Consider the following 57,671-nt stretch of genomic DNA (forward strand, 5'->3'; position numbering starts at 1 on the left):
AGCCCCCGGTAAAATACCGAGAACTCGCCGTTCAAAAAGCAGCTTAACAATTTGTCCAATTTTAAGGGTTCACTTCACCTAAAGTATCTTTTATTTTACCATGGAATAAAAAAAGTTATCACCCACGATTAGTGTGAGTGATAACTGGATTAAAGCTATTTCGAACTGAAACTACTACTACTGTGAGTCGTCGTGCTTGTATTACTATCACTATCATCTGGATTGGTAATCTTGATTCGAGTTGAATCGGTCTTCGAATGGGTATCTTCAGGCGCATCGGTTGAATAAAGATCCGCCGTAGTTTTATCGCCATTCTTGGAGTAGAGACTCGTGGAAGCCTGTTTTAAGGCATTCTGAATCTTGATTTCCTTTTGTAACCCATTAGCGTAGTTATAATCGGAAGCATCGACCTTCTTGAAATCTTTTGGCGTGTAGAACCGCAATAGATTTTTCGAATTTAGTGAATCTGACAAACTGAGTTCTTGGCTAACTTTCTTTTGATCGGCATCGACAGCCTTTTGAACGGCGGCCGTTGGATCAAGTTTTTCACCGGTGGCATTGCTATAAATCTTGCCACTCAGGACGGTATACTTCGGTGTGACAAAGTCACGATTCCGGAAAGCCACCACTTGATCGTGATCTTTAGAGAACAAGTCGGTCCCAAACTGGATATAACGTTTGCTAGAAACCCCGAGTAAATGCAAGATTGTTGGCAAGACGTCAATTTCGCCACCGTATGTGGATTCAATCTTGCCACCCGTTGACCCTGGAATATTGATCATGAATGGGACGCGTTGCAACTGGGCGTTGTCGTAAGCGGTCCAATCCTTCGCCGATTTGCCAAGAATTGGGGCCAACGTAGTGTTCTCACTATTAGATAGGCCATAGTGATCCCCATATAAGACAATCATTGAATTCTTCAATAGGCCAGCTTTTTGCAAGTAATTGTAAAATTCTTGGATGGATTGATCCAAGTAATGGGCGGTTTGGAAATACCCGTTAATGGCGCTATCACTTGTATCGGTAGTCTTAAAGTCGGTATCTTCCTTATCCATTGAGAATGGGAAGTGGTTGGTGACCGTGATGTATTTCACGTAAAACGGTTGTTGCAAGCGTTCCAAGTATGAGACGGAATTCTTGAACAACAATTTATCTTTCAGGCCATAACCGGTTGACTTGTCACCAGTCGTATCGAAGTAACTGGCATCAAAGAAATATTGATACCCCATATTTTTGTAGGTGTTATTCCGATTCCAGAAACTGGCAACATTACCGTGGAAGACCGCCGAAGAATATTTAGCCCGCTGGTTTAAAATGGCGGGTGCCGCTTGGAACGTATTATCTGAACCAAGTTGTGAGAAGAGGGAACCAGTTGAGAGCCCATATGTGCTAGTTTCCAACATGTTTTCAGCATCACTGGTTTTACCTTGACCGACTTGGTGGAAGAAGTTCTTAAACGCATAAGTTGACTTGCTATGATAGAGCGAATTCAAAAATGGCGTGACTTCTTGACCATTGATTTTCTTATCAATCAAGAATTGTTGGAAGCTTTCCAAGTGAATCACAATCACGTTCTTACCCTTAGCAATACCATACATGCTAGCATTCGGGGCAGCGTAATGTGAGCTGGTAAAGTCTTCGACCGTATCTAATTCGGACTTTTTGGCGCTGGCACGTTGATGGTTCGTCTGTTCATCTTTAATGCCGTCATAAACGGTGAACGCATCCAAGCCCAGATATTTCACGATATAGTTACGGTCAAAAGTCCGTGTCAATAATTGCGGCCGGTTGGATTCAGCCAACGAGAGATTTAAGCCAAAGCCAGCAATCGCAACGGAGGTGTAAGCAAAAGCCACCCGTTTGCGAATGGGGCGGTCATCATGTTTAATGACGTGGAAGACATATAATCCGAGTAACACGAGGATGTCAATCCAGTAGAGCCAGTCGTACCAATTGGTGAGCGCAAACGATGAGCCGGTTAACCCTTGATTAACTTTTGAGACCCCGGTTATCGTGCTGACAGTCATAAAATCGGTAAATTCGCGGTAATAAATGACATTGGCGTACATCAACACGGTATTGAGTGCGTCGATGAGTAATAAAATATAGTAATAAAAGCCGGTTTTGCGAATATATAAGGCTAAACTGAATAAAAACACCGTAGTTGCTAAAGGATTAACAAGCAACAACAACACTTGGAGAATGTCAGAAACTCCCAGGGAGAATTCGGCAAAGTAAGCAAAAAGGGTTTTGGCCCAAAATAAAAAGATCAAAAGCCAAAAGAACCCAATCCGCGTGTTGAGGTGCTGGCGGAGTTTGGTAAGCATGTTTATAAGACCTCATTTGTGACAAATTTGGATATGACTCGAAAAACAGTCATCATGTCATTTTAACATAACCAACAGAATGGGATTCGTTAACATTTTTAAGAATGCGTTAATTTGACTGGTGAGTGCGACACCGCTAGTTTCGGTGATCGGCAACCAATTAGTTAGCGTAAAATTTTTCTTGGTAGGAAGATTGGTTAATATCGAAGATCCGGTTATCGCTAATTGAGTTAGCACATATAAAATGGTGTGAAAAGCTAAAGGAACAAACAACTTTATTATAGCTTTCACTTCCGGTTGGGACTGATAACATGCGGTTGTATCAATAACTGATAGGTGTTCCAGTGTTACGAAGGTAGTCGAACCTTGAGTGATCTATTGGGGATGATTACTTTTAAACGCTGATTAGTTTGGTTGGCATCAAGTTAATTTTTTACCAGCTGCTGCTATTCAAAAAAATCCACTTTTCTAGCCGTGAGGGGGCCTCGTTTGGGGCTCAGCCGTGGTGTTTGACTTAGTGCGGTGGTTTGTCCGCGGTTAGTCAAACACTAGCTTTTGAGACCGCTCTTTGGCTCAAAACTGGTTCATGGCGTTCCAGCCCCAAACGAGGCCCCTGGTAGGCGGGAATCAATCCACCCGACAATGAATTTAGAGAAAACTGAGAAAAATTTGACAGTTGTAACCAATCACCATAGTTTGACGTTGATTGTTGGAACGCGTATTCTCAAAGTTATCAACTAAGGTGGTGGCTTAAATTGGAAATTAAAACGAGTAATCAAAAGACGTCGCAAGTTTATGCGGATGCGATTATGATTCGCCGGGCCGTCTTTATTGCGGAACAGCAAATTGATCCGGCGTTAGAATTAGATACAGTCACGGATGCCACTTGGCATTACGTCTTGTACACGGATCAAGGTCAAGCCGTGGCAACAGCACGGATGACACCAGAAGCGCAACAAAGTTTACATATTCAACGGGTGGCAACCTTAAAGGCCGCCCGCGGACAGGGTTATGCCCAAGCAATTATTCAACGGCAATTGCAGGATGGCCGTCAACAAGGGTTTCAACGGGCCGTCTTGGGCGCCCAAGTCACGGCGCAGGGCTTTTATGCCCAATTAGGATTTCAACCAGAAGGTGCGCGGTTCATGGAAGCTGGACTGTTACATCAGGAAATGAGTTTAAAGCTGCAGCCCGCTGAAGATTGAAGCTGTGAAAAAGGTGAGCCGTTGACACGTTTGATTTACAGCGAATTTTAAAGGGGGACATTCGGTCACAGCTTTGGCAGATTATGCGCGTAAAGAGGCGTATACTAAAGCCAGAGAGAAAGCGGGGAAAAAGGGGTTTTCACAATGACATTACCATTGGCAGTAACTGTGACAGATATTGCGGGGAACATCGCGGACAAGCCAACTTTGATGGCGTTTGAAATCGATGGGCAATTGTATCCTGAACCTGAAAAGACTAACAGTTTGTTGGCAAAAGTCTTTAATTACACGGCTTTTGAACATGGTTTAGTGAAGATTGATGACATTAATTTGACGTTTAGTGATGAAACCGGTCGGGCGTTTAAGACGCTGACCGCGGCTGAACTAACACAGATTGAGTTGGGCATGTATCATTCAATGGTACAAACCTATGGGCCGGTCATCCCACTTAAAGCTCAGTATACCGGTGCGTTGACGTTGACAACGGCTGCAGCGACTTATCGCCTGTTAGTTTACGACACACGCGCAATGCCAGCCATTATCGCTTGGTTGCACGCACAAAAGTTAACCTTTACGGATCCATTGAACTTAGCCGCTGAGACGGCAGACTTTGACTGGTCAAAGATTACCGAGAAACAGTTTGGTCGCTGGGCGAAAGACACGAAATACGAAGAATTTTATCAAACAATTGGCCCTAAAAGAATGGTTTAAAGTGGTCGTCAAAAGTCTGGACAGCTGTTCAGGCTTTTTTTGCTGAACCCGATTTCCCCTAATCAGTCATAAATACGGTAAAGTAAAGGTATTAATTTATTTCTGAGAGGAAGTCGACAGATGGCTTATTCGATTAGCGAGGCTGCGGCCAAAAGCGGGGTAACAATTTCCAAACTCCGGTTCTATGAAAAGGAAGGGTTATTGCCGCCAATTGCGCGCGATACGGCTGGTCGACGTCAGTATCAAGATTGTGATTTAGCCTTAGTCCAACAAATTGTGAATTTGAAACGGGCAGATGTCTCATTAGACGAAATTGCCCGATTTTTGCAATTGTATCGAACTGGCGACACGACGTTAAACGCTCGGGCAGAATTTTTTGCACAACAAACTAACAAGGTCGATAGTCAGTTGGCAAAGTTACAGGCGACTAAGGTGTACGTCCAATATAAGCAATGGTATTACGACCAGGCACAAGCAGTCGGCGGACTGGCGAACTTAACGGCGACGCAATGTGAGTTGGGAGATCAGTTTGCCGCCTATTTGGCCGATGGTCAGCAACAGACGACCTTGGCGACGTTCAAGCAATTGATTGCCAAATATCCGGCGGGCTTATGTGCGGTTGATTTGGCACGTGTCTTGGTTGGTGAAGCGGATTAATTGACCTCGACCCGGGTTTAGGTGCTATGTTTGCCCCATACCAATAACTAATTGTCGAAAGGATGACTGACTGATGACAGAATTTACAGAACCATTGACATTTAAATCGGGGGTAACCGTTAAGAATCGGCTGATGATGTCGCCAATGACGACGCGTCAAAGCTTTTTTGACGGCGAAGTGACTGAGGATGAGATTGCATACTACAAGCGCCGGGCACATGGCGTTGGCGCAATTATCACGGGTGCGGCGAATGTCCAAGCCGGTGGTAAAGGCTGGCCTGGAGAATTAAGTGTCGCGGATGATGCGATGATTCCGCGCTTACAAGCCTTGGCGAGTGGCATTCAAGCCGCTGGCGCCAAAGCAATTTTACAAATTGTACATGCCGGGCGAATGACCGAGCGGGCCACCTTGGCGGGGCAACAACCGGTATCCGCTAGCGCGATTCCGGCTGCCCGGCCACAAGCGGAAACGCCACGGGCGATGACCGATACCGAAGTGCAAGCTACGATTCAGGCGTTTGGTGACGCCACTCGTCGGGCCATTCAAGCTGGTTTTGATGGGATTGAACTCCATGGCGCCAATACGTATTTGATTCAACAGTTTTTCTCACCACACTCCAATCGGCGAACGGATCAATGGGGTGGCGATGTTCAGCAGCGGATGCATTTTAGCCAAGCCTTGTTGGCGACGGTCTTTGGGACCGTTAAAACTTATGCCAAGCGTCCGTTTCTAGTCGGCTATCGGATTTCTCCAGAAGAATTTGAGACGCCAGGGATTCGATTCGATGAAACCTTGAAGCTGATTGATCAGCTAGCTGAGTCTGATTTGGACTACTTGCATGTTTCCTTAAAGCGTTACGATCAGGTGGCGCGGACTAAGAATTATCAGGAAAAATCAATCTTGGCTTATGTCGCTGAACAAGTTGCGGGTCGGTTGCCTGTGGTTGGAGTTGGTCAAGTTCGTAATCGGCAAGATGTTGTGGAGACGTTGCGCCAAACTGACTTAGTGGCAGTTGGTGAACAATTATTGTTTGATCCAGATTGGGCGACTAAATTAGTTACTGGGCATGATGATGAAATTTTAACCGCGCCATTTGCGACCTTATTTGCGAAGCAACGCGCGTCGTTCAATTTACCGTTGGCAACTTTCTTGGCGGAACGCTATCAATCGACGCCGACTGTTTAGTTAATAACTAAAAAGGTTGGAAGACCAAAATTACTAATAACTACTGCCATGTCAATGATTAGGGCATGGAAATTAGTTGACAGTGCCGCTTCCAGTCGCTACTGATAACATGCGGTCGTGGGACCGGATCAAGCCTGAGAAACGTCTTGTCCCTCGCCCGGAACCCTTGCATAAATCGCAAGTGTTCCGGACCGTCCGTGGTGTAACGCCGGCAAGAAACATGCCGCCCCAACGCCACCATCACGACCGATGCCATCAGCGGCGACTTCCAGCTAATTTAACTGTTCTTAGGCTAGGTTTAGCGGAAGCAGGCAGAATCGTTGTGCTGTGGCGGTAAGATTGGCCGGCGTTCTTTGCCGCCTAGTTTTACAGGGTGATTCAAAGACGTGGGCTGTCGGCTTTGAATCGAAGTTCCAGACCGCACTGTGGCTGGGACAGTCCCACCATAGCACAGCGATTCTGCCTGCCGGAGCGGGATCACCACTAATTTGGAAGTGTCTGTTGCCTATATGACAGTGTTTACGAGCCCTTTTGTCCTTTCAACCTTCAGTTAATAATACAAGCAAAGTTATTGAGCTCACTGACAAAATCGTCGGTGAGTTTTTTAGTTTGATAAGTTACCGAATAAAACTTTCTAGTGCGACCAAGCTGAGCAATTGCAGTATTGTACAAATGAGTTTTACTAGCCGTTTGGTTAGCGACTCACTAATTAAAATATAACTTCTGAGTGAGGAGTGAAGACGATGTTTAAAACTTAGTGACTGACAATTATGGCGAGAATGGGGGAGAAAAATATGCGCAAAAGGTTAATTTCAGTCTGTCTAGGATTGCTGACGTTACTACTGACCATCTTTACCCTTGGTCGGGCAGTCCAAGCGGCAACAATCAGCACGACTGGACTGACTGGAAACGATGCAACGGTCACTGACCGTTATGGCAATGTGATAACGGACCCAAGTGATTTGAGTAAATGGCAAAATTACGAAATTAATTACAATTGGACCATTCCAAATGGTCAAAAAATTCAAGCTGGTGATACGGCACCAGTCACATTACCTGGCAATACCGTCGCCAGCTCGGATTTAAGCTTTGATCTGAAAGATGAGACGGGTGCCGTAATCGGGACCTTTACCATCAAGGCAGGTGAAAGCACTGGGACCATCACGTTTACTGAACAACTGATTGGGACTAAAGACCGGAATGGGACCTTGCAACTGTATGCAAAAGGAACTTCGAGCAGCGATACGAATCACCAAGATTGGGCGCTTAATAAGGTTGGTTGGGTCAGCGGCAGTACCCCTCAAGGGACACCGACCCGTTTAACGTGGAATGTTGCCTTTAATCCAAGTGGTAAGGACTTGGGCACGGTAACCGTTCAAGATACGATTGGTCCTAACCAGACCTACATGCCCGGGACGGTAACTGCCGATACTGGTTCTTATAATGATGCCGGCGAATTTGTTTCTACTGGTGTTGAACTGCATCCACAAGTGACGGTCAATGGTCAGCAATTGACCTTTGTTTTTGAAAATGTGACCACTGCGGTTAACATGACTTACAATGTTCGTTTGAATAATGTCAGTGCTAACGGTGGCTCCTGGGAAAATGACGCGTCGATGGACGGCACCGTCGTCAGTGGACATGTCACCTGGGGCGGCAGTGGGACCGGTAATGGCGGCCCTGGTGAACCTGGTCCTGGGACAGAGGAAGATTTAGGTGCCTTTACATTGGTTAAATCGGATGCTAAAACTGGTTCGGCTTTAGCTGGTGCCGTTTATGATTTGCGAGATAAAAGTGGTTTAGCGATTCAGTCAGGTTTAACGACTGACCAGAACGGTAAACTCTTCGTGAGCGATTTAGCTGCTGGCGATTATTCACTCGTTGAAACGCAAGCGCCAACCGGTTATGAGCGTAATCCACAGCCCATTCCGTTGACAATTGTTGCCGGTGATACGACACCGGTACAACTGACACAAACGGATGAGCCGGTCGTTGTCCCACCGAAAACGGGTGGGTTGACGTTAGTGAAGACCGCTGTTGGTACTGATGAACGCCTTGCTGGCGCGGTTTATGACTTGCAAGATGCTACTGGTAAAGTGGTTAAATCCGGGTTAACAACCGATAAAAACGGTGAATTAACCGTCACCGAGTTGCCAGTTGGTGATTATCAGTTAATTGAAACCCAAGCACCGAGTGGTTATGAAGTGAGTGCTGTCCCAATTAAGGTCACGATTACCGCCGATCAAACGACGCCGTTGACGGTCACCGCTACTGATGAATTGTTACCAGTAGTGACTAAAGGAGAAGTTCAGTTAACTAAAACTGATGATCAGACTGGCGCAGCCTTGGCAGGCGCAGAATATGACTTGCAGTATGCACAAGGTAAAGTCATCAAAACTGGGCTGACCACGAACGCTGAGGGTCAATTAACCGTAACTGATTTAGCCGCCGGTGATTATCGCTTTGTAGAAATGAAAGCGCCGACAGACTATGAGCTGAATGCGACTCCGTTGGTGTTTACGGTTAAACCTGGACAGACAACTGTATTAACGGTTGCGGCTAAGGATACGAAATTGCCGACAAAGCCGACGGAACCAGAGCCGCCGCTTGAACCGGAACCGCCAGTTGAACCAGAGCCACCAGTTGAACCTGAAGAACCAACGACTCCGGAACCACCAGTGACACCAGAGCCGCCAATTGAGCCGACCGTGCCAGAACCTGGGGAACCGACAAATCCAGTTTTGCCGGAACCAGCGCCTGATTCAACGGCACCGGAAACCGGTGGCAATTCTGTTGCTCAACCTAACCCAACCGCACCAACGACGGTTGGCCGGCCGAGCGGCACGATTGATGGCAACCCAATTGGTCGTCCTAGCAAGTCTGGTTTACCACAAACCAATGAAAAATCAGATAACGAAACGATGGCCTCAGTTGCCGGCGTTTCAATTATGATGATTGTTTTTGCAATTGGCAGTTGGGAATGGCGTAGAAAGCGTTACTAAGTGATTTTAATAGAAAGTATGGCACACACATGTGTTGTCACACATCTCGAAGTATGAAAACTAACGACCACTAATTCATTGAGATAAATTATCAATGAATTAGTGGTCGTTTTCTGATTGGTACAGCACGTGATTGAGGAAAAACGAGTTCACCTAACTTGCCAGTACGACCAAATAATACCATTTTTCGTTGTTTGGCATGGTCACACTGGCGGCGAATTTAATATCGATTGTATATAACAATAATTGTTAGTTAGACAGGACTTAGTGAAAAATGGTTAGGGAAAGGTACAATCCTAACAAGGTTATAAATAAAACAGGGATCGTAATTGTGATACCAATTTGAAAGTAAGTTTTCCATTTTATTTTGACGCCTTTTTGCGCTAACACATGTAGCCACACGAGGGTAGCTAAGGAACCGATGGGCGTTATTTTAGGACCTAAGTCTGACCCAATCACATTGGAGAAGACCAAAGTTTGGTGTAATAAATCACTTGTTTGAACACCCTTGATTGCTAAAGCATCGATCATCACAGTTGGCATATTATTCATTGCGGAGGATAAGAATGCTGCTAAGTAGCCCATCCCAAGCGTGGTAGCCAGGCGGCCATAATGAGTTAATTGCTGAATACCACTGGTCAAAATAGCCGTTAATCCAACGTTTTGCAAACCATAAACGACAACATACATCCCAATAGAAAAGAAGACAATGCTCCAAGGAGCACCTTTTAACACCAGTTTTGCGTTGACTGCTTTACTCTTGGCAGCAAGCAGGAGAAATACTAAAGCGATGCTTAATGCAATCAGTGAAACAGGTATTTTTAAATAGCTACTACCGAAATATCCGACTAGTAATAATCCCAGCACTCCCCATGACACTTTGAATAAGATAGGATCATTAATGGCTGTCTTAGGGGCGGCCAGATTTTGGGTGTCGTATTTACGTGGCAAAGCTTTTCTAAAATAAAAATATAAAATGCTTACACTAGCAACTAAAGAAAAAATATCGGGTAACCACATTCGTAAGGCATATTGCGAGAATGAGTAGCCAAAAAAATCGGCTGAAACGATATTTACTAAGTTGCTAACGACAAGTGGCAAGGAAGTCGCATCTGCAATAAAACCGCTTGCGATGATGAATGGAAAAATCTTTTTTTCATCGAAGTTTAGCGCTCTAACCATCGCTAAAACTATTGGCGTTAAAATTAAAGCGGCGCCGTCATTCGCAAATAAGGCGGCAACAATTGCACCTAAAACTGAAATGAGAACAAACATTAAGATGCCGTTACCATTAGCTATCCTGGCCATATGTAGCGCAGCCCATTTAAAGAAGCCGATTTGATCTAGAATTAAAGAAATAATGATAATTGCAACGAAAGATAGTGTGGCATTCCAAACGATTGAAGTCACAGTGCCAACATCTTTGAAAGTCACAACGCCAAAAATTAAGGCCAGAATAGCACCACAGATGGCTGACCAGCCAATTGATAAGCCATGGGGTTGCCAAATGACAAATACTAGCGTTAAAAGAAAAATACTAATTGCAAAGAAAACAGTCATAAAAAGTCGTTCCTTTCAAATATAAATACATTGATAACTATCTATATGTAATCCTACACGCAACATTTCAGACTGTCAACGTCTGAAAATCAACGATGTGTCGTGAAAAAAATAGCATTGACAAACATATAGATGAGAATCTATACTTTATACATAGATGAGCGTCTATACAGAAAGGATGCGATGACAATTGGATTATGAAAAATACGTCGGCATGTTAAAAGCGATGGCGGATGAGAAGCGGTTAAAAATTATTGACTTATTATCATGTGGAACCATGTGTGCATGTGACATTTTAAAGCACTTTGAGTTTACACAACCAACGTTATCACACCATATGAAAGTGTTACAAACGGCTGGGGTTGTAAGCTCACGTAAAGAAGGAAAGTGGCATTACTATACGCTGAGCCCTGACTATATTCGCGAATTTAAAGCGGATACGGATAAATTATTGGCTAGTCAAGAGACCTGTATCTGTCATCAAGAGTCCTGTCAAATCGCTAACAAAGAAGGATGAGATTATGAAAAAAATTGAATTATTTGAACCAGCAATGTGTTGCTCAACTGGTGTGTGTGGGCCATCAGTGGATCAAAATCTACTCAAAATTACAGCGGTTTTTAACAATTTGTCCGAAGTTGAAGGCGTGGCCGGCGCGCGTTATAACTTGAGCCAAAATCCCCAAGAGTTTGAGACGAGACCGGATATTCTCGCTGAGGTTAAGAAAAGCATTGATAACTTACCAATCACTGTTGTTGATGGAGAAATCGTTAAAGAAGGAAGCTATCCAACACTTGATGAAATAACGGAATATACGGGATTGGTTTTTGTGATGCCCGAGAATAGCAATAGCTGCTGTGGAGACAACTCGAACTGCTGCTAGGAGGAAATATCATTATGGAAATGTATGATCCGTTAACAAGCGCGTTAACACATTATTTGTTTTTTACGGGGAAAGGTGGCGTTGGTAAAACGACTACCGCAACCGCTACTGCAGTTCGATTAGCAGATGCAGGCCAGCGCGTCATGATTGTTTCGACTGATCCAGCAAGTAATCTACAAGATGTTTTTGAAACGGAGTTAACGAATAAGCCAACACCAATTGCTGGTGTTCCAGGTTTAGATGCCGCCAATTTTGATCCGGTGGTTGCGGCAAGTGAGTATCGTGAAAGTGTGGTTGGACCGTATCGACAGGTGTTACCATCTGCAGCAATTGAAAATATGGAAGAACAATTATCCGGTTCTTGTACCGTTGAAATTGCTTCATTCAATGAATTTTCTAAATTTTTAACAGATTCGGCTATTTCAAAAACATATGATTTTATTATTTTTGATACTGCACCGACAGGGCATGCTTTAAGAATGCTTCAGTTGCCATCGGCATGGCGTAATTATCTTGATGAAAATCAGCAAGGGGCTTCTTGTTTGGGCCAATTGGCTGGTTTAGGTGACAAAAAAGCAACTTACGAAAAAGCGGTCGAAACACTGAATGATCCAACACAAACAACCCTGATGTTAGTCACTCGGCCACAACGGGCTTCACTGATAGAGACCAGGCGTGCCTCTAGTGAGTTGGCTCAAATTGGCATGGAAAATCAGCAATTAATTATCAATGGGATTATGACAAGTGCTAATGATGCACCTTCAAACACAATTTTGAGTCAGCAAAAAGATGATTTGTCTCAAATGAGTGAGCAGCTAAAGCAACTGCCGCAAACCATGATTCCTTTACGCGCTTATAACGTCACCGGATTAGATCATATTCGATTGTTACTACAAGGTGTTCAACCCAAAATAGCGCCGGTCGAGCTTGAGAAGATAAAATTCCCGGTGTTAGATGATATTGTGACAGATTTAATTCAACAGGATAAAAAAATTGTTTTTACAATGGGCAAAGGTGGTGTTGGTAAAACAACGATTGCCGTTAAACTTGCTGAAAAACTGGCGGCACGAGGGAAGACAGTTCGATTAACCACAACGGATCCTGCTGATCATTTGAATCTATTTAAAATTACTACGGCTAAGATCAAGGTCAGTCACATTGATGAGAAACAAGTTCTGAAGGATTATCAAGCAGAGGTCTTGACGAAAGCGCGTGAGACCATGACTGGGGATAATGTGGCTTATATTGCGGAAGATTTAAGATCACCATGTACGCAAGAAATCGCCATTTTCAGAGCTTTTGCTGATATTGTGGCGCAGGATGATAGTGATATCGTCGTTATTGATACCGCGCCAACAGGACATACGCTGTTATTATTAGATTCAACTCAAAACTATGCTCAAGAAGTAAAACGGACGACGGGAGAAGTCCCACAATCGGTGATTGACTTATTGCCACGATTACAAGACGTCCGGCAGACAGAAATCATTACAGTGACCCTGCCGGAAACAACTCCAATTTATGAATCACTTCGATTAGAGGTGGATCTTGATCGCGCTCAGATTCCACATAAATGGTGGGTGGTTAATCAGAGTATGTTGGCAATGGAAACGTTCAATCCCTTTTTACAGGCAAGAGCTGAGAATGAAGTTGAGTGGATTGAAAAGGTCAAACAAGTTTCACACGACCATTATGTGGTGGAACCATGGCAAGTTAATTTTGAGCAAGTGAATTTAACCGTCTAAAAATCATTGGAGATGGTTTCATGAAAAAAATTGAGATATTTGAACCCGCAATGTGCTGTCCGACAGGAATTTGTGGTCCGGCTATCGATCAGAATTTAATACGGATGACGGCAATTCAACACGATGTTAATCAAAGCAAGGACGTTCGTGTTGTCCGTCGGAATTTAGGTGAAAATCCTAATGCGTTTGTCCGTAATCATCAAATCTCACATTTACTGGAGGTAGCAGGAATCGACTGTCTACCGGTTACAATTGTTGAAAATAGCGTGATGAATGTGGGTGCTTATCCCACAACAGCAGAGATGGAATTATACACAGGAATGACTTTGACCAAAAATGAGAAGTAAGATGAGGAGCCGGCAATGAAGAAAATCTATTTTTTATGTACAGGAAATTCATGTCGTAGCCAAATGGCGGAAGGATTTGCCCGAGAATTGTTAGCACCAAGCTGGGAGGTTGCCAGTGCCGGTGTTGAAATGCATGGATTAAATGCTAATGCGGTCGCTGTTATGGCAGAGGTGGGAATTGATATTTCGGCACAGTATTCAAAATTAATTGACACGGAATATTTAAATCAGTGTGATGTAGTTGTGACGTTGTGTGGAGATGCCAGAGATAAGTGCCCAGTAACGCCACCATCGGTAAAAAAATTACATTGGCCACTGCCAGATCCAGCTCAAGCGACTGGCAGTGAGGATGAACAACTAGCAGTGTTCAGAGAAGTCCGGGATCAAATTCGACGTAATGTTGAGACTTTAATAGTGAATGAGGCTTGAGTTAATGCAAGCAGTCATTTGCTTGATTGCATTGTTCTTGAACAACAGTTGCAAAATAATGAGTTTAAGGCAGACATCTGGAAAAATGGAAATGACGACCATGAATCAGTTGATGATAGCTTATCATTGAGGATTCGTGGTCGTTATTTTTTTAGTGGGTAATCTGTTAATCTCATGGTCGCGTTAATATTTATGAACAGTTATAGTCGAAGTCTGGCACAAAAGGTTGTAACTGCTACTTCATCTTTGAAGAATGGTAATTGCTTGGGACGCTTGGACTTAAATTACAGCATTTTGCGGTGAATTATGCTATTGTAATGTGATTGTAGGGGGCAAATGGGATGAAAACAGATCGCTTTCAAGCATTCAGTGACGGCATTTTTGCCATTTTAATTACGATTTTAGTCTTGGAGTTTCATATTCCAAACTATCACGCGGGTCAGTTGTTGCAAGCGTTATTGGCACAGTGGCCGTTATTTTTGTCGTATGCGTTTTCGTATTTTTACGTGGGGACTTTGTGGCTGTTTCACCATGACTATTTCAGCATGTTGAAACGCATTGATTGCAACGTTAATATGCTAAACTTACTGATGCTTTTCAGTATTACCTTATTGGACTATCCCATGTCGTTAGTGGCGGATGCCTTGACGAGTGGGAATCGTGCAGATATGCAAACGGCTTTTATTGTTTATGATTTAGTCGCGCTATTTATTTCAGCGACATTCTATCTGATGTATGCGTACTTGCATCACCATCCGGAATTGAAAAATGCGGCGGTTTCAACTGATTTTTATGCCGCGATTAAGTTTGATCCGGTACGGAGTGTGACAATCTACGGGCTAGCCATCGTCGTGACATTTTGGTCAGTTTGGTTCGGCGCCTTATTATTGGCCATGGGGATTATTTTTCATTTCTTTGCCTACTTACGGATGAGTCAACAACTTGAACAGTCAAAAGGAGCTTCAGCATGACAGATTATTCAACATTATTAGGACCAGACCGGTATGATTTCGCAGTACAATTGGCCGGGCAGTATCACTTAGATCCGAGCCAAGTGCTATTCGGTTACTTGCAAGTCGTGAGTGATGTGAGTGGCAGTGACCAGCCCGGAGATTTACAAAATCCTAAGCTTAAACAAGTAATTAATGAACGGTTTGACCATTTTTTGAAACAGCGCCATTGAAGAGTGAAACAAAAGGCGGGTTGCTACCGAGCATAGCATAGGAAATCGGATGATTGGGGCTTTCAATCGTTCGGTTTCCGTAGCTAAGCGGAGGTCGCAGCCTTTTTTTGCACGTTTTGACTATAAATATTTGTAGTTCCAATATCTGGCGCTAAAACGATCGTAACATGTAATCTGATGTTTTAATTTGCGGAAAAAATCATCGGACTTTTCCAATTTATCGCCATCTCATGCGTCAGCTGTAGTGACTGTAAGCGCTCGGTGGTACGTGGTCGAAAGGCATAACGCCGTTGATCGAGGCTGATGACGGCCCGATAATGCGTGTAATTGTGGCTCAATTGATGCCGCTTGGCTGGATCGTAGGGCAGCCGAACTTCATCAAGCCAATTAAACAGTGTCGACTGTGCATTAGTGGCAGTAAGCTGTGGCGTTCCTAACCGACGAATTGCCATGTGATTAAACCGGTTTGTCGGAATACTGCCAGTTGGCAAGGGCTGATTGGTTTGTAACCAAGTTTGAGCAGCGGCAATCGTTGCGGCAGTGACAGTGGTGTCGTTGAGCCCCAATGTCTGATTTAAATTTTTAATATGCTGTGCTAAAACCGGCGTATTGGTTAGGACGCCACTGGGATTCGATTGTGCAATCAACGGGCCACCAGTGGGTTCAATGACCAAACTTTGGCCGGTTGTATCGCTCAGAAACCAGTGAAATGGATAGACGTACGGTTCGCCGTGCCAAGTTTGATTGACGAGGCAAACTTTTGGTAAGTCAGCGACAACTTCGGCCAAACTCGCATGTTCACCTAGCACCCAGTTGATGAAGTCTTGAGGTGTCAGATTGATTTTGTCTGGCTGGGTGACTGGCGCATAGTGGACGGCATGGGGTAAATATAATTCGGCACAAGAGATACCGCTTTCATTTACGCCGTCAGCCATTAATATTTGATCAATACCGCTGGGAAGGCGGCCACCACCAAGAATGGCTTGCTGGGTGAGATGCTCGGTATTCAGCCCGGTCAGCCAATGATGTTGGCGTGGCAAGAAGATTGGCCGCCACGGTGTGGTGGTCGGAAAATCCATGGTGCGGGCGAAGAAATGCTGTTCGGCCGTATTTGTATACGTCAGGCTAGTGCACATGGTCAGGTTCCTTTCATTGATTAATTAAGTCTAGTATACACTTTACCGCGCTATAAGCGGTGTCACTACACATCAGTGGACTAGTGTTTAGAATTCTAAAAATTTGAAAACGGCCGTCACTTCCGGTTGGAACTGATCACATGCGGTCGTGGGACCGGTCCAAGCCAGAAGCGTCTTGGACCTCGCCCGGAACCCTTGCAAGAATCGCAAGTGTCCCGGTCCGTCCGTGGTGTAACGTCGGCAAAAAACAGCCGATGTAACGCCACCATCACGACCGATGTGATCAGTCCCAACCTGCAGCAAATTAGGTTCAATGGCGTCAGACAGAAACGTTGTGCCCACCACGAGTTTAGGTTGAAACTATCTGTTGCTGACAGGATAGCGCCTTTAAGCTTCAATCAATTTCATTATAAAATTAAACTAGTACTCAAGTTGAAAGTCTTCTTAGGCCCACATAACTGTGAAGCAGATGATGACTCGAAAGCGCTGGGTTAAAAAAATCCAGTCTCGGCGGTCTCATTATTTTTTAATTATTAAAATTGTGCTATAATAATGTTTCAATAACTATCAAAGCGAGGTCTTCATTGTGAGTGGATATAACGTCGCGATTGTCGGTGCTACTGGTGCAGTTGGTGCTCGGATGATCAAAATGGTGGAACAAACTAGTTTGCCAGTTAACTCGGTAAAGCTTTTAGCATCAAGTCGTTCAGCAGGGAAGCAGCTTAAATTCAACGGTAAAGATTTGACTGTTGAAGAAACCGTACCAGAATCATTTGAAGGTATTGATTTAGCGCTGTTCTCAGCTGGTGGTTCCGTTTCAAAGAAATTCGCCCCTGAAGCCGTTAAACGTGGTGCGGTTGTCGTGGATAACACGAGTGCGTTTCGGATGGATCCCGATGTCCCATTGGTCGTCCCAGAAGTTAACGAGAAGGCTCTTTATCAACATCATGGGATCATTGCAAATCCAAACTGTTCAACGATTCAAATGGTTGTTGCTTTGGAACCAATCCGCAAGGCCTTTGGCTTAAAGCGGGTGATCGTTTCGACGTATCAAGCCGTTAGTGGTGCCGGAAATCGCGCCTTGAAGGAATTACGTGATGAAACGCAAGCGTACTTGGACGGTAAAGAGATGGAAGCCCATATCTTACCAGTTTCTGGCGATAAGAAACATTATCCAATTGCTTTCAACGCCTTACCACAAATTGATGTCTTTGAAGAAGACGGCTACACCCATGAAGAATGGAAAATGATCCATGAAACTAAGAAGATCATGTGTGGCGGCGACATGGATAGTGACGCAATCAAAGTCACGGCGACCTGTGTGCGGATTCCCGTGCCAGTGAGTCACTCCGAGTCAGTTTACTTCGAAGTTGAAGATCCTAAAGCAACGGTCAAGGGCATTCAAGATGCTTTGGCAGTTGCACCTGGAATTGTCTTACAAGACGATCCAGACAATCAAATTTATCCACAAGCACACAATGCCGAAGGGTCACGCGATACCTTTGTTGGTCGGATTCGTCCAGACCAAGAAACGCCGCAAGCCTTCCAGATGTGGGATGTTTCGGATAACATGTTAAAGGGTGCTGCCTGGAATTCAGTTCAGATTGCAGAACATTTGGACAAATTAGGGTTATTACATCTTTAAAAGCGTTAAACGGTGCGTGACAAAGTCGTGTTTCGCACGGTTATCAAAGGGTCGTGATGGTGAAGTCCAAGTGGCTTGGCCGTCACGACTTTTTTGTTTGCGCAGCAGTGACCAATCAGTCACAATTGACAACAGAAGAGGGGCGTGTGGGATGAATAAAGCGCGGGTTGAAGCATTTACCGATGCCGTCGTTGCAATCGTCATGACGATCATGTTGTTGGAATTTAAAGTACCAGATGAACCAACGTTTAAAGCGTTGGCAGCGAATATGAGTTATTTAGTGGCCTATCTAATTAGTTTTCTATTTATTGGCGTTGCTTGGTATAACCACCATTATATGCTGACGTTAACGAAGCATGTGACGAAACGAGTGTATTGGCTAAATAATTTTTGGATTTTGACCATGTCGTTGTTACCCGTTTCAACGGCGTGGGCTGGTAAATTTATGGCTAAACCCCAGCCAGAATTGTTTTATTTTATCGTTTTCTTGTTATGGGAGTTGGCCTATGCGTTACTATCGCATGCGCTTGTCCAAGCAAATGCCACTGATCATCCAGAAATCGCGGCTAAGATTAAAGCGATGTTGCCGTATCGGATGAATGCTCGGCCGCTATTTTGGGTCGCAACCTTGGTTGTAGCAGGACTGATCCTGTTTGTTTGGCCGCCGCTGTCGATGGTCTTTACGGTGGTGGAGTTAATCACGATGGGAATTCGGACGACGCCAGATAGTGACCGGATTATCGGGGCGTAAGTTATTAAAAAAATTGGTGACGATATAAAAAACGTTTCAGAAATCATAACAATTTCTGAAACGTTTTTTAGTGGGTCATTTTCGAAACGAGTTTCGCCGTAAGAGCCAAACTGTGAGGGCACAAAAGCCAATGGCGATAATGACAGTAATTTCCCAGCCAAATGGATTTTTCATGAACGGTAACTCAACGTTTTGCCCGAAGAAACCGAAGACGATATTTGGCATCGTTAAGACAATTGAGAAGATCGTCAACAGCCACATCGTATTGTTCAAGGAATTATCCAAAATATTGGAATAAGCATTGGAAACCCGACCGATAATGTCAGAAGCAATGTTGGCCATTTCCAACCCTTGTTGCGCTTCGACGATAATATCGTCAAGGCGTTCTTTTTGGCGGGCAGAAAATTTGATAGGACCGAACCGTTTTAATTGCTGCAACAAATCGTTGTTCGTTTTAAGTGACGTCAAAAAATAAACCAGGGTAGTTTCCAATTCCATGAGTTGTAAAATGACGGAACGTTGAATTTGCTTGCGCATCTTCAACTGGATATCTTGCCGTTCTTTGTTGATCTTGTTAATGGCTTGAAAATATTGGCGTGATAATTTATAGAGCACATCAAAAATGTAGTCGAACGGATGTTGGACTTTTTCCCAGTCCGCATCAATGACGTCCGCGAGCAAATCTTCTACGTAGTCCGTTTGGTCGGTTGTAAAGGTTAACAGCGTGCGGTCAACGAGCATAAAACTCACTTGGGCGGTGTAAGTACCTTCACCAGCATCGTGGGTGACGACATCGAAGATAATGGTCGTAATCGCACTTTTTGCATCATACTCTAGACGACCGCGTTCGTGTTGGTCGGTTGCGTAACCGAGCATTTCATCGGTGACGCCTTCTTCATTAACCAGCTGGCTGTAATCATTGTCAGTATAGTTGTTCACGGCGACCCAACGAAAGTCGTCGCTCAATGCTTGTACTTTTATCATTTTTATAACTTCCAGAATTTTGATTTACTTTCAATTTAACATGATTTAAGGCCTAACGCAAAGCGAGTTTTACGCCACTGTGGTTCGACTTAAACGTTCACACCAAAGTTGGTGACGCCGACTGAAAAATGTCAGGATCACGTCATAACTAATAATGAGCAAAATTAGGGAAACCAGAACGAGATAAACGTCCAGCCGATTGAGAGAAGCACTGGGCATATCGCCCAATTGATTGAACAGCCACAAGTCTAAAAACAGCAGTGGCAGGCCGATTAAATAGAGACCGCCATAATGGATCAGTAATTGCCAACCGTTGGCTGAATTGCCGTCTGTGCCGATAACGCGACTATTTGTCAGCCACCCGCCAAGCGTCTTGCCGTGGTTCAACCGTGCTGGTAACCAGAAAAAGAGGAAAATGTTTGCCAAGTATAGCCAGCGTGGATCACGAGTTAACGGCCAATCAAAGTGTTGGACGAGCACAAAATAAATGAGATCAAAGCCAGCAATGAGTCCCCAATCAATGAGTAAGCCGAAAAGTCGTCGCCAATTGATCGGATGTGAGGCTTGGGTGAGTTCAGTGGAGTGATCACGGTCGCGCCATTTTCGAGGAATAACCGCCAAAATTAGTGCGCCAACCACGCCGCCTAAGGTATTCATCATCAGATCATCAACGTCAAACATGCGATAAGCTCTTGAATAATAGCCGTATAAGCCGGTTAGCTGAGTCGTTTCAAAGAATAGGGATAGTGTGAAACTGGTCAGGGTAATCAGCCAAAGTGGCCAATGATGTCGCCACTTCAAATAGGCGCCAATCGGCATAAAGAATAAGAGATTGAAAAATGGTTGGAAGAACGTTGAAGACTTGATGGCCGCGAGCCAAGTGCTTGGATCATGTAGCTGAAAGGGCGTTAGAAGTTTTAATTCACTCAAAAAGTAAAATGGCCGCAAATTATATTCGGCAGTGGTCAGGGTGGCGACGCTACTTCGCGTCGGCAGAGGCAAGATGACAAGCAAATACGCCGCCGCAAGATACCAAATAAACGAGTAAGTGCCGATAATATTACGTTCGGTCAGTGATTTTTTTGCTTGCAATTGTCCCGCTAACACAATCAAGGCAATGAAGAAAGTGACTAAAGGTAACGCGAGAATCAGAATGTGAACTGGTTCCAATAGTGCACTGACGAGCTGACTGGAAAGTGCGAGATGATAAAGTTTGACAATGAATTCATACATATGATGTCCCCCTGTTGACTGGTTGGACCTATTGTACCCGTAAAATGTGATTTTCTGAGTTTAAAACGCTTTTTTAGCAGAATATTACTAAATCGTTAAAGATTGTTACTTCCGGTTGGGACTGATAACATGCGGTCGTGGGACCGGTCCAAGCCAAGCACGTCTTGGCCCTCGCCCGGAACCCTTGCCAAAAGCGCAAGTGTCCCGGACCGTCCGTGGCGTAACATCGGCAAAAAAACGCCGATGTTACGCCACCTTCACGACCGATGTTATCAGTCCCAACCTTCAGCTATTCAGCTTAGTGGTGCAATCACTAGGAGCCTAGTTTTGGCGCGACTATTGCTGATATGGTCCTGCTCACTTCCTTTTGATACTTGTGATTATAGTAACAACTAGATGGTGTCAACGTATTATACCGGGGCAGTCTAACTTTAAATGGTCAATTAGCTGGCATTGGTAGTTGTGAAAGCAATCATCAACGGTATACTTATCGGTTCAAATACCAAAGAAAATCTTGGGGTAAAATACGTTTGGATGCGATGCATAGAATAATTGGTGTCCAGCAAAATGATAATTATCCTCAGAGTTTAATTAAAGCTGTACCATCGGTGACTCGAACTGTCCTAAAAGAAGTTAAAAGTAAACACTTAGGCATCACCTCAGGACGAATCTACATTGATGCGGCCAATAGTTCGGCTGGTGGTCATTTGGCAAAGATTTTTAGGTAACTGATAGTTAAAAACAATGCACGTCTTTAGCCGTGAGGGGGCTTCGTTTGGGGCTCAGCCGTGGCGTTTGACTTAGCGCGGGTCTTGTCCGCGGTTAGTCAAAAACCAGCTTTTGAGACCGCTCTTTGGCTCAAAACTGGTTCATGGCGTTCCAGCCCCAAACGAAGCCCCCGGTAGGCGGGAATCGATCCACCTGACAATGAATTTAGAGAAAACCGAGAAAAACTTGACGTTTACCGAAAGCGGCAAGTTATTGCTATTTCGGGCTGATTGCGTTTTAATAAGGCTTAATCATTAAAAGGAGATGAGAAAATGCTAATGGACGGTCATACCCATACGGAACTTTGCCCACATGGTAGTGGGGAGTCTACCGAAAAAATGGTCCAACGAGCGATTCAGCTTGGTATGCAGAAATATTGTCTCACAGAGCATGCCCCGTTACCGCCTGAGTTTAAACAACAATATGCTGGTGAGGAGACTGGCATTACGGAAGCGGCGTTGACCATGGCACAAGTGCCGACATACTTAGCATTAGCACGTGGTTTGCAGGAAAAGTATGCCGCTCAAATTGAAATTTCAATTGGGTTTGAAGTTGATTTTCTGCCGGATCATGTGGCTTGGACCAAGGCCTTTATGCAACAATATGGGCCACAAACCCAAGAAAGTATTTTGTCGGTGCATTTTATGCGTGGTCAAGGAGAGCGGTTCTGGTGTGTCGATAACGGTACAGCCGATTTTAACCGTGGCTTCCAACAGTGGTTTGCTGACCCACAATTGCTCTTTAAACGGTATTATCAAATGGTCTTGGCGTCTGTTCAGGCAGATCTTGGACCAGACGCACCACAACGCATTGGTCATATGAGTCTGGTTCGAAAGTATCAAGACTTTTTTGCGCTGACGGCGCCATTGGATGCGGCGAATTTACGCTTGGTTGATCAAATTTTAGATCTGATTCAGGCCCAACATCGCGAATTAGATTTAAATTTAGCCGGTTTGTATAAAACATTTTGCAACGATTTTTATCCTGGCGAGCAAATCTTAAAACGAGCGCAAAAACGTGGTATTCCACTGGTTTATGGCTCGGATGCTCATGACATATTGAGTGTGGGGCGGGGTCAGCATTTAATTAAAAAACTAATTGAGTGTTGACAAAGCCAGCTGAAGTCATTAGAATGAGTTTTAAATTAAATGACTAATCAAATTTTAATAAACGGTTGTGATTAGAAAAAGTAGTTAAGAATTTTCTCATACAGAGAGCTTGGGATGCTGAGAACCAAGCAGATCGTCTTAACGAACCCACATCTATGAACTGCTAAGGTGAACCTGAACAATTAGCCTTAGCCGAATGGTTACGTTAGCCAAGTTGACATTACGTCAACATGAGGCTACTAGTGTGAGCTAGTAACGAAATAAGGTGGCACCACGTGGAAACGTCCTTTAGCAGAAATATTTTGCTGAGGGACGTTTTTTTGTATCCAAGCACAATCAGGAAAAAAACTAGTCAAGGAGGCGTTGGCAATGTTAAACAAGCTTTTACCATTAGGGACGCGTGATGAATTCGGGCAACGCGCCGCAACTAAGCAACAATTAATTTCGGTGATCCAAGCCCATTTTAAACAGCGTGGTTTGGCAGCAATTGCCACGCCGTTACTGGAAAATCAAGCCGTGTTCGCACCGTATCAAATCGGTAATTATCAGTATTATCGGTTGTTAGATACGGAAGGCCAAACGTTGGTGCTGCGACCAGATATGACCTTGCCCATTGCGCGTTTTCTAAGTGCAACCAAGGTGCCGTTACCACAGAAGTTTAGCTACGTGGGTGATATTTTTCGCGTCAGTCGCCGGCTGTCTGGCTCATATAACCAAATGACGCAGGCCGGCGTTGAATTGATCGGTTATCCGTCGTTGAAGGCTGAACTAGAATGTTTGGCGATTGCCAACCAGTTGAGCGCAGAACTGATTGATGACGCGGTGGAAATTGAATTGGGGGACGCGCAATTCGCGCAGCAAGTGGTTGCCAGTTTAACGAACGATCAGGCCCAACAAGCCGCTATCAAGCAGGCGTTATTCAATAAGCAGATTCCACAATATACCGCACTGATTGAAGCTTTTGAGCATGAACCCTTAATGGCGTTTCTAAAAAAATGGCCGCGGCTGTTTGGCCAACCTGCGCTGATCTTTGAGCAGTTACGCGCAGCACCGTTACCGGCGAGTGTGCAACCAGCCATCAAACGGCTGCAAACAGTCGTCGCTTGGATGGCTCAAACAATGCCGAATCAAGCGGTTTCCGTCGATTTGAGCAGTCAGGCGCCCCAGAAATACTATACTGGCTTAACGTTTCGTGGTTATTCACAAGCCGGGGCTGGCTATCTTTTTAGCGGCGGGCGTTATGACCAACTATTGGCCAATTTTCAAGCAAAAAGCGAACCAGCAGTGGGGATGGGTTTGGATGTCGATCTGTTAACGGCACTTGCCAGCTCACCAGAGCCGCTCGCACCACAGCAATTAATTTATTTTGAGCCAGCACAGTGGCCGCGAGCAGAAGCCTTATTAGCTCGGACGGCACAAGCCCAGTTGAGTTTAGCGCCTAACAAGCAAGCTGCCCGCTCGGAAGCGCGACAATTGGGAGCGACCTTAATTGATTTGACGGAAGGTGACGAAAATGAGTGAACCACGTTTGAAAATCGCGTTAACGAAAGGACGGGTTGAAAAACAAGTGGTGCCATTACTTGAACGCGCGGGCCTTGATTGCGACTTGATTCGACACAAACAACGGCGGTTGATTTTTGATTCTGAGACGCAACCTTATGAATTTATTTTAGCCAAAGGGCCAGATGTCACCACCTTCCTAGAACGTGGCGCCGCGGATGTTGGCATCGTTGGCAGTGACATTTTGGTGGAACATCGGAGTACCCAATATGAATTACTAGATTTAGGTGTGGGACGCTGTCAGTTCATCTTAGCTTCCACCGCTGATTTTGATCCCGCCGCACCTAAGCGCAAGATCATTGGCACGAAATATCCGTTAATTACGAAACGTTATTTTGATCGCTTAGGTCAGGATGTTGAAATTATTAAAATCGAAGGTTCCGTTGAATTAGCACCATTGACCGGCTTAGCGGATGCCATTGTGGATATTACGGAAACTGGGACGACCTTACGCGAGAATCACTTGCAAATTTATGATTATTTACAGCCAGTCTCAACACGGCTGGTCGTGAATCGCTTAGCGTTAAAACAACATCAAACCGCCATTTATGAGCTAGTTGATCGGTTAGCGGCGGTGGTTGCTGCGGATGAAAAAAGGGAGATTAGGCAATGAAAATTATTAATGAAGATTTGGCAAGTTTAAAAAAGTTAGTGCAGACGAAGACCCAACAATTGACTGATCCCGCGGTTGTGACCGCTGTTCAGAAAATCATTGCTAATGTGATTGCCAACGGTGATCAAGCCTTGAAAGACTATGAGCAGCAGTTGGATGGGGTCGCGATTGACAAGTTCAAATTGGACCAAGCTACTATCGACGCCGCTTACGATGGGTTGGACCCAGCCGTCAAGGATGCCTTGCTACTAGCTAAGCGAAACATTACCAGTTTTCATGAAAAGGAGAAAGCCACTGGCTTTGTCGATGCTGAACAACCGGGAGTGCTGCGCGGTCAAAAACTGTTGCCGTTAAATCGCGTTGGACTATATGTACCAGGTGGGACGGCCGCCTATCCTTCGACATTACTCATGAGTGCCTTGCCGGCTAAGATTGCGGGCGTTAACGAGGTCATTATGGTGACGCCACCACAAAAAGACGGCATCAATCCAGCCGTTTTAGCGGCGGCTAAAATTGCTGGCGTCGACGCTATCTATCAAGTTGGTGGGGCCCAAGCGATTGCGGCCTTGGCCTATGGGACGGCATCAATTCCACAAGTTGATAAGATCATCGGCCCAGGCAATGTGTTTGTGGCGACAGCCAAGAAGCAGGTTTTTGGTCAGGTGGCGATTGATATGGTTGCCGGCCCGTCTGAAATTGGGATTATTGCGGATGAAACCGCCAATCCAAGGCAGTTAGCGGCGGACTTGCTGAGCCAGGCTGAACATGACAAATTAGCGCGGCCAATCTTAATTACGACTAGTCAAACCTTAGCCGAGGCGGTGAGTGCCAACGTGACGTCACAATTGAAAGTTTTACCACGCACGGCCATCGCTACAGCATCGGTTGAAAACAAGGGCTTTATCGCTGTGGTTGATCAAATTACCGACATGTTTGACTTGATGAATACGGTTGCCCCAGAACATTTGGAAGTGCAGTTGGCAAACGCCTCTCAGTATTTAAACTTAATCAAGAATGCTGGCTCAGTCTTTCTCGGGCGGTATGCCAGCGAACCACTTGGTGATTATGTTGCTGGTCCAAACCACATTTTGCCAACCAGTGGCACCGCGCGCTTCTCGTCACCATTAGGCGTTTATGATTTCGTCAAACGGACGTCGTTTATCCAATACACGAAGCCAGCGTTAGCAAAAGAGGCCCAGGCGATTACGACCTTGGCGCGAGTTGAAGGCTTGGAAGGTCACGCCCGGGCGATTGAATCTCGTTTTGACACTTATTACGACTAGGAGGTCATCAATATGCGACAAGCAACGATAAAACGTGAGACGAAAGAGACGCAAATTGAAATTAGTTTGAATTTAGATGAACAGAGTGGCATTGAGATTGATACTGGGATTGGCTTTTTGAACCATATGCTCACACTTTTTGCGAAGCATGGCCGCTTTGGCCTAGTTGTTAAAGCCCATGGTGATCTGGATGTTGATCCCCATCATACGACCGAAGATACTGGGATTGTCTTAGGAGAATGTTTCAAGCAAGCACTTGGCGATAAGGTGGGGATCGAGCGCTACGGCACTGAATTTGTGCCGATGGACGAAACGCTCGGTCAGGTGAGTGTTGATCTGAGTGGTCGGTCTTACTTAGTGTTTGACGCTGAGCTCACGAATCCGCGACTGGGTGGCTTGGATACGGAAACGGTGGAAGACTTTTTCCAAGCGGTTGCTTTTGCGGCCGAAATGAATTTGCATGCCAGAATTTTATATGGTCGTAATACGCATCACAAAGTTGAAAGCTTGTTTAAGGCCTTTGGGCGGGCGATGCGGGCGGCAGTGACGATTAATCCTGAAATTATCGGCGTGAACTCCACTAAGGGTGTGATTTAGATGTTTGCGATTGTTGACTATGATACGGGAAATACCCGTAATTTACAGCAGGCGTTTAAGGCCTTGCAAGTTTCAACGGAACTAACGGCGGACCCGAAAAAATTACGGGCGGCGGATGCCATTATTTTACCCGGTGTCGGGGCCTTTGCCGCCGCGATGCAGGCCTTAACGCAACGCCAACTCGTGCCGCTGCTACAACAACTTGGTCGTCAAGGCAAACCAATTCTTGGAATTTGCCTGGGCATGCAATTATTATTTGAAAGCAGTACCGAGTATGGCAAGCACGCTGGTCTGGGCTTGTTACATGGGCAAGTCATTGAGATTCCGGCCGATTTAGGCGTCAAAGTGCCACAGATGGGTTGGAATGAAAATGACTTGCAGCAGTCAAGTCCATTTGCCAGCATTGATCACGAATATACGTATTTTGTGCACTCTTATTATGCGATGAGTCCAGCGAGTCAAGTGGTTGCCACGGTGCAACATGGGGTTCAAGTTCCAAGTCTCGTACAGCGTCAAAATGTGATTGGGATGCAGTTTCACCCCGAAAAGAGTGGTCGAGTAGGCCTTGCACAGTTAGCAACTTTTAAGGAAATGGTGAGTGCGAATGATTTTTCCAGCAATTGATTTAAAAGCAGGTCAAAGCGTGCGGTTGTATCAAGGGGATTACAGTCAAACGACGTTAATTAACGCTGATCCGGTGACCCAAGCACGCCAAATCAGTGCGGCCGGGTTATCACACTTACATTTAGTTGATTTAGATGGTGCCAAATCTGGGCAACCGGAAAATTCCGCGACAGTGGCTGCGATTCGCGCAGCGTTCAAAGGAATGATTGAATTAGGCGGTGGCATTCGGAGCTATGAGCTAGCGGCGCATTATTTAACCTTAGGCGTCGATCGTTTAATTATCGGTTCGGCGGCACTAACTAATCCGACGCTAGTCCGCCAATTATTAACGGACTTTGGCGGTGAGCGCATTGTGATTGGTATCGACGGTCAAAACGGCCAAGTGGCAATCAATGGTTGGCTTGAGCAGTCACAGACAAAAATGAGTGCGTTAATGGCGACGATGATGGCCAGTGGTGCCACTAATTTTATTGTCACTGATGTGGCACGGGACGGTACCATGCGCGGCCCCAATATTGAGTTGTTGTCACAATTACATGCTAAGTTACCGGCGGCCAATTTAGTGGCTAGCGGTGGCATTCGCGATGTGGCAGACTTGGCGGCCTTACAAGCCATCGGTATTCGCGATGCCATTATTGGCAAGGCGCTCTATGAAGGCAGCGTGACGCTGCAGGAACTTGCGGAGGCAGACGCATGTTAGCTAAAAGATTAATTCCTTGTTTGGATGTTGCCGACGGTCGGGTGAAAAAAGGGGTCAATTTCGTCCACTTAACCGATGTTGGTGATCCGGTGGCAATCGCCGCGGCGTATCAAGCACAAGGCGCTGATGAATTAGTGTTCTTGGATATTTCAGCGACTAATGAACATCGACGGACGATGGCAGATTTAGTTGAAAAAGTTTCCGCTCAGGTGTTCATGCCACTGACCATCGGCGGCGGAATCAGTAGTATTGACGACATGCAACGGTTGTTAAAGGCTGGCGCTGACAAGGTCGCAATCAATTCGGCGGCGGTTGCCACCCCTAGTTTGATTCAAGCCGGTGCTGAAAAGTTTGGCAATCAATGTATGGTGGTCGCCATTGATACCGCCTGGGATGAGCAAGCTGGCCGGTATCGTGTGTATACGCATGGCGGTCAGCAACCCACTGACTTGGACGCCATCGACTGGGCCAAACAGGTGGTGCGTTTAGGTGCTGGCGAATTGTTAGTCACCAGTATGGATCGAGACGGGACCAAAGCCGGTTTTGATCTCCAACTTTATCAACAATTAGGGCAAGCTGTGACTGTCCCAATCATTGCGTCTGGTGGTGCGGGTAGGCTAAAGGATTTCGTTGATGTTTTTAAGCAGTCACCAGTGGATGGGGCACTCGCAGCATCAGTGTTTCATTACGGAGAGTTAACCATTGGACAAGTTAAACAGGCGTTGAAAGCAGAGGCGGTGGTGGTTAGATGAGTGAACAGCCAGATTTTGACAAGGGTAATGGGTTAGTCACAACGGTCGTGACGGATGCTGAGACTAAGGCAGTCTTAATGGTTGCCTGGATGAACGCTGAAAGTTATCGGCGAACGTTAGCCTCAGGTCAGACTTGGTTCTGGTCACGGTCGCGCCAAGAGTTATGGCATAAAGGTGCTACCAGTGGAAATTTGCAAGATGTCGTGCACATCACGCTAGATTGTGACAACGACACGTTACTGATTGCGGTGACACCACATGGGCCGGCTTGCCATACCGGACACACGAGTTGTTTTTTCAAGTCAGTTTACTAAGAGAGGATCTTAACCATGCAAAATATGGAAGAATTGTATGCAATGATTGCAGAGCGCCAAAAATCGCCGAAGAAGGGGTCTTATACCGATTATTTATTCACGGAGGGCCTCGATAAGATTTTAAAAAAAGTCGGTGAGGAGTCAACCGAAGTCGTCGTGGCAGCTAAAAATCCCGATGATGGTCAATTAGTCTATGAAACGGCGGATTTGTTTTATCACGTGTTAGTCTTATTGGTTCAACGAGGGGTGAGTTACGACCAAATTAAGGCCGAGCTAGCTAAGCGTGAAGGCAAAATGAGTGATTTTAAGGATCGTCCCGAAATTAAAAATCTGTAGGAGGACTTATTATATGAAGGAAAGTGTGCGTAAGTTACAGCCTTATGTCCCCGAACAGCCAGTGGCGGCGCTAAAAAAAGCATTCGGATTGTCGCGTTTAGTCCGTTTATCCGCAAACGAAAATCCTTATGGCACGTCGTCGACAGTGGCAACCGCAGTTAAAAATTGGGACTTTTCAGAGAGTAATCGCTACCCAGATGCCGATGCCATGGCGTTACGATTGGCGGTAGCTAAACAACAAGGCGTTGATCCAGCACAACTGGTTTTTAGTGTTGGTTTGGATGAAATGATTGTGATGGTTTCACGAACCTTTTTAGGTGCTGGTGATCAAGTGGTAGTTTCCGCGCCAACGTTTTCGGAATATGCGTTGCATGCCGAAATCGCCGACGCGACCTTAATTTCAGTCCCAACATTGGCAGATGATCACATTGATTTTGAGGCTTTGGCACAAGCAATCAACCCTGCCGTCAAAATGGTCTGGTTATGTAATCCGAATAATCCGACGGGAACGAGTGAATCATTAGCGGCAATTGAAGCGTTCATTCAACAAGTGCCAACTGAAACGATGGTCTTGATTGACGAAGCCTATATTGATTTTGCGGCGGATGCGGCGGCATTAACAGCCATGCAGCTGCCTTCAAAATACGAAAATGTCGTGGTGATGCGAACCTTTTCAAAGGCCTATGGATTAGCAAACTTTCGTATTGGTTACGCGGTCTTTTCAAAGGCCTATGCGCCAACCATGCAAGCGGTTCGGTTACCTTATAATGTCAATTCAGTGACGCAAGTTGCCGCCTTAGCCGCAGTTCAAGACCAAGGATTCGTGCAAGCAACGGTGGCTAAGAATGCCGCGGAACGTCAAGCTTGGCAAGACTTTTTTACACAGCAAGGTATTAAATACGACCAGAGTGATGCCAATTTCATCTTTTTCGCCTATCCGGCCGCCGAAAAATTAGCTGATTATTTATTACATCAAGGTTATCGGCTGCGAACCGGGTTACGGCCTGGTTGGTTACGCATGACCTTTGGTACGGCCGCGGATGGCCTGGCGCTTCGTAAGTTGATTGCGGCGTATTTGTTGGACACAACTCAAGCCTAGACTCAGCACTAATAGTGCCGCTTCCGGTTACCACCGATTACATGCGGGCGAGGGACCAGGCCAAGCCAGAAACGTCTTGGCCTTCGCCCGGAATGGTTGCAAAACCCGCAACTATCCCGGACCGTCCGTCCCGTAAGACCGGCAAAAAGCGCCAGCCTAACGGGACCTTCACGCCCGATGCATCGGTGGCAACCTCCAGCTAGACTTGTGATGTGAGTGATGTTGACATTAACAACAACTGGGTCAAAGATTCCAAGCTACGCAACAAATGTTTCAAACTTCTGTTGCGACAGTATTGCGTACAACATTAACGACAGTAGTCTGCATGACTGATAGTCAACTTTTGAATTTTAATTGAATAATCCGCAAATAAAGCTTTCGTCTTTTTACGATGGCTTTATTTGAGGTTACTGGAGGTTGAAAGCTAAAATTTGCGAGTAAATTCCATTATATTAATAATTAGCGTATACAGATTAGTTAATAGCTGGCACTTCCGGTTGAGGCCGACACCAATCTTCAGCAAATTAAGCTTAGCGGAGCCAGGCAGAATCGTTATGCCCTGGCGGTAAGATTGGCCGGCGTTCTGGGCCGACTAATCTTACAGGGCGATTTAAAGACGTGGGCTATCGGCTTTAAATCGAAGTCACAGACTGCCCTATGGCTGGGAATGTCCCCGCCATAGCACAACGATTCTGCCTGATGGAGCGTTCACCACGAGTCTAGTTTAAGAACTGCCACTAATTTTGACTAATTTATCGAACGAGCATGTTGAAATTAAACTTGTCTCATTAAAAAGTTAATCTGAACGGGTATACTGAAAGGATAGAATCAAACTGATTTAGAAAGAGGTTAAGCTGTGGGACATTTTATTGAACAATTGTATGGCCCATTTTTTGATGCTAGTAATTGGGCACAAGTTTTCACGTCTGCCGATGACTGGTTGATTATTTTATCGTTAGCAATTATTGAATGTTTACTATCCGTTGATAATGCCGTTGTATTGGCCGCACAGACACAAAGTCTGGATAACTTACAAGAACGTGAAAAATCCTTGTTTTATGGCCTCTGGGGCGCCTATCTGTTTCGCTTTTTAATTATTGGCATTGGGACTTATTTAATCAGTTTTTGGGAAATTAAGGTACTGGGTGCCGGCTATTTATTTTATTTAGTTTATCGTTTCTTTACGAAGCGTCCGGCGCAGACGAGACAGTCGCATAAACAGCGCCGTTTTCTCGGTCTGAGTCAGTTTTGGTCAGTCGTCGTTCAAATCGAAATGATGGATATTATTTTTTCAATTGATTCGGTGTTGGCGTCACTAGCTATCTCCAATAATCCAGTGATTGTGTTAATTGGTGGCATGATTGGAATTGCTTGCATGCGCGGTATTGCCGAGGTCATTATGCGTTTGATGCGCCGCATTCCTGAGTTAGAAACGATGGCCTATTGCTTGATTGTGATTATTGGGGTGAAATTGTTCGTGTCAATTCCAATAATTGGTTGGGATATTCCGGCCACCGCATTTGGGTTAATCGTGTTAGTGGCATTTGTCCTGACGTTAGCGATACATTTTAGTCGTCAGCGTCGTCACGCGGGTGATGAGTCAAAGAAAGGTGAGTAACATGCAAATTGGATTTATTGGTACTGGCGTTATGGGCGCCGCAATTGCTAAAAACTTAATGGCTGCCGGGTATGCGTTAACCGTTTATAATCGGACCAAAAGTAAGACCGATGAGCTGGTGGCTAACGGTGCAACTTGGGCGGAGACGCCCGCTGCGGTGGCGGCCAAGAGCGACGTGGTTTTTACGATGGTCGGGTTTCCAGCCGATGTTGAACAAGTTTATTTTGGTGACAATGGGATTTTCAGCAAGCTGCAGCCTGGTAAAGCCGTGATTGATATGACGACTAGTCAGCCAAAATTAGCCGTTAAAATTGCGGAATACGCGACCAAAAATGGGTTTCACGCTTTAGATGCACCCGTTTCTGGTGGCGATATTGGGGCTAAAAATGCGACCTTGACGATTATGGTTGGTGGTGAGACCGCGACATATCAGGCGATGCAACCGTTATTTAAAGTAATCGGGCATCAGGTTAATCACTTTGGTGCTGCCGGCACCGGGCAACATGCTAAGATGGCGAATCAAATCATGATTGCGGGGACGATGACTGGCTTGACTGAAATGTTGTTGTATACGAAAGCCGCTGGATTGGATCCGCAAAAGGTGTTGACCACGTTGTCGAGTGGTGGCGCGGATAACTGGAGCATGGATAATTATGTCCCCCGAATTTTGAAGGGCGATTATACGCCGGGCTTCTTTGCACGCCACTTTTTGAAAGATTTACGCATTGCGCTGAGTGAGGCGGATGCGATGGGATTAGACCTAGTCGCAACTGCCCAAGCAAAGCGCTTATATGAAGTCATGGTCGATGTTAAAGGCCTAGGCGACCAAGGAACCCAGGGATTAATTAATAGTTACAAGTGATTTTTTGACAGGCAATGACAGACTAAAAACGCCGGCACAATTTTATGTGTCGACGATTTTTTAGTCTGTCGTTGAGAACGCCTGAGGACTCAAGTAGTGGCTGGGGCGCTTATTTTTCTAAGGCTTTAATTGCCTTTTGTGCCGCAACATTCATGACATTCCAAGGCCGGTCGAAACCAGGTTGGAAGAAGAAGTCAGTATAGGCTAAGTCATAAACGGTTAATTTGGCCTGAATGGCGAGTGAAATCGTATTGATATTCGCCGTGACGTCGACTTTTGACATGATCTGCGCGCCTAAAATACGACCGTCAGTTGGCGCATAAGTCAACTTGAACCAAACCTGATCATTGCCAGCGTCATCGGGAACAAAGGCTGGACGAACGGTATCGGTGACGAGTACTGACTCACAATCGACACCCAGCTTGTCGGCAGTCCCAGCTTTGACACCGGTTGAGGCAAAGTGGTAATCAAAAACGGAGAGTGCGGAGGAACCAGAAACTGCTGGCATCGCTAATTTAGTCCCGAGCAAGTTCTTGGCGGCAACGCGACCTTGACGACGCGCATTGGTTGCTAAGGCAATCCGATTGTTTTTACCGGTTGGTGCAAATGGGACGAGGGTGGCATCACCAACGGCATAAATATCTGGGTCACTCGTTTGTAAATAATCATTAATTTTAATTAAGCCGTGATCATCCAAGTCAACGACGCCTTTGAGCATGCCAGTGTTGGCTTGAATCCCAGCTGCAGAAATAACTAGGTCTGTCGGGTAGTGGCCTTTATCCGTCGTGACCGAAGTGACTTGACCGTCAATGCCTTCAAAGGACTTGACGCCCTGACCAACGGCCGCTTGGATGCCATGAGAAGCGAGTTCTTTCGTCAGGATAGTGGTGAATTCGTCGTCCAAATACAGACTGAGTAAGCGTGGTAACATGTCAACGATCGTGACTTGTTTACCAGCTTTAGCAAAGACTTCAGCGGCTTCAATCCCAATATAACCTGAGCCGATGACGACCACATTTTTAACGGTTGGGTCGACCGTTTTGGCCTTGAGCTTAATGGCCCAATCGCGACCGCGCATCGCGTAAACGTTAGCTAAATCATGCCCAGGAACAGGCAGCTCAAATGGCACAGCACCGACACTCAGAACTAATTTATCATAGGTTTCATCACGTTCAACATTGTTACCATGATTGACGACATGCACTGTATGGCTCGTGGGGTCGACCTTGGTAATTTCTTGTTCGACATAAACGTGCACACCCTTTGCGGACATGTCAGCGGGTGTCGCATAGCGAACATTATTCACGTCTTTGACAACGCCTTCTAAGTAAAGCTGCATCCCACAAGAAAGGAAGGATAAGAAGTCACCTTTCTCATACCATTGAATTTCGGCGTCCGGCTGATCTGCTAAAATGCCCCGGACTGTTTCATAGCCACCATGCGAAGACCCAACAACGATTACTTTCATGAAATTAACCTCCAATTTGATAGTTTAGAACTGTTCTAAATAAGAGTAACACGACTAGTGGTTAATTAAAAGAGAAAACGGCTATTTTATTTAGGGTGGCCGAAAATAAAACAGCAATATAGTCTAAAAATAGTGATAAAAAAAGGCCCAGTCAGTTTGACTAGGTCGTGAGGGCTTATTCAATCGTGTCGAAAAAGCTGAGTAATTTTTCTTTGGTTAGGCGGTCTTTATCAGCACCGCGGACATCGAACTTGATTTTACCTTGGTCGAGAACAATCAGGCGATTGCCATATTTCAAGGCATCATCTAAGTGATGGGTGATCATTAAACAAGTGAGTTTTTCTTGGGTAACCCGTTCGTTAGTTTGATGCATGAGTTCCGCCGAAGTTTTAGGGTCTAAGGCGGCAGTGTGTTCATCTAGCAATAAGACATCTGGTCGTTGTTCAGTCGCCATCAAGAAGCTTAAGGCTTGGCGTTGCCCACCAGACAAGTTTTCGGTGGCAGTGTTCAGTCGGGTTTCTAGCCCATTTTTCATGGTTGTCGTGATTTCCTTGAAATGGGGCAGTGATTGTTTTAACCGGCGTAGCTGCAACGTCCGGCGTTTACCGCGATGCATGGCCAATAATAGATTTTCCGCAACCGTCATTCGTGGCGCTGTTCCCATTTTAGGATCTTGGAAAACGCGGGCCAAAAAGGCGGTACGTTTTTCAACGGAGAGGTGGGTGATTTCTTTGCCGTTCAGTTTAATTGAGCCGCTATCAACCGGTAGACTGCCACCAATGGTATTGAATAAGGTTGATTTTCCGGCACCATTGGAGCCAAGCACCGTGATGAAGTCACCATCGTACACGTCTAAATTTAACCCTTGTAAGATTGAGACTTCGTTAGGGGTTCCCACATTTACTTTAGTGACGATATTGGTTAAGGCTAACAGTGGTGTTTTATTCTGCGTCATATTTGGCAACTCCTTTCTTGATAACATGGTTTAAATGTAGTGCCTTGCTTAAACGTGGCAACATCAAGCAGATTGCCAAGATTAAGGCAGATAAGAGATTCATATCGTTCGTATTGAAACCGAGTTGTAAGACGAGTAAGCGGACAAATTGGTAAATGACGCTCCCTAAGGTGACCGCGACGAGCCGCTGGTTCAAGGTGAGTTCACCAAAGACCACTTCACCGATAATAATGGAGGCTAAGGCGATAACGATGATCCCAATTCCCATGCTGACGTCGGCGTAGCCATTATTTTGCGCAATCAAGGCGCCACCAAGGCCGATGATACCGTTTGAGACCATCAGACCCATAATGGTCATATTGTCGGTATTGATCCCGATTGACCGTGCCATCACCCGATTGTCACCGGTGACAATAAAGGCTTGGCCTAAGTTAGTCTGTAAAAAGACGATCAATAAGACGGTAATAATCGCGATGACCACTAAACCGACCAAGACACTGTCAAAATATTTTGGTAATGATTTCAAAAAGGCGCCTGAGAAAATTGTCGTCTTACCTAAGAGGGAGACATTGGAGCTGCCACCCATGACGCGCAAATTAATTGAAGAACAGGCGGTCATCACTAAAATCCCGGCCAATAAAATTGGCACTTTTCCTTTAGTGTAAAGTAGGGCAGTAACTAGGCCAGCGAGGGCGCCGGCAATAAATGCGAGCCCAGAAGCCAGATAAGGATTCATGCCATTGGCGATTGCGGTAACGGCCACAGCGGCGCCCAATGGGAAGGTGCCTTCAACGGTCATGTCGGCGAAATCTAAAATTCTAAATGTGAGGAACAACGCGACCCCAAGTGAGGCCCATAAGAGGCCTTGCCCAATACTAGATACAATCATACTCATTGATAAACGACCCCTTTCGTTTTAGCTTCCTTTAGCACGCTGGCTGGGAAGGTGATACCGAGTTTTTTCGCTTCAGATAAATTAAGTGTCATTTTGCCTTTGGTAATGACTTTGATGGCGTAATCAGACGTGTCTTTACCTTTCAAGACTTTGGCGGCCATCTCACCAGAAAGCTTACCAAGTTGGTATTGATCCACGGATAAGGTGGCGAGACCGCCAGCTTTAACCATTGTGTCAACGGCTGGAATGACAGGAACCTTGGCTTTATTCGTGACCGAGACTAAGGTCTTCATGGCACTGGCGACACCGTTGTCTTGTGGCGCATAGACGGCATCAACTTCGGAAGCCATTTTTTCAGCAACGGTTTGCATGTCGTTAGTATTGGCAATCGTATACATCTTGTAGGCGACGCCTTCTTGCTTACAAATCTTAGCGAACTTCTTAGCGTTATATTCGCCACCGTGATCAGACGTGGTATAAATAATGCCGACCGTTTTGGCCGATGGCACCAACTCACGTAACAAATCGAGATGTGACTTCAATGGGGACTCACCGGACGTCCCGGTCACGTTAGCCCCGGGGTGGGCGTCACTCTTAATTAAGCCGCTACCAGATGGATCAGTAATCCCAGCAAGAATCACGGGTGTTGATTTACCAGCCGCAGAAACCAAGGCCTGTGCAGCAGGTGTGGCAATCCCAACGACTTCAGCGGCGTCTTCATTAACAAATTTTTGGCTCATGGTCTTCAAATTACTTTGATCACCTTGTGCATTTTGATAATCAATTTTAACCGTTTTACCTGGGACGTAACCATATTCTTTTAATCCAGCGACGACCCCGCGATGAATCGCGTCCAGTGCCGGATGCGTTTGGAGTTGGAGAATCCCAACGGTTGGGACTTTTTTAGTGTTAGCCTTTTTTTGACCATTCCCAGTCATAAAGAAGGCCACCCCGAGAAAGACCACTAAGGCACTAATAAATGCAATCATACGTTTCAATACGTTCACCTCAACTTAAATTTTCGAACCTGTTTTGTCTGGGCATGCGTGAGACAAAATAAAAAAGGGCAAACCAGTAAGCTCTGGTCTGCCCTTTACGGAACCGAAGCCTGCTGTGTCTAAAACCCATGCAGACTTCTTTAGATAACAAAGTTAAGTCGGCACAGATACAAACTGTTTGCCAGATTGTATCCGTGTGACGGAATTACAATCTGAATCGCCGGCTTTGCCATGAACTATTCAAATTGGTCATTGTTTTCTTTGTCATCCTTGGTTCCTCGCTTTCGTTATTGAATAAATTCAGTATAGGCATAGATAAAAAAGCTGTCAAGTGGAAAATTAAAATTTGTTGAGAAATGCCATCTAAATCAGATTGCGGAGATTTTGGATAGAAACTAGCAGAATGTTCTCGCTTTCGGCTGTTGCTGAGGCCATGCGGGCGTGGGACCAGGATAAGCCTGAGGAGCGGTCTTATCCTTCACCCGGAATAGCTGCCAAAACCGCAACTATCCCGGACCGTCCGTCCCATAAGGTTGGCAAAAAACGCCAATCTAACGGGACCTTCACGCCCGATGGCCTCAGCAACAACCTACCGCTTAATTTAGCGTTTTAAGTGTAATTGTAACAACAATGTTCTAATACCTGGATTTTGACTTTTTCGATTGTCATTGAGATAACGACGGTAATTGGTGATTTTTAGCTTTCAACCAAAGTGTGACCGCTAAAAGATTTGTCATATCAGTAACAGATCGTCTGACTTAGAATCTGCTTGAGTGCACTGCTTTCTAAGTGAGCGGTTAATTAGCTGTAGGTTGGGACTGATCGCATCGGTCGTGCAGGTGGCGTTGAGTCGGCGATCTTTGCCGATTTTACGCCACCTGCACGACCGGGACACTTGCGGTTTTTGCGAGGGTTTCGGGCGAGGGGCAAGACGTTCCTGGCTTGGCCCAGTCCCACGACCGCATGCGATCAGTCCTAACCGGAAGCGGCAATCTTTAGATTTTGAACCTAACTTCTAAAGTAAGGTTCAAAAATTAAAACATAAATATTAACTTATCACTAGTTTATCGAACGTACGTTTGCTATAATTGGTTAGCAAATGAAAGGGGCGCAGGGTTTTGAATGAGTTAACGATGCAGCAAGCGTTAGCAGCCTTGGGGACTGAGCAACGCTATCGGTTTACAGGTCTCTTTGAACGGTACGGCTATCAGTCGGGCGCAGAATATGATGAACCGATGATTTTATTAACCACGATTCGCTTAAATGGAAAGCAACTCGTCGCACTGAATTTATGGCTACATTTGAGTAAAGATTTTCAGCAGTTAGGTGAATTAAAGCCTGGTGACAAAGTGCGGTTTACCGGGCGAGTGGCACCGATGATTACTGACTATCATGGTCAATCCGACGGCGAATTTTCAGCGAGTTCGGTTGCTTATCAAATTGGGTACCCTAGTCAGGTCAAGCTGATTCGGCCTTTAATTCGACATCATCGTCAAGCACTGCCAACTGAACGAGAGGCTTTGGTTCAACAAATTATTGACTGGAATACAGCCGCTGACTCAGAACAAGCTAAAAAAATCATAGAATGAGTTGACAATTAGAAAATACGGTGTTAAATTAGTTTTAAATTAAAAATCAATTAAGGCGTTGAAGAGAAGAGTAGTGCTTGAAACAATTTCCCAGAGAGCTTCGAAATGGTGTGAGAAGCAATTGTTGAGATCGCGAAGATGAGCTTGGAGTCATGACACGGGTCGCGATGGCTACGTGTGCGGTTGCAACCGGTATATTGCGGAGTATCCTATTTTTAATAGGGCACTTGTCGAGGTTGCTATTGTGAAATGGCAACGAATCACGGTGGTAACGCGAAAGCTTTCGTCCGTTAGTTTCTTTTAGAGAGACTAATGGTCGGAAGCTTTTTTTTGTTTGATAAAAACCGGCAAGAGAGGGAGTCAGTAGATGACAGTGAACGTTGTGAATGGATTATTAAAAGCCGAACAACAGTGGTCGAATCAACCACAAAGAGAGACCGTAACACGTCTCTTGATCTTGAATTTAATGCCAAATAAGTTGACGACGGAACGCCAATTTTTAAACCGTTTGGCTACTTTGACGGATGATGAGCTTGAAGTGACTTTCATGTATCCAACGACTCACCAATTCAAGAGTTTGCCACGTCAGTTGGTGGCCGATAACTATGCCAGTTTGGCGGACGTGGCCGATGACCACTACGATGGCTTGATCGTAACTGGTGCCCCGGTGGAGCAATTGGCATTCGAGGACGTGGATTATTGGGATGAATTTCAAGAAATTGTCGATTGGGCTCAGACCCATGTGACGCAAATTTTATTTGAATGTTGGGCGGCGCAAGCAGCACTATACGACCAATTTAAGATTAAAAAGCAATTGGTTGCGCAAAAGGTCTTCGGGATTTATCAAGCAACTACGGTGGTGTCACAATCGCGCTTAGTTAGCGGCTTAAGCACTGGGGGACTACTGAAAATGCCACAGTCTAGGCATACGCGCTTGATGTTGCCAACAAGGTTACCGAACGACTTACAAATTGTGGCGGCCAACTCAGAAATTGGACCGTTGATCTTAACAGCACCGGGACAAAAATCGGTGTATGTGACCGGTCATCCAGAATATGAAGTCGATACCTTAGCGAATGAATATTTCCGTGATCGGCGTAAACAGCTGCCAATTAAACGGCCGGCACATTACTTCGTCGATCAATCAGGACAGCAAATTCGGTATAGCTGGAAAACGGCGAGTTGCCAATTTTATCAAAACTGGATTGATACTTTGAAATTAACGAAAGTGGGACTTTAACGATGACAGAAAAAACTAATTATCATTTTGAAACTTTACAAGTGCATGCTGGTCAAGTGGTCGATGAAACGGGTTCACGGGCAGTGCCAATTTATCAAACGACGTCATATGTTTTTAAAGATGCCGCGCAAGCTGCGGGTCGGTTTGCCTTAACGGACGCCGGCAATATTTATACCCGGCTGACGAATCCAACGACTGATGTGGTGGATAAACGGGTTGCTGCTCTGGAACATGGAACCGCCGGTGTGACCTTAGCCACTGGATCGGCGGCAATTACCGCAGCTATTTTGAACATTGCCGAACAGGGCGACGAAATTGTTGCCGCCAATACCTTGTACGGGGGCACATTTGATTTATTCAGCGTGACCTTGAAAAAGTTAGGCATCACCACCCATTTTGTGGACCCCGATGATCCTGAAAACTTTGCGGCCGCCATTAATGAGCATACGAAGGCCTTGTACGTTGAAAGCATCGGCAATCCTGGTATCAATCTCGTTGATTTTGAAGCCATCGCTAAAATCGCCCATGACCATCAGATTATTTTTATCGTTGATAATACTTTTGGCACACCGTATCTCGTGCAGCCACTGCGCCACGGCGCGGATGTCGTCGTCCATTCTGCCACCAAGTTTATTGGTGGTCATGGCACCACGATGGGTGGGGTGATTGTTGAAGGTGGTCACTTTGATTGGCAAGCGAGTGGTAAGTATCCGGGCTTTACGACGCCGAGTGCCCAGTATAATGGCTTGGTCTTTGCCGATTTGGGCGGGGCGGCCTTTACGACCAAAGTACGGGCGGAAACCCTCCGTGATACGGGGGCGACGATTAGTCCCTTCAACTCATTTTTACTCCTACAAGGTTTGGAATCACTGTCATTACGAGTTGAACGGCATGTGGCAAACACCCGCAAAATTGTGGCCTATTTAAATCAGCATCCTAAGGTGGCTTGGATCAATTATCCAGAACTAGCGGACAGTCCTTATCATCAGCTGGCCACGAAGTATTTTCCAAATGGTGTGGGATCAATTTTCACACTCGGCTTGACTGGTGGTGAAGCAGCAGGAAAGGCCTTAATTAGCCAGTTAAAATTATTTTCGTTACTGGCGAATGTGGCGGATGCCAAATCATTAATTATCCATCCGGCCTCCACGACACACGCGCAGTTGAATGAACAAGAACTCTTAGCCGCCGGCGTGACACCGGACTTGATTCGGATTTCAGTAGGCGTCGAGAATGTCGATGACTTAATTGCTGATCTAGACCAAGCATTAGCTAAGATCTAATTAAGGAAGGTGTTTTAAATGACGCAGACAATCGAAGTGGGCATGTTAGGATTTGGCACCGTGGGCAGTGGCGTGATTTCGCGATTAACGCAAGCTGCGACAACTATTGAACAAACACAAGGCTTTCGGTTGCACTTAGCAGCGGTTGCCGTGCATCATTTGAATGCGCCTAGAGCGGTCAAATTACCGATTGGGACCCGTTTAACGGATTCAATTCAGGCGGTTGTGACCGACCCGCATATTCAAATTGTGATTGAAGTCATGGGCACCTTAGTGACGGCCGAGGCTGCCATTGTTGCCGCGTTACAGCATGGTAAATCGGTGATTACGGCTAATAAAGATCTGATTGCGACGGCTGGTGCGCGCTTGACGGCATTAGCCCAGCGGCAGCACTGTGATTTATTTTATGAAGCGAGTGTCGCCGGTGGCATTCCGATTTTACGGACTTTGACAGATAGTTATGTGACCGATGATGTGCAGCGAGTTGCGGGCATCATCAATGGGACGGCGAACTATATTTTAAGCGCGATGACCGCGACCGGGCAATCTTACCAACAGGCGCTGACCGCTGCGCAAGCGGCTGGTTACGCTGAAAGTGATCCGACTAACGATGTCAGTGGGATTGATACGACATACAAGTTGATGATTCTGAGTCAGTTTGCCTTCGGTCAGGCCTTAACGTTTTCACAGATTCGTCCCATCGGGATTACGGTGCTGACAGCAACGCAATGTCGGCAAGCGGCACAAGCCGGGTGGCAGATTAAACTTTTAGCCGAAGCCGAACGACATGCTGGACAATTATATTGTCGCGTGGCGCCGGTGGCTGTTCCTAATCGGTCGGCTTTAAGTCAAATTAACGGTGTCCAGAATGGGGTGGCCGTCACCAGTACGGCGATTGGTCAGAGTTTATACACGGGTCCTGGCGCCGGTAGTACCGCAACCGCCAATAGTGTCTTGAATGATGTCATTGTGGCGGCACAGCATTGGGTTCATCAGACCCGCGGCACCGCTTTTAATGTTAAAAACGGTCAGTATTCAGTTCATCCGTTGGCCGAAGTGCCGCAAGCCTACTTATTATTTACTGAATTATCAGCCGCGACGCTTCAAAGCAACGCTAATGAAGCTGATTTCTCAATTAAGTTACAAACACCAGCCTGTTATCAAACGACTATAGTCACTGCTGGACAATTAAACCGATTTTTAACGACCTGTGGCAGATCACAAGTCACGGCCCTACCGATTGGGTTTTCGACGCAGTGGACCAAGCGTGAGACACAAGTAGCATCTTCGCAGCAGACACGCGCAACCATTAAATTAGCCTAATTCTAATTGGACAAGTTTGAAAAAAGACACTGACGTACAGTATACTGTGTGTAAGTGTCTTTTTTATTGACTAAAAAACGTTAATGCGGACATGGTTCGTATTTGACAGGTGGCTGGTAACACCGTAATCCTCGGGCGTTACCCAGTCTCTGAATTGGAGTGAAACAAATGAAAATTGCGGTTGTCACTGATAGTTCGGCCAACTTATCGGCCCGAGCAGCGGCAGACTATAAGATTACCGTTGTTAATGATCCGATTATGTTTGGTAATCACGTTTATCATGAAAATGTGGATATCACGGCTGATCAATTTTATCGCCTCTTGAAAGTTGAAAAAGATATTCCCACCTTATCCCAAATTTCAATGCCAGAAATGCAGCTGGTTTTTGATGATTTGAAAGCTGAGGGCGTGACCCAAGTCTTAGTGATCGGGTTGAGTAGCGGCATCAGTGGGTATGTGAATAATTTGAAAACTTATGCTCCATCGGTTAAAGACTTGGATGTGCAAGTGTTTGATTCCCAGACGGCCTGTGCCGGGACTGCTAATATGGTGAAACTTGCCGCAGCGATGGCACTGGCAGACTATCCAATGGCGGATATTTTGGCACAATTGACCCGTCTGCGTGCGATGACCAAGACGGTTTTAATCGTCAACAGCATGCGACACTTGGTCAAAAATGGGCGCATTTATAATAATAGTAGCCTAGCCGGCACAATGGTGTTACGCAACAAGCCGATTATTACGTTTAATGAACACGGTAAGTTGCAAGTGCTCGGGAAAGAACGGACCTTGAAAAATGCCCAACAGGCTGTCCAGGATGACTTTGATCGGTTCGTCATTACGCAACAATTGCCGGTTCGCTTGGATGTGATTAGTGCTAACGATCCACAAATTGCGGAAGATTGGGCGAGTGAGCTGCGTTACCAATTCCCAGCTGTACGCGTGAAAACGGGTGAAATCGGGCCATTAATGGGGACGTTGACTGGTGAACACGCGTTAGGACTAATCTGGTCGCTCGATTGGAAGCCATTGTTAAATACGCTTAACCAAGCTGATTAAGAATCTTAAGTAAGTTGTGCTCGATTAGAGTGCGTCTGGACTGAATCGGTTAAGAATCAACAGGGTTATCGAAGTTAGTTGACAAAATCAAAAAATGATAATATGATAGCAACATTAAAACTTGATGAAAAAGTCATAATGATTTGAAGGAGTCGTTAAGTTGACATGCTAAGAAAGCACCGTTAGTTGGGAAGGTGTCATGGCAATTTAATTAAAGTTCAGATTTTGGCACGAACTTTTCGAGGTTCGTTGGGCGCACCCATTATTGTGCACACGTTTAGTCTTTTTGAACGTGCTGAGGATTAGCATGTGAGTGTTAGTCAAATTAAGGTGGGAACCCGTGTAAACGGCCTTTGGATAACTGATATCCAAGGGCCGTTTTTTCGTCTTGTTTTAAACACATAAGATCGTTTTCGACACGGTAACGTGACACCTAGTTTTATCATACTGTAAAAGAATCACAATTGTTGATTACTTGAAAGGAAGTTGTTGTTAATGAGATATGGCATTATTGGCGCGGGTGCGATGGGTTACCGCTATGGCGTAATGTTGCAAGAAAATGCTGGGGTCACGGTGGATTTTATTGAAACTTGGCAGCCTAATCTTGAGCAGGTTCGGAAGCAAGCTGGGGTCCAGGTCGCACGTGACCATCAGAATCGGCGGATTGTCCCAATCAATATTTACACGCCAGAAGACTATGTTGGACACCCAGATGTTTGGATAATTTTCAAGAAGCAAATGCAGTTAGCCGATGAACTGCAACGAGATGCGCCGTTATTTCATGAAGATCAATATGTCTTTTCAGCGATGAATGGCATGGGTCATTTTGAAAAAATCGCCCAATATTTCCCAGCTGATCATATTATCGGTGGCACGGCCATGATTGCAACGGTGCTGAATGGCCCCGGTGACGTTGATTTTATGGGACCGGTGGGTAGTGAAGTGATGCATATGAGCAAGTATGCGGGTGAGCGAGACGACGTGACCAATCAAGTGATGGCTGACTTTAAGGCCGCGGATTTAAACCCGATTTGGTCGGATAATTTTATGGGCATGTGTCTGTCTAAAGTGGTCTTTAATGCGGTCACCAATAGTCTCTGTACCATGTTTGAAATTCAGATGGGACAATTCATTGCTTATCCAGGCGTCAAAGACATGGCGACACAGCTATTCAATGAAGCCTATGATGCTTGTGAACGGGCGGGAATTAAGCTGATTGAAACCCGGCAAGAAGAAATTGATTCGGTTGAAACGGTGAGTCGAGCTTATAAGTATCATTATCCGTCCATGTATCAGGATTTCTCAAAAGGACGTCCGACTGAAGTGGATTATATTAATGGTTATATTGCTAAACTCGGCCGGGAACACGATTATGTTTGTCGCGTCCATGAATTTGTGACCCAAGAAGTCCATTTAGCAGAAACGATGCGGCAATTTAAGCAAACTGCGGTGCCAATTTCAATCTGATGGTCAAAAAACACATTTGAAGAATCTTTATGAAAAAGTCCTGAAATATTTCAGAACTTTTTTCATTTGCTTAAATCCATTACATCATAAGGTTGAAAACGGTCTCAAACACAATTGGTCTATCCCTATTTCGCCCTAATGAACTTTCCTGGAACAGCATGATGTGATAGGATTTACAACGTATTGAAAAAGAGATCAGGGAGAAATTGGTATGAAGACATATTTTCAGAGAATGGGCCAATCGCTAATGTTGCCGATTGCGACTTTACCAGCAGCGGCAATCTTAGTGGGGCTCGGTAACTATTTACCAAAGGCGTGGATTTTATCACGTTTCATGATTAACGGTGGCGACGTGGTCTTAAATAACCTCGCGTTATTGTTCGCCGTTGGTCTGGCAATTGGCATGTCGGCGAATAAGGATGGCGCGGCGGCCATTGCCGGGGTTGTGGCTTACTTGGTGCCTACAACCATGTTGAGTCCGACCAATCCAATTGGGCTGACGAATTTACTTAATGTTAAAGCGAGTTCATTGAATGACGCTTTCAAGTACGTTGATCAGAATGTTTTGGTCGGTATTTGTGCCGGTTTAATTGCCGCGGCACTGTACAATCGGTTTCATGAAGTTAAGTTGCCGATGGCGTTATCGTTTTTTAGTGGTAAACGCTTAGTGCCAATCATTGCGGCATTTGTGATGTTATTTTTCACGGCGGCAATGTACTTTGTTTGGCCGCTAGTTTATGGTGCAATGGTCGCATTTGCCACCAGTATTTCAAAACTGGGGTTCGTGGGCGCGGCATTGTACGGGTTCTTTAACCGGTTGTTGATTCCAACTGGTTTGCACCATGCCTTGAACTCAGTTTTCTGGTTTAACGTGGCTGGGATTAATGATATTGGCAATTTTTGGGCGAGCAAGGGTGTCAAAGGCGTCACTGGGATGTACGAAGCTGGCTTTTTCCCAATTATGATGTTCGGTCTGCCAGCTGGTGCTTATGCAATTTATCGCAACGCCTTACCTGAAAATAAAAAGGAAACCGGGTCGTTGATGTTGGCCGGTGCCTTCGCGTCATTCTTTACTGGTGTGACTGAACCGCTTGAATTTTCATTCATGTTTGTGGCTTGGCCACTGTATGTGTTACATGCAATTTTCATGGGCCTGTCGCTCGGTTTTGCAGCTTTGATGCACTGGACGGCAAGCTTTTCATTTAGCGGTGGCTTAGTTGATTATTTATTGAGTTTCCGGATGCCGTTGGCGAATAAGCCATACATGCTGCTCGTGCAAGGCTTAGTGATGGCTGCCATTTATTACTTTGGTTTTGATTTTGCTATTAAAAAATTTGATTTAAAGACGCCTGGACGTGAAAAAGTTGCAGTGGCCGAAACCGCCGGCACAGCGATGGTTGCGGCAGATGCGACGGATGATAAATTTATGCGCCAAGCCAAACAAATTTATGCCGCGATTGGTGGTCATGACAATATCAGCGTGATCAGTAACTGTACAACGCGCCTGCGATTACAGTTGAAGGATACTGGAAAAGTGGACCAACCAGCCGTGAAGGCCGCCGGTGTCCCTGGATTAAATATTCTGGACGTGCACAATATTCATATCGTTATCGGGACTGAAGTCCAATTTGTGGCCGAAGCATTACAGTCTTTATTTACCGGCAAAGTGGCGATGACAGCGCCAGACGCGGTTGAACCAACAACATCGACTGCCGAGGTTGCTGATTCGGCGTCTGAGACTAGTCAAGTACCACTAACGACGGTGTTTGAAGCACCGGCAACCGGTCGGCTAATGCCAATCAGTGACGTGGCCGATGAGACGTTTTCGCAGAAACTATTGGGGGATGGTTATGCGGTTGAGCCGACAACGCCCGAAATTGTTGCGCCAGTTAGTGGTGAAGTGACGAGCATTTTTCCGACAAAACACGCACTGGGTTTAAAAACGGCCTCAGGGTTAGAAATTTTATTACACATGGGGATTAATACGGTTGAAATGAACGGGACGCCATTCACGTTGCACGTGGCTAAAGGCGACCAGATTGCTGCTGGCACGGCGGTTGCAACCGTTGATTTAGATGCCATCAAGGCGGCTGGGAAAGCTACCACGATGATGGTTGTCATTACCAATATGGCACAAGTTCATAACTTGACGTTAAACGCGTCGCAAACTGTGACTGCTGGTGAAATTATCGGTGCCGCTGAATAGGTTTTTGAAATACTGAATCAGCGGGCAGGGGGAGTCTCCGTGTTTCGGATTCAACAATGTTATGGTGGTGTAAAATAAGTATCACTAAAAAAACATCAGCCGATCATGACTTGAGAAGTTTCTTCAAGCAATGATCGGCTGATGTTTTGGTTACTTTTTTCAAAACGGCCTAAAAATTAGTTTACTTATAATTACTGATTTCAATTAAGTTGTTGTCAGGATCACGGACATATAATGAGGTTAATTTACCGTGAGCGCCAGTTCGCTCAACCGGACCCGCAACGATATCAACGAAGTAACTCTTTAGATGATGTTGAATCGCTTCAATCGGATCTTTGGCAATGAAGCACAAGTCGGCGCTACCCGGAGTGGGGGTGCCAGCAACGGGTTCATGTGGTTCATCAACCACTTGAAAGTTGATTTTTTGTTTGCCGACCAAGACTGCTTGACGGTCACCGTCAAAGGTAATGATTGGTAAATCAAAGACTTCATGGTAAAAGCGCAAGGTACGCGGTAAATTGGTGACGGTTAAAACGATATGATCAATGTCACGAATATTCACAAGCTCAAATCCTTTCAGAATAATTTCAAGGTTAAGTATACCACGAGGCAAACTCGAATAGCGGTCGAAAATATTGTTAGCCAACGCTTTCGATTTGAATGAGCTGCATGGGTATCTGAAACGTATTTGGCTGGCGTCCTTTTTACTAACTAAGTGTTGAAAGACGAAAATTACTAATAAATACGGTCGTACCAGTACAGCGTTGCTTCCGGGCGTCACTGATTGCATCGGGCGTGACCGTTTTCCGCGTTAGAATGTCGACAAAACCGGCCGATGCGACGCAACCATCACGAATGTTGCTAATATTGCGCTAGGCCCTGTCCAGTTCACTTTTTTATAATTGTGGTCTTAATTTAAAACAGAGAATCCGCATAGCCGTGAGGAGGTGTCGTTTGGGGCTCAGCCGTGGCATTTGACTTAGCGCGGTGGGCTTCCGAGGTTAGTCAAAAACCAGCTTTTGAGACCGCCCTTTGGCTCAAAACTGGTTCACAGCGTTCCAGCCCCAAACGACGCCCCCGGTAGGCGGGAATAACCAGCTATCCATTATTTAATTGACAAGTTGGAAAAAATGAAATTACTAACGCGTTCTGAATTTTGACAACGTCGACGATTCATAGTAAGGTATTAACTACTAAGAAGGAGGACTATTTGTGATAACGATTCGACCAGCTGATCAGGATGATGCGGGCCAGATAGCACCGCTAATTAATATGATCTTTGATGAAATGCAACTTGAGGAACTAGACGACATTCCAGAACCTGACTTAGAGCAGGCCATTACTGCAGCTTATCAGACACCAGCTTATTTGTCTGAGAAAGCAACAACGGTGGTGGCCGAGGCCGATGGTCAAGTGGTTGGGGTGGCATTTGGTTACCCCGACAAGAATGAAGATGCCGTAGACGACGTGTTAGCGCGGGTCACTGCGGGCAACGATGCGTTTGGTTCAGCGTTTGAAGCTGAAGCAGAGAGTTATGAACATGAATGGTACTTGGACTCAATTGCAGTTGATCCTAATTATCAGGGGCACGGTATTGGTGGTCGTTTATTAGCCGCCTTACCTAAGTATGCGCGTCAGGCCGGTCAAAAACGGATCGGTTTGAACGTGGATATGGCTAACCCTGGCGCCAAAAAGCTTTATGATCGTCATGATTATGAAACCGTTGGGATTAAGCCAATTGGTGATCACATGTATTTTCATATGCAATATGAGTTGGATAAGGATTTAGTCATGGCATAGCGCCGCTAAACCTTACTTTGCAGGCCTCGTTAGTCAACGGGGCCTGTTTTGCAGAGTTAATTAATGAAAGCGTAGGATGAAAATAAAATGGCGTTACTAGAAGTAAAAGATCTGTCGCAAAGTTTTGCCGATCGTAAGTTATACGAAGGCGCGAACTTTACCTTAGAACGGGCCGACCATATGGGCATTGTTGGCCAAAATGGGGCCGGCAAGAGTACCTTAATTAAAATTTTAACCGGACAAATTTTACCTTTAGAAGGTGAAATTAAATGGCAACGGAACTTGCGGACGGGCTATTTGGATCAATACGCGGATATTCCAGCGGGGATGACCTTATATGCTTTTCTGAAAACGGCGTTCCAACGGCTCTATGACATGGATGCGAATATGCAACAATATTACGCTGATTATGCTACCAGTATGGATGACGGCCTATTGGAACGGGCTGGCCGGATTCAAGAAACACTCGAAGCCAATAACTTCTATGATATTGAGACCGAGATGGAACGGGTGATTACCGGGCTAGGTCTTGATGAAATTGGCCGCGACCATGTTATTAGTGAAATGTCTGGTGGACAACGTTCTAAAATTATTTTGGCGAAATTATTGCTTGAAAATCCAGATGTGATTATTTTGGATGAACCGACAAACTATTTGGACACTGCGCACATTTCATGGTTGGAAGACTATTTGAATGGTTTCCGTGGGGCCGTGATGGTGATTTCCCATGATTATGACTTCTTGCAAAATGTCACGAATTGTATTTGTGATGTGGCTTTTGGCAAGATTATTAAGTATCGTGGTGATTTCAAGTCAGCAATGCGCCAAAAAGAAGCGCGTAAACAAGCACAATTAAAAGCCTTTGAAAAGCAACAAGTGGTGATTGATAAGGCTGAAAAGTTCATCCGCAAAAATAAGGCGGGTTCCAAGTCAACGATGGCGAAGTCGCGGGAAAAGATGCTCTCGCATTTGGACCGGGTCGATCCACCGAGTGAAAATACCCATGCTAGTTTTGCCTTTCCATATTTGGATACTGGCTCACAAAATGCCTTAGCCGTAGTCAAACTTTCGGTAGGGTATGGCAAGCCGTTACTCGCACCAGTCACGTTCTCAATGACGAATGGCGAAAAGTTGGCCTTTAAAGGTTTTAACGGGGTTGGTAAGTCAACCTTGATCAAATCAATTTTAGGTGTGATTCCAGCATTGGGTGGCAAGTCAAACTTTTCACCATCGGCTAAAATCAATTACTTTAATCAAGATTTAGACTGGGATAATCCAGAATGGACGCCGTTACAGACGATTCAAAACGACTATCCAACGATGTTACCGAAGACAATCCGAACGAAGTTGGCGAAGTGTGGGATCAATGCTGCTAATGCGATGAAACCAATGCACTTACTGAGTGGTGGCGAACAGACTAAAGTTAAGTTGGCTTTGTTGGAACTCATTCCAAGTAACTTCTTGATCATGGATGAACCAACTAATCATTTGGATGATGAAACTAAGGAAGGGCTCAAGCAAGCCTTGCAGAGCTTCCAAGGTAATTTAATTCTTGTAAGCCATGAAAGTAGTTTTGTGGACGGTTGGGTCGATAAAGAACTAAATGTTGAAAAATTAAGCCTGAAAGAACGTCAAGGTTAAAGTTATGAGCGTCATCCAGTGATGGATGGCGTTTTTTCGTGTTATTATTTAAATTATGATTGAAACCGAAAGCGGGAGTCCTATGAACAAAGGAAGAGTTGAAGCTTTTACTGATGCGGTCATTGCGATTGTGATGACCATTATGGTGTTGGAATTTAAAATACCGGATCAGCCAACCTTTAAAGCGATGGCGGAAAATAGCAGTTACCTAGCAGCTTACCTGATTAGTTTCTTGTTTATCGGAGTCGCTTGGTATAACCATCATTATATGTTGACGCTAACAAAGCATGTGACTAAACGGATCTATTGGTTGAATAATTTGTGGTTGTTGTCGATGTCGGTTTTACCAGTTGCGACTGCCTGGGCCGGGAAATTTATCACGAAACCACAGCCAGAATTATTTTATTTCATTATATTTTTGTTATGGGCATTGGCGTACATTGCCTTATCACACGCCATTATCGTGGCAAATCAGGCCGATCATCCAGAAGTGAGTGCAAAAATTCGGCGGATGGTTGTGTATCGTCTCCATACGAGTTGGTGGTTCTGGATACTCAGTGTTGGCTTGGCAGCCATGATTGTGTTCGTCTGGCCACCGCTATCGTTAGTCTTCACGGTGATTGAATTGATCTTAATGGCGGTGCTCACGACGGCGGACAGTGATCGGGTCGCTTGAGTTTACTGAAAAATTACAAAGGGTTTACCAAACCTCGATTGTGAATCAGTGCTAAGTTAGTGACAATGAAACTAGCTTGAAAAGCTTTGACTGATTTTCAAAAAGGGGTTAGGTCGGATGGTACATTATTTTTTCACTAGCGTCATGTTAGTTATCTTCTTGATGGGGATGATTGTCCAATGGCGCTATCGGGGCTACTTGCAACTATTAGTGCTGGTGCATAGTGTTGAAATTAGTTTTATGGGAATTATCGGCTGGTACAGTTTTGGTGAACTCGTGTTATTGCCATTATTGGGTCTCTGGCTACTAGGAACCCTCGCAATTTATGTGATGAATCAGTACGCTGACTAAAAAAGTTTGGGCCATTTTAGGCTCAAACTTTTTTAGTCAACGATATGGCTCGTATCATGGTCATCAGGTAACTTAAAGCCGCGATTAGGAACGCTCGTTGAGAAAACGATTTGGGTGCTTGTTTTCCCGAAGGTTTGCAGTTGATTGACAAAATCGTCCAATTCTTGCGTGGATTCAAAAATCACTTTCAAGATTTGAGAATATTCGCCGGTCACACAATCGCACTCCAAAATATTTGGAATGCTTTCTACGAACGGGTAAAACCGTTCTTTTTGAGTTGGTTCGAGTTGCAGTTGAATATAGGCCTTAATCCGATAATTCAGCTTCTGATAGTTTAAGTTGGCTTGATAATCACGAATGATACCACTACTTTTTAGCCGAGAAATGCGAGCTGAGATTGCTGGCGATGAAATAAAGCATTGATCAGCCAAGGCTTTTAACGAGATACGAGCATCCGTCTGTAAGGCGTTCAGAATCTTCAAATCGGTTTTATCCATAGCGCAAACGCCTCCTAAGTCATTAGTCATATGATAGCATACTTTCACAGCAATTTTTAATCTCATGGCGTGGTTTCATCAGAAAGGATAACAACTTTACTGTTGATTATCATTGGGAGTAAAATACGATTATGACATAATAACTAAAGGTTGAAAGATCAAAATCGTTAGTAACTACTGCCACGTCAATAATTAGGGCATGAATATTAGTTGACATGACCGCTTCCAGTTGCCACTGATAACATGCGGCCGTGGGACCGGGTCAAGCCTGAGGAACGTCTTGTCCCTCGCCCGTAACACTTGCACAAATCGCAAGTGTCCCGGACAGTCCGTGGCGTAACGCCGGCAAGAAACATGCCGACCCAACACTACCTTCACGGCCGATGCCATCAGCGGCGACTTCCAGCTAATTTAACTGTTTTTTAGGCTAGGTTTAGCGGAGGCATGCCGGAGCGGGATTACCACTAATTTGGAAGTTCCCGTTGCCTATATGACAGTGCTTGCGAGCCCTTTTAACCTTCAGATAATAACTAGAAAAGACGGTGATGACATGCAAACAGCAAGGGTGAGGGTTGCAGTTGCCACGGTATGGCGGCAACCTAAATTGCGGTCGATTGATCAACATGCCCTCGATTCACAAGGCTTGAGCGCCTGGGTTGGACAGATGACAGATGCTGACTCAATGGGTTTGGAACAAGAAAACTTGTGTGTGACGCAAGCACTGTTTAATGACCCCATTCTAATTGAACGACAGGTTGGTGGTTGGGTCTATGGCTATGTGGTGTCACAAAAGGATGCGCAACATCCGCAAGGCTATCCGGGCTGGCTGTGGGCAGCCCAATTATCGCTGGCGCCGTTACCAGTTCAAACTGGTGCGACAGTCGTGATTAGACGGCCATTTACGCCATTACTGCGCCCCGACGGCAGTACCATTTTCCAATTAAGCCTCGGGACAGAATTAGCGGTGATTTCCAGTAAAGCGCCGTTGTATGATCTAGTGCAAACGCCACTAGGTCCGGCGAAGGTGGCAAAACGTGCGACCCAGTTTGATTTTCCAACCGCAGATCTTACGGCAGGGGAGACCATGGTTAAATTAGGCGCAGAATTCTTGGATTTGCGGTATTTGTGGGGCGGCTTGAGTGCGTATGGGTTTGACTGTTCAGGCTTTGTTTGTGCGTTACATCGCTGCATTGGTGTCGAACTTGCCCGCGATGTCAGTGAGCAAGTCCTTAACGGCAGACCAGTAGAGGTCGCAGCTGTTCAGCCGGGCGACCTGTGTTTCTTTGCGCACGAACAAGGCAAGGGAGGCTTACATCATGTGGCATTGTACGCTGGTGACGGTTGGCTATTGCATTCGCCGACTCCGGGAAAGCACGTCACGTATTTACAATTGTCGGCGACGTATTTAAAAGATGAATTAGTACAGATTAGACGTAATTGGTAAAATAAGTTGAATGAGGCGAAACTAGCGTGCGAAAGTTTGGATTAGTGAAATGGTTATGTTTGGGATTATTAGTGGTTGTGGGCTTGGGTGGTTGTGCAAATCGGCAGTCGCACTCGAAGGCCACAAGCAGTTCAAGTGCAAAAAAGGTGCAACCGGCATGGGTGACTAGTCAAGAACCAACGTTTTATGTGCATGGTTTTCAAGGCAGCGCCAAGTCAACGAATACCTTGATTGCGCATGCTGAAAAAACGGCGCATGCACATAAAGTGATCGTGGCGACGGTTAGTGCCACCGGGACGGTCACACTAAGCGGTAAGTGGGCTGCTAAAACGCGAAATCCGATTATTCAAGTGGTATTTGAAAATAATTTGGGCCAATACAATCAGCAGAGCGCTTGGCTGGCTTCAGTCATCACCGCAGTCAAAGCACAACATGCATTCAAAACGTATAATATTGTGGCGCATTCAGCCGGCTGCGTGGCAAGTGTGAACATGTTAATGACGCCGCAAGCCAGTAATTTTCCAAAAATTAAAAAATTGGTGACGATTGCTGGGCCATTCGACGGGGTCGTTGGCGAAGACGATGTTGCGAACCAAAATTCATTACTGACGTCTGGTCGTCCCAAGTATGAACATGCGGCATATGAGTTGCTCGTGGCGAAGCGGCAGCACTTTCCGAAAGGGGTCAGCTTACTTAACATTGTTGGTAACTTAGATGATGGCTCTAATTCGGACAGTTTAGTCACTAATGTTTCGGCCCGCTCGATTAAGTATTTGTTACGTGGTCGCAGCGTTGACTATACTGAAAAGGACTTTCACGGCGCGCAGGCCCAACACAGCAAGTTACACGAAAACGCTAAGGTGGCGCTGGCGGTCAATCGCTATTTATGGCATCGATAAACGAAAAGACGCTGACTCATTTGTGGGCCAGCGTCTTTTTATAGGAAGAAGAGAAAATAAGCCAAACGGATCAAATGGTAGAGGGCGAATAAAGTAACGAGATAGACTGCGGAGATACCGCCATAAACAAAATTTTTATAATTGCGCATAAGTAAAACCCCCTTAAATATCACTTTCCAGTTTATAGCGTTTTAGACTAAATGACAACGCTAACACAGCTGATTTAATGAGAAATTTTAAGAAAGGATTAACTGAAAGTCAAAACATTAGCTAAAAATCAGGGAGTATGGTAAAGTTAGTTCTTGGTTCGGGATATGTGGATCAACCGAACCGTTGATTAAATAAGCATCTCAGATTTTGAAGAAAGTAATTTTAGTATAAAGTACTCTGCCCCAGTATCAATACACAGAATTATTTACCAAATTTCCTGAGCATTAGGGAAGGACGTAATTAAATGCGCGTAACAATTAATAAAGGTCAGCAGGTTTATTCCGATATTCCGTTAATGACCGCTCGACAACGCTATATCAAGGCGGATGTCTGGGAAATCAAAAAAGCGATTATTGAAAAGTCAGCAATCAATGGCTGGACCGTACAAGCTTTACAAATGAATTAAAAAATAACGGTAGGTCACGACGCAACTTGTCGTGGCCTTTTTGTAGGAGATGTTTTAAAGATGACTGGCAGCCAAGTAGTCAATCGCCCCTTAATCAGTATTACTAATGTTATTTGGAGTTTTGATCAGGTCACACAGCAATTAATTGTTTTATTATTACAGCGCTCACAAGCACCCTTTAAGGGGACTTGGGGCTTGCCGACGACCTACTTGCATGCCGATGAGAGTGCGGATGCGGCTTCATTACGGTTAGTTCGGGAGAAGTTAGGCTTAAGTTTGCCAACTTTCCATACCGAACAGTTAGCGACATTTACCAACACCCATCGGGGACCGGGCGAACGTGAATTGGCGTTGACTTATATGATCTACTTGCCGACGATGCCGAAATTAGTTCCGGGCTATGGGGCGCAAGCGGTTGACTGGTTCGCCATTTGCCCAGATTCTAAAGGTTATAATTTACAAGGTCATGGGCTGACCTTTGTGGGGTTACCAGAGACGGTGTCGGCAGCGACTTATTATGAGGATCAACGCCCGTTTGTGACAGCTAGTGGTCTAACGGCAGATCATACGCTGATTTTACGAACTGCCCTGTTGAGAGTGAGGAACCGGTTGGACTATGCGCCCACGATTTTATTAGTTTTAGGGTCAGAATTTACTTTAAAACAAGCCCGTGAGCTCTATGCCATTTTGTTGCGCAAACCGTTACGGGAGATTGATAATTCGAATTTTCGAAAGACCCATGTGCACTTGTTTACTGAAATTGGTCTAGCTCATCAGCACACGTCTGGTCGCCCGGCAAAAGTTTATCGGTTAAAAACCGGAAGTTGACAGTCAAAATCTCACATGGTAATCTGATGACACTTTAAAGGTACTAAATACCTAAAACAAGCAGCGCTGCTATTTAGGAAAATCATGGGGGATTTAACTAATGGAAGTCAAAGGGAATAAGCTTTTATTACTAATTGGGACGGCCTGGCTGTTCGATGCTTTAGATGTTGCGTTACTGTCGTTTATCATGCCGGTGATCAAGCAAAGCTGGCAATTGTCAGCGAGTGAAATGGGGGCAGTCAGCGCCATCACATCATTAGGAATGATGATTGGGGCACTCGGCTGTGGTTATTTGGCGGATAAGATTGGCCGCAAGCCAGTTTTAATCATGACCTTGCTATTATTCTCATTTGGGAATTTATTATTAACGTTAGCGCCAAATGTGGGCTGGTTCTTAGCGGTGCGGTTTATTACTGGGATTGGTCTTGGGGGCGAATTGCCAGTCGCGGCGACGATTATTGCGGATCATTTTACCGGGACAAAACGCGCACGGATGTTAGTCTTAGTCGATAGTTTCTGGGCGTTTGGTTGGATTCTAGCCTCAGTCTTATCATTTGTTGTGATGCCAAAGTTCGGCTGGCGGATTACGGTGTTGATTACCGCATTAATGGGTGTATATGCCTTACTCATGCGACGACACTTACCCGAAAAGACGGCCACTGAAGTAACGAGTCAGTTGGGCTTTGGCCCAGCGTTGCGGGAAGTTTGGTCAGCGAAGTACCGCCGGGCAACATTCTGTTTGAGCACGTTATGGTTTATTATCATGTTTGCTTATTATGGGATGTTCTTGTGGCTACCAAGTGTGCTGGTCATGCGTGGCTTCTCCGTGGTACACAGTTTTGGCTATACGGTGTTAATGAGCCTCGCGCAATTACCGGGTTACTATTTGGCCGCTTGGCTAATCGGTAACTATCCTCGTAAAATTGTTTTGGCGAGTTATTTATTGGGGACGATGCTGAGTGCTTGGGCATTTGGAACGGCTACGACTGAAACGATGATTCTCATTAGTGGGGCACTGTTGTCATTCTTTACTTTAGGTGCCTGGGGAATCATGATTGCCTTTACGCCGGGACAGTTCGACGTTGCCGTGCGTGGCATGGGAATGGGCTTTGCCCAATCCATTGGTCGAATTGGTGCGACCATCGGACCATTTTTGGTGGGCGCATTGATTGCGATTGGCTTTAAGATTCCTGCAATCTTCATGGTCTTTGTTGGCGCA

Annotated in this window: 56 protein-coding genes and 1 other annotated feature (1 of these 57 running past the window's edge); of the genes, 44 read left to right on the plus strand and 12 right to left on the minus strand. The window is 45.3% G+C overall.

The features are described from left to right. Positions 1-155 precede the first annotated feature (155 nt). The gene (locus FFM74_RS00005; protein ID WP_137624612.1) at positions 156-2,327 is read right to left on the minus strand and encodes an LTA synthase family protein; all 2,172 of its coding nucleotides are present in this window, start codon (positions 2,325-2,327) and stop codon (positions 156-158) included. A 755-nt stretch (positions 2,328-3,082) separates the two neighbouring features. Between FFM74_RS00005 and FFM74_RS00010 the strand changes: the two genes are divergently transcribed. The 5 genes from FFM74_RS00010 (at position 3,083) to FFM74_RS00030 (ending at position 9,088) form a co-directional block, all read left to right on the plus strand. Then, on the plus strand, positions 3,083-3,532 hold the full coding sequence (locus tag FFM74_RS00010) for a GNAT family N-acetyltransferase (RefSeq protein WP_137624613.1): 450 nt from the start codon (positions 3,083-3,085) through the stop codon (positions 3,530-3,532). Positions 3,533-3,676: 144 nt separating this feature from the next. Beyond that, positions 3,677-4,243, plus strand: coding sequence for a hypothetical protein (locus tag FFM74_RS00015; RefSeq protein WP_137624614.1), 567 nt, complete (start codon positions 3,677-3,679; stop codon positions 4,241-4,243). 120 nt (positions 4,244-4,363) lie between these two features. Next, a complete protein-coding gene (locus tag FFM74_RS00020) occupies positions 4,364-4,900 on the plus strand; it encodes a MerR family transcriptional regulator (protein ID WP_137624615.1) in 537 nt (178 codons plus the stop codon). A gap of 73 nt (positions 4,901-4,973) precedes the next feature. Beyond that, on the plus strand, positions 4,974-6,086 hold the full coding sequence (locus FFM74_RS00025) for an NADH-dependent flavin oxidoreductase (RefSeq protein WP_137624616.1): 1,113 nt from the start codon (positions 4,974-4,976) through the stop codon (positions 6,084-6,086). Positions 6,087-6,880: 794 nt separating this feature from the next. Further along, a complete protein-coding gene (locus tag FFM74_RS00030) occupies positions 6,881-9,088 on the plus strand; it encodes a SpaA isopeptide-forming pilin-related protein (protein ID WP_171000604.1) in 2,208 nt (735 codons plus the stop codon). A gap of 264 nt (positions 9,089-9,352) precedes the next feature. Here FFM74_RS00030 and FFM74_RS00035 read toward each other — a convergent pair whose 3' ends face one another. Next, complete coding sequence (locus FFM74_RS00035; RefSeq protein ID WP_137624618.1) at positions 9,353-10,648, minus strand: arsenic transporter; 1,296 nt, start codon at positions 10,646-10,648, stop codon at positions 9,353-9,355. Positions 10,649-10,838: 190 nt separating this feature from the next. Here FFM74_RS00035 and FFM74_RS00040 point away from each other — a divergent pair, with 190 nt between their 5' ends. The 7 genes from FFM74_RS00040 to FFM74_RS00070 all read left to right on the plus strand — a co-directional run bounded on the left by FFM74_RS00040 (position 10,839) and on the right by FFM74_RS00070 (position 15,233). Next, the gene (locus FFM74_RS00040; protein ID WP_137624619.1) at positions 10,839-11,165 is read left to right on the plus strand and encodes an ArsR/SmtB family transcription factor; all 327 of its coding nucleotides are present in this window, start codon (positions 10,839-10,841) and stop codon (positions 11,163-11,165) included. A gap of 4 nt (positions 11,166-11,169) precedes the next feature. Next, positions 11,170-11,529, plus strand: coding sequence for an arsenite efflux transporter metallochaperone ArsD (gene arsD, locus FFM74_RS00045; protein ID WP_137624620.1), 360 nt, complete (start codon positions 11,170-11,172; stop codon positions 11,527-11,529). Between the two features lie 14 nt (positions 11,530-11,543). Beyond that, positions 11,544-13,274, plus strand: a complete 1,731-nt coding sequence (gene arsA / locus FFM74_RS00050; protein WP_137624621.1) for an arsenical pump-driving ATPase — start codon at positions 11,544-11,546, stop codon at positions 13,272-13,274. 20 nt (positions 13,275-13,294) lie between these two features. Then, positions 13,295-13,621: an arsenite efflux transporter metallochaperone ArsD gene (gene arsD, locus FFM74_RS00055; RefSeq protein ID WP_137624622.1), complete on the plus strand. Its 327-nt coding sequence runs from the start codon at positions 13,295-13,297 to the stop codon at positions 13,619-13,621. A gap of 15 nt (positions 13,622-13,636) precedes the next feature. Next, positions 13,637-14,050 (plus strand): arsenate reductase (thioredoxin), encoded by a 414-nt coding sequence (arsC, locus tag FFM74_RS00060; protein WP_137624623.1) that lies wholly within the window; start codon positions 13,637-13,639, stop codon positions 14,048-14,050. Between the two features lie 341 nt (positions 14,051-14,391). Further along, positions 14,392-15,021 (plus strand): TMEM175 family protein, encoded by a 630-nt coding sequence (locus FFM74_RS00065; protein WP_137624624.1) that lies wholly within the window; start codon positions 14,392-14,394, stop codon positions 15,019-15,021. Then, entirely contained in the window at positions 15,018-15,233 is a 216-nt protein-coding gene (locus FFM74_RS00070) for a hypothetical protein (protein ID WP_137624625.1), read from the plus strand. Before FFM74_RS00065 ends, FFM74_RS00070 begins: the two co-directional genes overlap by 4 nt. Before the next feature lie 182 nt (positions 15,234-15,415). On the opposite strand, the gene FFM74_RS00075 is transcribed toward FFM74_RS00070, so the two are convergent. Beyond that, on the minus strand, positions 15,416-16,369 hold the full coding sequence (locus FFM74_RS00075; RefSeq protein WP_137624626.1) for a linear amide C-N hydrolase: 954 nt from the start codon (positions 16,367-16,369) through the stop codon (positions 15,416-15,418). Between the two features lie 87 nt (positions 16,370-16,456). Then, positions 16,457-16,714 (minus strand): hypothetical protein, encoded by a 258-nt coding sequence (locus tag FFM74_RS13575; RefSeq protein ID WP_171000605.1) that lies wholly within the window; start codon positions 16,712-16,714, stop codon positions 16,457-16,459. 241 nt (positions 16,715-16,955) lie between these two features. Between FFM74_RS13575 and FFM74_RS00080 the strand changes: the two genes are divergently transcribed. Then, entirely contained in the window at positions 16,956-18,014 is a 1,059-nt protein-coding gene (locus tag FFM74_RS00080) for an aspartate-semialdehyde dehydrogenase (protein ID WP_137624627.1), read from the plus strand. 151 nt (positions 18,015-18,165) lie between these two features. After that, positions 18,166-18,765 carry a TMEM175 family protein gene (locus FFM74_RS00085; protein WP_137624628.1) on the plus strand — a complete coding sequence of 200 codons (600 nt, stop codon included), beginning with the start codon at positions 18,166-18,168 and terminating at the stop codon, positions 18,763-18,765. A gap of 75 nt (positions 18,766-18,840) precedes the next feature. On the opposite strand, the gene FFM74_RS00090 is transcribed toward FFM74_RS00085, so the two are convergent. Further along, positions 18,841-19,749, minus strand: a complete 909-nt coding sequence (locus FFM74_RS00090) for a magnesium transporter CorA family protein (RefSeq protein WP_137624629.1) — start codon at positions 19,747-19,749, stop codon at positions 18,841-18,843. 69 nt (positions 19,750-19,818) lie between these two features. Then, positions 19,819-20,982 (minus strand): VanZ family protein, encoded by a 1,164-nt coding sequence (locus FFM74_RS00095; RefSeq protein ID WP_137624630.1) that lies wholly within the window; start codon positions 20,980-20,982, stop codon positions 19,819-19,821. 539 nt (positions 20,983-21,521) lie between these two features. On the opposite strand from FFM74_RS00095, the gene FFM74_RS00100 reads away from it, so the two are divergent. The 14 genes from FFM74_RS00100 (at position 21,522) to FFM74_RS00165 (ending at position 33,217) form a co-directional block, all read left to right on the plus strand. Continuing rightward, positions 21,522-21,710, plus strand: coding sequence for a hypothetical protein (locus tag FFM74_RS00100; RefSeq protein ID WP_137624631.1), 189 nt, complete (start codon positions 21,522-21,524; stop codon positions 21,708-21,710). 312 nt (positions 21,711-22,022) lie between these two features. After that, positions 22,023-22,859, plus strand: a complete 837-nt coding sequence (hisJ, locus tag FFM74_RS00105; protein WP_137624632.1) for a histidinol-phosphatase HisJ — start codon at positions 22,023-22,025, stop codon at positions 22,857-22,859. A gap of 58 nt (positions 22,860-22,917) precedes the next feature. After that, positions 22,918-23,151 (plus strand) — a binding site (T-box leader). A 77-nt stretch (positions 23,152-23,228) separates the two neighbouring features. After that, entirely contained in the window at positions 23,229-24,380 is a 1,152-nt protein-coding gene (locus tag FFM74_RS00110; protein WP_137624633.1) for an ATP phosphoribosyltransferase regulatory subunit, read from the plus strand. Continuing rightward, positions 24,373-25,032 (plus strand): ATP phosphoribosyltransferase, encoded by a 660-nt coding sequence (hisG, locus tag FFM74_RS00115; protein ID WP_137624634.1) that lies wholly within the window; start codon positions 24,373-24,375, stop codon positions 25,030-25,032. The genes FFM74_RS00110 and hisG overlap by 8 nt, the downstream gene beginning before the upstream one ends. Further along, the gene (gene hisD, locus FFM74_RS00120) at positions 25,029-26,315 is read left to right on the plus strand and encodes a histidinol dehydrogenase (protein ID WP_137624635.1); all 1,287 of its coding nucleotides are present in this window, start codon (positions 25,029-25,031) and stop codon (positions 26,313-26,315) included. Before hisG ends, hisD begins: the two co-directional genes overlap by 4 nt. A gap of 12 nt (positions 26,316-26,327) precedes the next feature. Continuing rightward, positions 26,328-26,912, plus strand: a complete 585-nt coding sequence (gene hisB, locus FFM74_RS00125) for an imidazoleglycerol-phosphate dehydratase HisB (protein WP_137624636.1) — start codon at positions 26,328-26,330, stop codon at positions 26,910-26,912. Continuing rightward, the gene (gene hisH, locus FFM74_RS00130; protein WP_137624637.1) at positions 26,913-27,536 is read left to right on the plus strand and encodes an imidazole glycerol phosphate synthase subunit HisH; all 624 of its coding nucleotides are present in this window, start codon (positions 26,913-26,915) and stop codon (positions 27,534-27,536) included. It begins immediately after the preceding gene. Then, on the plus strand, positions 27,517-28,236 hold the full coding sequence (hisA, locus tag FFM74_RS00135; RefSeq protein ID WP_137624638.1) for a 1-(5-phosphoribosyl)-5-[(5-phosphoribosylamino)methylideneamino]imidazole-4-carboxamide isomerase: 720 nt from the start codon (positions 27,517-27,519) through the stop codon (positions 28,234-28,236). Before hisH ends, hisA begins: the two co-directional genes overlap by 20 nt. After that, entirely contained in the window at positions 28,230-28,988 is a 759-nt protein-coding gene (gene hisF, locus FFM74_RS00140) for an imidazole glycerol phosphate synthase subunit HisF (RefSeq protein ID WP_137624639.1), read from the plus strand. Before hisA ends, hisF begins: the two co-directional genes overlap by 7 nt. Beyond that, the gene (gene hisI / locus FFM74_RS00145; RefSeq protein WP_137624640.1) at positions 28,985-29,302 is read left to right on the plus strand and encodes a phosphoribosyl-AMP cyclohydrolase; all 318 of its coding nucleotides are present in this window, start codon (positions 28,985-28,987) and stop codon (positions 29,300-29,302) included. The genes hisF and hisI overlap by 4 nt, the downstream gene beginning before the upstream one ends. Positions 29,303-29,317: 15 nt before the next feature. Next, a complete protein-coding gene (gene hisE, locus FFM74_RS00150; protein ID WP_137624641.1) occupies positions 29,318-29,638 on the plus strand; it encodes a phosphoribosyl-ATP diphosphatase in 321 nt (106 codons plus the stop codon). Positions 29,639-29,651: 13 nt separating this feature from the next. After that, positions 29,652-30,737, plus strand: coding sequence for a histidinol-phosphate transaminase (hisC, locus tag FFM74_RS00155; RefSeq protein ID WP_137624642.1), 1,086 nt, complete (start codon positions 29,652-29,654; stop codon positions 30,735-30,737). An 856-nt stretch (positions 30,738-31,593) separates the two neighbouring features. Continuing rightward, entirely contained in the window at positions 31,594-32,355 is a 762-nt protein-coding gene (locus tag FFM74_RS00160; protein ID WP_137624643.1) for a TerC family protein, read from the plus strand. A gap of 1 nt (position 32,356) precedes the next feature. After that, entirely contained in the window at positions 32,357-33,217 is an 861-nt protein-coding gene (locus tag FFM74_RS00165; RefSeq protein WP_263405145.1) for an NAD(P)-dependent oxidoreductase, read from the plus strand. 109 nt (positions 33,218-33,326) lie between these two features. Here the strand turns inward: FFM74_RS00165 and FFM74_RS00170 are convergent, their stop codons facing one another. The 4 genes from FFM74_RS00170 to trpX all read right to left on the minus strand — a co-directional run bounded on the left by FFM74_RS00170 (position 33,327) and on the right by trpX (position 37,524). Further along, positions 33,327-34,685, minus strand: coding sequence for an FAD-dependent oxidoreductase (locus FFM74_RS00170; RefSeq protein ID WP_137624645.1), 1,359 nt, complete (start codon positions 34,683-34,685; stop codon positions 33,327-33,329). Between the two features lie 175 nt (positions 34,686-34,860). Next, positions 34,861-35,640: an ABC transporter ATP-binding protein gene (locus FFM74_RS00175; RefSeq protein WP_137624646.1), complete on the minus strand. Its 780-nt coding sequence runs from the start codon at positions 35,638-35,640 to the stop codon at positions 34,861-34,863. Next, complete coding sequence (locus tag FFM74_RS00180; RefSeq protein ID WP_137624647.1) at positions 35,627-36,535, minus strand: ABC transporter permease; 909 nt, start codon at positions 36,533-36,535, stop codon at positions 35,627-35,629. The genes FFM74_RS00175 and FFM74_RS00180 overlap by 14 nt, the downstream gene beginning before the upstream one ends. Next, positions 36,532-37,524, minus strand: coding sequence for a tryptophan ABC transporter substrate-binding protein (trpX, locus tag FFM74_RS00185; RefSeq protein ID WP_137624682.1), 993 nt, complete (start codon positions 37,522-37,524; stop codon positions 36,532-36,534). The genes FFM74_RS00180 and trpX overlap by 4 nt, the downstream gene beginning before the upstream one ends. Before the next feature lie 1,127 nt (positions 37,525-38,651). Here trpX and FFM74_RS00195 point away from each other — a divergent pair. The 7 genes from FFM74_RS00195 (at position 38,652) to nagE (ending at position 47,700) form a co-directional block, all read left to right on the plus strand. Further along, on the plus strand, positions 38,652-39,122 hold the full coding sequence (locus FFM74_RS00195) for a hypothetical protein (RefSeq protein WP_137624648.1): 471 nt from the start codon (positions 38,652-38,654) through the stop codon (positions 39,120-39,122). A gap of 367 nt (positions 39,123-39,489) precedes the next feature. Beyond that, complete coding sequence (locus FFM74_RS00200; RefSeq protein ID WP_137624649.1) at positions 39,490-40,362, plus strand: homoserine O-acetyltransferase/O-succinyltransferase family protein; 873 nt, start codon at positions 39,490-39,492, stop codon at positions 40,360-40,362. 2 nt (positions 40,363-40,364) lie between these two features. Beyond that, positions 40,365-41,645, plus strand: coding sequence for an O-acetylhomoserine aminocarboxypropyltransferase/cysteine synthase family protein (locus FFM74_RS00205; RefSeq protein WP_137624650.1), 1,281 nt, complete (start codon positions 40,365-40,367; stop codon positions 41,643-41,645). Positions 41,646-41,663: 18 nt separating this feature from the next. Continuing rightward, positions 41,664-42,968 carry a homoserine dehydrogenase gene (locus FFM74_RS00210; RefSeq protein WP_137624651.1) on the plus strand — a complete coding sequence of 435 codons (1,305 nt, stop codon included), beginning with the start codon at positions 41,664-41,666 and terminating at the stop codon, positions 42,966-42,968. Positions 42,969-43,136: 168 nt separating this feature from the next. Next, entirely contained in the window at positions 43,137-44,027 is an 891-nt protein-coding gene (locus FFM74_RS00215; RefSeq protein WP_137624652.1) for a DegV family protein, read from the plus strand. Between the two features lie 495 nt (positions 44,028-44,522). Then, a complete protein-coding gene (locus tag FFM74_RS00220; protein ID WP_137624653.1) occupies positions 44,523-45,494 on the plus strand; it encodes a ketopantoate reductase family protein in 972 nt (323 codons plus the stop codon). Positions 45,495-45,705: 211 nt separating this feature from the next. Then, positions 45,706-47,700 carry an N-acetylglucosamine-specific PTS transporter subunit IIBC gene (nagE, locus tag FFM74_RS00225; protein WP_137624654.1) on the plus strand — a complete coding sequence of 665 codons (1,995 nt, stop codon included), beginning with the start codon at positions 45,706-45,708 and terminating at the stop codon, positions 47,698-47,700. A 181-nt stretch (positions 47,701-47,881) separates the two neighbouring features. Here nagE and FFM74_RS00230 read toward each other — a convergent pair whose 3' ends face one another. Continuing rightward, entirely contained in the window at positions 47,882-48,262 is a 381-nt protein-coding gene (locus FFM74_RS00230) for a VOC family protein (protein ID WP_171000606.1), read from the minus strand. Positions 48,263-48,912: 650 nt separating this feature from the next. Here FFM74_RS00230 and FFM74_RS00235 point away from each other — a divergent pair. From FFM74_RS00235 to FFM74_RS00250, 4 genes are all read left to right on the plus strand, one after another. Further along, positions 48,913-49,500 (plus strand): GNAT family N-acetyltransferase, encoded by a 588-nt coding sequence (locus FFM74_RS00235; protein ID WP_137606568.1) that lies wholly within the window; start codon positions 48,913-48,915, stop codon positions 49,498-49,500. 87 nt (positions 49,501-49,587) lie between these two features. Then, entirely contained in the window at positions 49,588-51,141 is a 1,554-nt protein-coding gene (locus FFM74_RS00240) for an ABC-F family ATP-binding cassette domain-containing protein (protein ID WP_137624655.1), read from the plus strand. An 82-nt stretch (positions 51,142-51,223) separates the two neighbouring features. After that, the gene (locus tag FFM74_RS00245) at positions 51,224-51,817 is read left to right on the plus strand and encodes a TMEM175 family protein (protein ID WP_137624656.1); all 594 of its coding nucleotides are present in this window, start codon (positions 51,224-51,226) and stop codon (positions 51,815-51,817) included. A 117-nt stretch (positions 51,818-51,934) separates the two neighbouring features. Further along, entirely contained in the window at positions 51,935-52,168 is a 234-nt protein-coding gene (locus tag FFM74_RS00250) for a hypothetical protein (protein WP_137624657.1), read from the plus strand. Between the two features lie 32 nt (positions 52,169-52,200). Here FFM74_RS00250 and FFM74_RS00255 read toward each other — a convergent pair whose 3' ends face one another. After that, positions 52,201-52,665 carry an Lrp/AsnC family transcriptional regulator gene (locus FFM74_RS00255; protein ID WP_137624658.1) on the minus strand — a complete coding sequence of 155 codons (465 nt, stop codon included), beginning with the start codon at positions 52,663-52,665 and terminating at the stop codon, positions 52,201-52,203. A gap of 550 nt (positions 52,666-53,215) precedes the next feature. On the opposite strand from FFM74_RS00255, the gene FFM74_RS00260 reads away from it, so the two are divergent. The 5 genes from FFM74_RS00260 to FFM74_RS00280 form a co-directional block, all read left to right on the plus strand. After that, a complete protein-coding gene (locus tag FFM74_RS00260; RefSeq protein WP_137624659.1) occupies positions 53,216-54,109 on the plus strand; it encodes a C40 family peptidase in 894 nt (297 codons plus the stop codon). A 26-nt stretch (positions 54,110-54,135) separates the two neighbouring features. Continuing rightward, positions 54,136-55,008, plus strand: a complete 873-nt coding sequence (locus FFM74_RS00265) for an alpha/beta hydrolase (RefSeq protein WP_223877119.1) — start codon at positions 54,136-54,138, stop codon at positions 55,006-55,008. Between the two features lie 454 nt (positions 55,009-55,462). Then, positions 55,463-55,624, plus strand: coding sequence for a hypothetical protein (locus FFM74_RS00270; protein ID WP_137606561.1), 162 nt, complete (start codon positions 55,463-55,465; stop codon positions 55,622-55,624). A 60-nt stretch (positions 55,625-55,684) separates the two neighbouring features. After that, positions 55,685-56,452 carry an NrtR DNA-binding winged helix domain-containing protein gene (locus tag FFM74_RS00275; RefSeq protein WP_137624660.1) on the plus strand — a complete coding sequence of 256 codons (768 nt, stop codon included), beginning with the start codon at positions 55,685-55,687 and terminating at the stop codon, positions 56,450-56,452. Between the two features lie 100 nt (positions 56,453-56,552). Next, positions 56,553-57,671: the 5' portion of an MFS transporter gene (locus FFM74_RS00280; RefSeq protein WP_137624661.1), read on the plus strand. Its footprint extends 54 nt past the window's final position; only the first 1,119 of its 1,173 coding nucleotides appear in the window; it begins with the start codon at positions 56,553-56,555; its stop codon lies beyond the right edge, outside the window.

The organism is Lactiplantibacillus pingfangensis (genome assembly GCF_005404945.1).
In the GTDB taxonomy this organism is placed as follows: domain Bacteria; phylum Bacillota; class Bacilli; order Lactobacillales; family Lactobacillaceae; genus Lactiplantibacillus; species Lactiplantibacillus pingfangensis.

What these genes read in the sequence shown, in the direction of transcription:
- FFM74_RS00205 (WP_137624650.1), top strand. Translation starts at nt 40,365, where the DNA reads ATGACAGAAAAAACTAATTATCATTTTGAAACTTTACAAGTGCATGCT.
- FFM74_RS00170 (WP_137624645.1), bottom strand. Translation starts at nt 34,685, where the DNA reads ATGAAAGTAATCGTTGTTGGGTCTTCGCATGGTGGCTATGAAACAGTC.
- FFM74_RS00200 (WP_137624649.1), top strand. Translation starts at nt 39,490, where the DNA reads ATGACAGTGAACGTTGTGAATGGATTATTAAAAGCCGAACAACAGTGG.
- hisH (WP_137624637.1), top strand. Translation starts at nt 26,913, where the DNA reads ATGTTTGCGATTGTTGACTATGATACGGGAAATACCCGTAATTTACAG.
- FFM74_RS00215 (WP_137624652.1), top strand. Translation starts at nt 43,137, where the DNA reads ATGAAAATTGCGGTTGTCACTGATAGTTCGGCCAACTTATCGGCCCGA.
- hisJ (WP_137624632.1), top strand. Translation starts at nt 22,023, where the DNA reads ATGCTAATGGACGGTCATACCCATACGGAACTTTGCCCACATGGTAGT.
- trpX (WP_137624682.1), bottom strand. Translation starts at nt 37,524, where the DNA reads ATGATTGCATTTATTAGTGCCTTAGTGGTCTTTCTCGGGGTGGCCTTC.
- FFM74_RS00210 (WP_137624651.1), top strand. Translation starts at nt 41,664, where the DNA reads ATGACGCAGACAATCGAAGTGGGCATGTTAGGATTTGGCACCGTGGGC.
- hisD (WP_137624635.1), top strand. Translation starts at nt 25,029, where the DNA reads ATGAAAATTATTAATGAAGATTTGGCAAGTTTAAAAAAGTTAGTGCAG.
- FFM74_RS00180 (WP_137624647.1), bottom strand. Translation starts at nt 36,535, where the DNA reads ATGAGTATGATTGTATCTAGTATTGGGCAAGGCCTCTTATGGGCCTCA.
- FFM74_RS00020 (WP_137624615.1), top strand. Translation starts at nt 4,364, where the DNA reads ATGGCTTATTCGATTAGCGAGGCTGCGGCCAAAAGCGGGGTAACAATT.
- arsD (WP_137624620.1), top strand. Translation starts at nt 11,170, where the DNA reads ATGAAAAAAATTGAATTATTTGAACCAGCAATGTGTTGCTCAACTGGT.
- FFM74_RS00165 (WP_263405145.1), top strand. Translation starts at nt 32,357, where the DNA reads ATGCAAATTGGATTTATTGGTACTGGCGTTATGGGCGCCGCAATTGCT.
- hisE (WP_137624641.1), top strand. Translation starts at nt 29,318, where the DNA reads ATGCAAAATATGGAAGAATTGTATGCAATGATTGCAGAGCGCCAAAAA.
- FFM74_RS00015 (WP_137624614.1), top strand. Translation starts at nt 3,677, where the DNA reads ATGACATTACCATTGGCAGTAACTGTGACAGATATTGCGGGGAACATC.
- FFM74_RS00270 (WP_137606561.1), top strand. Translation starts at nt 55,463, where the DNA reads ATGCGCGTAACAATTAATAAAGGTCAGCAGGTTTATTCCGATATTCCG.
- FFM74_RS00095 (WP_137624630.1), bottom strand. Translation starts at nt 20,982, where the DNA reads ATGTATGAATTCATTGTCAAACTTTATCATCTCGCACTTTCCAGTCAG.
- hisG (WP_137624634.1), top strand. Translation starts at nt 24,373, where the DNA reads ATGAGTGAACCACGTTTGAAAATCGCGTTAACGAAAGGACGGGTTGAA.
- FFM74_RS00035 (WP_137624618.1), bottom strand. Translation starts at nt 10,648, where the DNA reads ATGACTGTTTTCTTTGCAATTAGTATTTTTCTTTTAACGCTAGTATTT.
- FFM74_RS00110 (WP_137624633.1), top strand. Translation starts at nt 23,229, where the DNA reads ATGTTAAACAAGCTTTTACCATTAGGGACGCGTGATGAATTCGGGCAA.
- FFM74_RS00025 (WP_137624616.1), top strand. Translation starts at nt 4,974, where the DNA reads ATGACAGAATTTACAGAACCATTGACATTTAAATCGGGGGTAACCGTT.
- FFM74_RS00075 (WP_137624626.1), bottom strand. Translation starts at nt 16,369, where the DNA reads ATGTGCACTAGCCTGACGTATACAAATACGGCCGAACAGCATTTCTTC.
- FFM74_RS00220 (WP_137624653.1), top strand. Translation starts at nt 44,523, where the DNA reads ATGAGATATGGCATTATTGGCGCGGGTGCGATGGGTTACCGCTATGGC.
- hisC (WP_137624642.1), top strand. Translation starts at nt 29,652, where the DNA reads ATGAAGGAAAGTGTGCGTAAGTTACAGCCTTATGTCCCCGAACAGCCA.
- FFM74_RS00275 (WP_137624660.1), top strand. Translation starts at nt 55,685, where the DNA reads ATGACTGGCAGCCAAGTAGTCAATCGCCCCTTAATCAGTATTACTAAT.
- arsC (WP_137624623.1), top strand. Translation starts at nt 13,637, where the DNA reads ATGAAGAAAATCTATTTTTTATGTACAGGAAATTCATGTCGTAGCCAA.
- FFM74_RS00090 (WP_137624629.1), bottom strand. Translation starts at nt 19,749, where the DNA reads ATGATAAAAGTACAAGCATTGAGCGACGACTTTCGTTGGGTCGCCGTG.
- FFM74_RS00250 (WP_137624657.1), top strand. Translation starts at nt 51,935, where the DNA reads ATGGTACATTATTTTTTCACTAGCGTCATGTTAGTTATCTTCTTGATG.
- FFM74_RS00030 (WP_171000604.1), top strand. Translation starts at nt 6,881, where the DNA reads ATGCGCAAAAGGTTAATTTCAGTCTGTCTAGGATTGCTGACGTTACTA.
- FFM74_RS00245 (WP_137624656.1), top strand. Translation starts at nt 51,224, where the DNA reads ATGAACAAAGGAAGAGTTGAAGCTTTTACTGATGCGGTCATTGCGATT.
- FFM74_RS00100 (WP_137624631.1), top strand. Translation starts at nt 21,522, where the DNA reads ATGCATAGAATAATTGGTGTCCAGCAAAATGATAATTATCCTCAGAGT.
- hisA (WP_137624638.1), top strand. Translation starts at nt 27,517, where the DNA reads ATGATTTTTCCAGCAATTGATTTAAAAGCAGGTCAAAGCGTGCGGTTG.
- FFM74_RS00070 (WP_137624625.1), top strand. Translation starts at nt 15,018, where the DNA reads ATGACAGATTATTCAACATTATTAGGACCAGACCGGTATGATTTCGCA.
- FFM74_RS00005 (WP_137624612.1), bottom strand. Translation starts at nt 2,327, where the DNA reads ATGCTTACCAAACTCCGCCAGCACCTCAACACGCGGATTGGGTTCTTT.
- FFM74_RS00175 (WP_137624646.1), bottom strand. Translation starts at nt 35,640, where the DNA reads ATGACGCAGAATAAAACACCACTGTTAGCCTTAACCAATATCGTCACT.
- FFM74_RS00240 (WP_137624655.1), top strand. Translation starts at nt 49,588, where the DNA reads ATGGCGTTACTAGAAGTAAAAGATCTGTCGCAAAGTTTTGCCGATCGT.
- FFM74_RS00260 (WP_137624659.1), top strand. Translation starts at nt 53,216, where the DNA reads ATGCAAACAGCAAGGGTGAGGGTTGCAGTTGCCACGGTATGGCGGCAA.
- FFM74_RS00085 (WP_137624628.1), top strand. Translation starts at nt 18,166, where the DNA reads ATGAATAAAGCGCGGGTTGAAGCATTTACCGATGCCGTCGTTGCAATC.
- arsD (WP_137624622.1), top strand. Translation starts at nt 13,295, where the DNA reads ATGAAAAAAATTGAGATATTTGAACCCGCAATGTGCTGTCCGACAGGA.
- FFM74_RS00065 (WP_137624624.1), top strand. Translation starts at nt 14,392, where the DNA reads ATGAAAACAGATCGCTTTCAAGCATTCAGTGACGGCATTTTTGCCATT.
- hisI (WP_137624640.1), top strand. Translation starts at nt 28,985, where the DNA reads ATGAGTGAACAGCCAGATTTTGACAAGGGTAATGGGTTAGTCACAACG.
- hisF (WP_137624639.1), top strand. Translation starts at nt 28,230, where the DNA reads ATGTTAGCTAAAAGATTAATTCCTTGTTTGGATGTTGCCGACGGTCGG.
- arsA (WP_137624621.1), top strand. Translation starts at nt 11,544, where the DNA reads ATGGAAATGTATGATCCGTTAACAAGCGCGTTAACACATTATTTGTTT.
- nagE (WP_137624654.1), top strand. Translation starts at nt 45,706, where the DNA reads ATGAAGACATATTTTCAGAGAATGGGCCAATCGCTAATGTTGCCGATT.
- FFM74_RS00255 (WP_137624658.1), bottom strand. Translation starts at nt 52,665, where the DNA reads ATGGATAAAACCGATTTGAAGATTCTGAACGCCTTACAGACGGATGCT.
- hisB (WP_137624636.1), top strand. Translation starts at nt 26,328, where the DNA reads ATGCGACAAGCAACGATAAAACGTGAGACGAAAGAGACGCAAATTGAA.